General features: G+C 67.3%; 56 protein-coding genes, 1 pseudogene and 2 riboswitches (2 of these 59 cut by a window edge). Of the genes and pseudogenes, 22 read left to right on the top strand and 35 right to left on the bottom strand.

Going from position 1 to position 55,339, the window contains the following annotated elements; genetic code table 11:
• The 9 genes and pseudogenes from thrC to coxB all read right to left on the bottom strand — a co-directional run.
• Positions 1–686, bottom strand: partial view of a threonine synthase gene (thrC, locus tag DWF00_RS19345; protein ID WP_114830259.1) — the 5' portion only. The gene continues 730 nt to the left of window position 1, outside the view; only the first 686 of its 1,416 coding nucleotides appear in the window; the start codon lies at positions 684–686; the stop codon falls past the left edge of the window.
• A gap of 61 nt (positions 687–747) precedes the next feature.
• Complete coding sequence (locus tag DWF00_RS19340) at positions 748–1,515, bottom strand: SURF1 family protein (protein WP_114830258.1); 768 nt, start codon at positions 1,513–1,515, stop codon at positions 748–750.
• A complete protein-coding gene (locus DWF00_RS19335; protein ID WP_114830257.1) occupies positions 1,512–1,886 on the bottom strand; it encodes a DUF983 domain-containing protein in 375 nt (124 codons plus the stop codon). The genes DWF00_RS19340 and DWF00_RS19335 overlap by 4 nt, the downstream gene beginning before the upstream one ends.
• A gap of 171 nt (positions 1,887–2,057) precedes the next feature.
• On the bottom strand, positions 2,058–2,924 hold the full coding sequence (locus DWF00_RS19330; protein ID WP_114830256.1) for a cytochrome c oxidase subunit 3: 867 nt from the start codon (positions 2,922–2,924) through the stop codon (positions 2,058–2,060).
• A gap of 56 nt (positions 2,925–2,980) precedes the next feature.
• Positions 2,981–3,574 carry a cytochrome c oxidase assembly protein gene (locus DWF00_RS19325; RefSeq protein WP_114830255.1) on the bottom strand — a complete coding sequence of 198 codons (594 nt, stop codon included), beginning with the start codon at positions 3,572–3,574 and terminating at the stop codon, positions 2,981–2,983.
• Positions 3,574–3,744 carry a hypothetical protein gene (locus DWF00_RS29525; protein ID WP_181832726.1) on the bottom strand — a complete coding sequence of 57 codons (171 nt, stop codon included), beginning with the start codon at positions 3,742–3,744 and terminating at the stop codon, positions 3,574–3,576. Before DWF00_RS29525 ends, DWF00_RS19325 begins: the two co-directional genes overlap by 1 nt.
• A gap of 95 nt (positions 3,745–3,839) precedes the next feature.
• Positions 3,840–4,766: pseudogene (locus DWF00_RS19320) on the bottom strand (heme o synthase); the annotation flags it as partial.
• Positions 4,767–4,912: 146 nt separating this feature from the next.
• A complete protein-coding gene (gene ctaD / locus DWF00_RS19315) occupies positions 4,913–6,556 on the bottom strand; it encodes a cytochrome c oxidase subunit I (protein WP_114830426.1) in 1,644 nt (547 codons plus the stop codon).
• Between the two features lie 56 nt (positions 6,557–6,612).
• Positions 6,613–7,500, bottom strand: a complete 888-nt coding sequence (gene coxB, locus DWF00_RS19310; protein WP_114830253.1) for a cytochrome c oxidase subunit II — start codon at positions 7,498–7,500, stop codon at positions 6,613–6,615.
• A 313-nt stretch (positions 7,501–7,813) separates the two neighbouring features.
• On the opposite strand from coxB, the gene DWF00_RS19305 reads away from it, so the two are divergent.
• From DWF00_RS19305 to gcvPB, 7 genes are all read left to right on the top strand, one after another.
• Positions 7,814–8,320 (top strand): invasion associated locus B family protein, encoded by a 507-nt coding sequence (locus DWF00_RS19305; RefSeq protein ID WP_114830252.1) that lies wholly within the window; start codon positions 7,814–7,816, stop codon positions 8,318–8,320.
• Between the two features lie 8 nt (positions 8,321–8,328).
• Positions 8,329–8,937, top strand: a complete 609-nt coding sequence (locus tag DWF00_RS19300) for a hypothetical protein (protein WP_114853062.1) — start codon at positions 8,329–8,331, stop codon at positions 8,935–8,937.
• Between the two features lie 99 nt (positions 8,938–9,036).
• Positions 9,037–9,136: riboswitch (glycine riboswitch) on the top strand.
• A gap of 4 nt (positions 9,137–9,140) precedes the next feature.
• Positions 9,141–9,238, top strand: a riboswitch (glycine riboswitch).
• 57 nt (positions 9,239–9,295) lie between these two features.
• Positions 9,296–10,444: a glycine cleavage system aminomethyltransferase GcvT gene (gcvT, locus tag DWF00_RS19295; RefSeq protein WP_114830250.1), complete on the top strand. Its 1,149-nt coding sequence runs from the start codon at positions 9,296–9,298 to the stop codon at positions 10,442–10,444.
• A gap of 31 nt (positions 10,445–10,475) precedes the next feature.
• The gene (gene gcvH / locus DWF00_RS19290) at positions 10,476–10,850 is read left to right on the top strand and encodes a glycine cleavage system protein GcvH (RefSeq protein ID WP_114830249.1); all 375 of its coding nucleotides are present in this window, start codon (positions 10,476–10,478) and stop codon (positions 10,848–10,850) included.
• A gap of 149 nt (positions 10,851–10,999) precedes the next feature.
• Positions 11,000–12,343, top strand: a complete 1,344-nt coding sequence (gcvPA, locus tag DWF00_RS19285; RefSeq protein WP_114830248.1) for an aminomethyl-transferring glycine dehydrogenase subunit GcvPA — start codon at positions 11,000–11,002, stop codon at positions 12,341–12,343.
• Between the two features lie 295 nt (positions 12,344–12,638).
• The gene (locus DWF00_RS19280; protein WP_114830247.1) at positions 12,639–13,040 is read left to right on the top strand and encodes an endonuclease domain-containing protein; all 402 of its coding nucleotides are present in this window, start codon (positions 12,639–12,641) and stop codon (positions 13,038–13,040) included.
• Entirely contained in the window at positions 13,034–14,608 is a 1,575-nt protein-coding gene (gcvPB, locus tag DWF00_RS19275) for an aminomethyl-transferring glycine dehydrogenase subunit GcvPB (RefSeq protein ID WP_114830246.1), read from the top strand. The genes DWF00_RS19280 and gcvPB overlap by 7 nt, the downstream gene beginning before the upstream one ends.
• A 6-nt stretch (positions 14,609–14,614) precedes the next feature.
• On the opposite strand, the gene DWF00_RS19270 is transcribed toward gcvPB, so the two are convergent.
• Together DWF00_RS19270 and DWF00_RS19265 are read right to left on the bottom strand one after the other, a co-directional pair.
• Positions 14,615–15,040: a type II toxin-antitoxin system VapC family toxin gene (locus tag DWF00_RS19270; RefSeq protein ID WP_114830245.1), complete on the bottom strand. Its 426-nt coding sequence runs from the start codon at positions 15,038–15,040 to the stop codon at positions 14,615–14,617.
• A complete protein-coding gene (locus DWF00_RS19265; RefSeq protein WP_114830244.1) occupies positions 15,037–15,300 on the bottom strand; it encodes a type II toxin-antitoxin system Phd/YefM family antitoxin in 264 nt (87 codons plus the stop codon). The genes DWF00_RS19270 and DWF00_RS19265 overlap by 4 nt, the downstream gene beginning before the upstream one ends.
• 168 nt (positions 15,301–15,468) lie before the next feature.
• Between DWF00_RS19265 and DWF00_RS19260 the strand changes: the two genes are divergently transcribed.
• Positions 15,469–16,737: a L,D-transpeptidase family protein gene (locus DWF00_RS19260; RefSeq protein ID WP_114830243.1), complete on the top strand. Its 1,269-nt coding sequence runs from the start codon at positions 15,469–15,471 to the stop codon at positions 16,735–16,737.
• Positions 16,738–17,034: 297 nt separating this feature from the next.
• On the opposite strand, the gene DWF00_RS19255 is transcribed toward DWF00_RS19260, so the two are convergent.
• From DWF00_RS19255 to DWF00_RS19210, 10 genes are all read right to left on the bottom strand, one after another.
• On the bottom strand, positions 17,035–17,517 hold the full coding sequence (locus DWF00_RS19255) for a F0F1 ATP synthase subunit B family protein (RefSeq protein WP_181832738.1): 483 nt from the start codon (positions 17,515–17,517) through the stop codon (positions 17,035–17,037).
• Between the two features lie 11 nt (positions 17,518–17,528).
• Positions 17,529–18,083: a F0F1 ATP synthase subunit B gene (locus tag DWF00_RS19250; RefSeq protein ID WP_114830241.1), complete on the bottom strand. Its 555-nt coding sequence runs from the start codon at positions 18,081–18,083 to the stop codon at positions 17,529–17,531.
• A 132-nt stretch (positions 18,084–18,215) separates the two neighbouring features.
• A complete protein-coding gene (locus DWF00_RS19245) occupies positions 18,216–18,443 on the bottom strand; it encodes a F0F1 ATP synthase subunit C (protein ID WP_114830240.1) in 228 nt (75 codons plus the stop codon).
• Between the two features lie 65 nt (positions 18,444–18,508).
• Entirely contained in the window at positions 18,509–19,255 is a 747-nt protein-coding gene (locus tag DWF00_RS19240) for a F0F1 ATP synthase subunit A (RefSeq protein WP_114830239.1), read from the bottom strand.
• Between the two features lie 51 nt (positions 19,256–19,306).
• Positions 19,307–19,684, bottom strand: coding sequence for an AtpZ/AtpI family protein (locus DWF00_RS19235; RefSeq protein WP_114830238.1), 378 nt, complete (start codon positions 19,682–19,684; stop codon positions 19,307–19,309).
• A 203-nt stretch (positions 19,685–19,887) separates the two neighbouring features.
• Complete coding sequence (locus tag DWF00_RS19230; protein WP_114830237.1) at positions 19,888–23,343, bottom strand: chromosome segregation SMC family protein; 3,456 nt, start codon at positions 23,341–23,343, stop codon at positions 19,888–19,890.
• Between the two features lie 45 nt (positions 23,344–23,388).
• Positions 23,389–24,012, bottom strand: coding sequence for a DsbA family protein (locus tag DWF00_RS19225; RefSeq protein WP_114830236.1), 624 nt, complete (start codon positions 24,010–24,012; stop codon positions 23,389–23,391).
• A gap of 119 nt (positions 24,013–24,131) precedes the next feature.
• Complete coding sequence (locus tag DWF00_RS19220) at positions 24,132–24,617, bottom strand: DUF721 domain-containing protein (RefSeq protein WP_114830235.1); 486 nt, start codon at positions 24,615–24,617, stop codon at positions 24,132–24,134.
• 40 nt (positions 24,618–24,657) lie between these two features.
• Entirely contained in the window at positions 24,658–25,224 is a 567-nt protein-coding gene (locus tag DWF00_RS19215; RefSeq protein WP_114830234.1) for a GNAT family N-acetyltransferase, read from the bottom strand.
• A gap of 12 nt (positions 25,225–25,236) precedes the next feature.
• Positions 25,237–25,833, bottom strand: coding sequence for a demethoxyubiquinone hydroxylase family protein (locus DWF00_RS19210; protein WP_114830233.1), 597 nt, complete (start codon positions 25,831–25,833; stop codon positions 25,237–25,239).
• 65 nt (positions 25,834–25,898) lie between these two features.
• Here DWF00_RS19210 and mutY point away from each other — a divergent pair, with 65 nt between their 5' ends.
• A complete protein-coding gene (gene mutY, locus DWF00_RS19205; RefSeq protein WP_114830232.1) occupies positions 25,899–26,987 on the top strand; it encodes an A/G-specific adenine glycosylase in 1,089 nt (362 codons plus the stop codon).
• Here the strand turns inward: mutY and DWF00_RS19200 are convergent.
• From DWF00_RS19200 to DWF00_RS19185, 4 genes are all read right to left on the bottom strand, one after another.
• Positions 26,962–28,146 carry a site-specific DNA-methyltransferase gene (locus DWF00_RS19200; protein WP_114830231.1) on the bottom strand — a complete coding sequence of 395 codons (1,185 nt, stop codon included), beginning with the start codon at positions 28,144–28,146 and terminating at the stop codon, positions 26,962–26,964. The genes mutY and DWF00_RS19200 overlap by 26 nt on opposite strands.
• A 231-nt stretch (positions 28,147–28,377) precedes the next feature.
• Positions 28,378–29,169: a PhzF family phenazine biosynthesis protein gene (locus DWF00_RS19195; RefSeq protein ID WP_245974089.1), complete on the bottom strand. Its 792-nt coding sequence runs from the start codon at positions 29,167–29,169 to the stop codon at positions 28,378–28,380.
• Between the two features lie 45 nt (positions 29,170–29,214).
• Complete coding sequence (rnhB, locus tag DWF00_RS19190) at positions 29,215–29,826, bottom strand: ribonuclease HII (RefSeq protein WP_114830230.1); 612 nt, start codon at positions 29,824–29,826, stop codon at positions 29,215–29,217.
• A 204-nt stretch (positions 29,827–30,030) separates the two neighbouring features.
• On the bottom strand, positions 30,031–31,221 hold the full coding sequence (locus DWF00_RS19185) for a PA0069 family radical SAM protein (protein ID WP_114830229.1): 1,191 nt from the start codon (positions 31,219–31,221) through the stop codon (positions 30,031–30,033).
• A 124-nt stretch (positions 31,222–31,345) separates the two neighbouring features.
• Here DWF00_RS19185 and DWF00_RS19180 point away from each other — a divergent pair, with 124 nt between their 5' ends.
• Positions 31,346–31,834 carry a glycosyltransferase family A protein gene (locus tag DWF00_RS19180; protein WP_114830228.1) on the top strand — a complete coding sequence of 163 codons (489 nt, stop codon included), beginning with the start codon at positions 31,346–31,348 and terminating at the stop codon, positions 31,832–31,834.
• On the opposite strand, the gene ypfJ is transcribed toward DWF00_RS19180, so the two are convergent.
• From ypfJ to DWF00_RS19160, 4 genes are all read right to left on the bottom strand, one after another.
• A complete protein-coding gene (ypfJ, locus tag DWF00_RS19175; RefSeq protein WP_114830227.1) occupies positions 31,831–32,715 on the bottom strand; it encodes a KPN_02809 family neutral zinc metallopeptidase in 885 nt (294 codons plus the stop codon). The two genes, DWF00_RS19180 and ypfJ, sit on opposite strands and share 4 nt — an antisense overlap.
• Before the next feature lie 96 nt (positions 32,716–32,811).
• On the bottom strand, positions 32,812–33,816 hold the full coding sequence (gene cydB / locus DWF00_RS19170) for a cytochrome d ubiquinol oxidase subunit II (protein WP_114830226.1): 1,005 nt from the start codon (positions 33,814–33,816) through the stop codon (positions 32,812–32,814).
• 13 nt (positions 33,817–33,829) lie between these two features.
• A complete protein-coding gene (locus DWF00_RS19165; protein WP_114830225.1) occupies positions 33,830–35,260 on the bottom strand; it encodes a cytochrome ubiquinol oxidase subunit I in 1,431 nt (476 codons plus the stop codon).
• A 108-nt stretch (positions 35,261–35,368) separates the two neighbouring features.
• Positions 35,369–36,178, bottom strand: coding sequence for a uracil-DNA glycosylase (locus tag DWF00_RS19160; RefSeq protein WP_114830424.1), 810 nt, complete (start codon positions 36,176–36,178; stop codon positions 35,369–35,371).
• 224 nt (positions 36,179–36,402) lie between these two features.
• On the opposite strand from DWF00_RS19160, the gene DWF00_RS19155 reads away from it, so the two are divergent.
• The 3 genes from DWF00_RS19155 (at position 36,403) to DWF00_RS19145 (ending at position 41,318) form a co-directional block, all read left to right on the top strand.
• Positions 36,403–38,082, top strand: coding sequence for an electron transfer flavoprotein-ubiquinone oxidoreductase (locus DWF00_RS19155; RefSeq protein WP_245974087.1), 1,680 nt, complete (start codon positions 36,403–36,405; stop codon positions 38,080–38,082).
• A gap of 573 nt (positions 38,083–38,655) precedes the next feature.
• Positions 38,656–40,419, top strand: a complete 1,764-nt coding sequence (locus DWF00_RS19150) for a tetratricopeptide repeat protein (RefSeq protein ID WP_245974084.1) — start codon at positions 38,656–38,658, stop codon at positions 40,417–40,419.
• A complete protein-coding gene (locus DWF00_RS19145; RefSeq protein WP_245974083.1) occupies positions 40,416–41,318 on the top strand; it encodes a 4-(cytidine 5'-diphospho)-2-C-methyl-D-erythritol kinase in 903 nt (300 codons plus the stop codon). The genes DWF00_RS19150 and DWF00_RS19145 overlap by 4 nt, the downstream gene beginning before the upstream one ends.
• A 14-nt stretch (positions 41,319–41,332) precedes the next feature.
• Here the strand turns inward: DWF00_RS19145 and tcuC are convergent, their stop codons facing one another.
• Both tcuC and DWF00_RS19135 read right to left on the bottom strand, forming a co-directional pair.
• Positions 41,333–42,658, bottom strand: a complete 1,326-nt coding sequence (tcuC, locus tag DWF00_RS19140) for an MFS transporter (RefSeq protein ID WP_114830222.1) — start codon at positions 42,656–42,658, stop codon at positions 41,333–41,335.
• A gap of 316 nt (positions 42,659–42,974) precedes the next feature.
• A complete protein-coding gene (locus DWF00_RS19135; protein WP_114830221.1) occupies positions 42,975–43,991 on the bottom strand; it encodes a polyprenyl synthetase family protein in 1,017 nt (338 codons plus the stop codon).
• Between the two features lie 140 nt (positions 43,992–44,131).
• Between DWF00_RS19135 and DWF00_RS19130 the strand changes: the two genes are divergently transcribed.
• The gene (locus tag DWF00_RS19130) at positions 44,132–44,377 is read left to right on the top strand and encodes a putative signal transducing protein (protein ID WP_425453143.1); all 246 of its coding nucleotides are present in this window, start codon (positions 44,132–44,134) and stop codon (positions 44,375–44,377) included.
• On the top strand, positions 44,370–45,128 hold the full coding sequence (locus tag DWF00_RS19125; protein WP_114830220.1) for a tRNA1(Val) (adenine(37)-N6)-methyltransferase: 759 nt from the start codon (positions 44,370–44,372) through the stop codon (positions 45,126–45,128). Before DWF00_RS19130 ends, DWF00_RS19125 begins: the two co-directional genes overlap by 8 nt.
• Here DWF00_RS19125 and DWF00_RS19120 read toward each other — a convergent pair whose 3' ends face one another.
• Both DWF00_RS19120 and DWF00_RS19115 read right to left on the bottom strand, forming a co-directional pair.
• Positions 45,129–45,437, bottom strand: coding sequence for a hypothetical protein (locus DWF00_RS19120; RefSeq protein WP_114830219.1), 309 nt, complete (start codon positions 45,435–45,437; stop codon positions 45,129–45,131).
• Between the two features lie 149 nt (positions 45,438–45,586).
• On the bottom strand, positions 45,587–45,886 hold the full coding sequence (locus DWF00_RS19115; protein WP_181832725.1) for a hypothetical protein: 300 nt from the start codon (positions 45,884–45,886) through the stop codon (positions 45,587–45,589).
• A gap of 355 nt (positions 45,887–46,241) precedes the next feature.
• On the opposite strand from DWF00_RS19115, the gene DWF00_RS19110 reads away from it, so the two are divergent.
• The 7 genes from DWF00_RS19110 to upp all read left to right on the top strand — a co-directional run bounded on the left by DWF00_RS19110 (position 46,242) and on the right by upp (position 54,656).
• Positions 46,242–47,159, top strand: coding sequence for a glycine--tRNA ligase subunit alpha (locus DWF00_RS19110; protein ID WP_114830421.1), 918 nt, complete (start codon positions 46,242–46,244; stop codon positions 47,157–47,159).
• A 77-nt stretch (positions 47,160–47,236) separates the two neighbouring features.
• Positions 47,237–48,409: a Fic family protein gene (locus DWF00_RS19105; RefSeq protein WP_181832724.1), complete on the top strand. Its 1,173-nt coding sequence runs from the start codon at positions 47,237–47,239 to the stop codon at positions 48,407–48,409.
• Positions 48,402–50,732 (top strand): glycine--tRNA ligase subunit beta, encoded by a 2,331-nt coding sequence (gene glyS, locus DWF00_RS19100; protein WP_114830420.1) that lies wholly within the window; start codon positions 48,402–48,404, stop codon positions 50,730–50,732. Before DWF00_RS19105 ends, glyS begins: the two co-directional genes overlap by 8 nt.
• A gap of 373 nt (positions 50,733–51,105) precedes the next feature.
• Positions 51,106–51,267 carry a Thivi_2564 family membrane protein gene (locus DWF00_RS29520; protein ID WP_181832723.1) on the top strand — a complete coding sequence of 54 codons (162 nt, stop codon included), beginning with the start codon at positions 51,106–51,108 and terminating at the stop codon, positions 51,265–51,267.
• Positions 51,268–51,375: 108 nt separating this feature from the next.
• Positions 51,376–52,638, top strand: coding sequence for a GTP cyclohydrolase II (locus DWF00_RS19095; protein ID WP_114830217.1), 1,263 nt, complete (start codon positions 51,376–51,378; stop codon positions 52,636–52,638).
• Positions 52,638–53,855 (top strand): URC4/urg3 family protein, encoded by a 1,218-nt coding sequence (locus DWF00_RS19090; RefSeq protein ID WP_114830216.1) that lies wholly within the window; start codon positions 52,638–52,640, stop codon positions 53,853–53,855. The genes DWF00_RS19095 and DWF00_RS19090 overlap by 1 nt, the downstream gene beginning before the upstream one ends.
• A gap of 165 nt (positions 53,856–54,020) precedes the next feature.
• Entirely contained in the window at positions 54,021–54,656 is a 636-nt protein-coding gene (upp, locus tag DWF00_RS19085; RefSeq protein WP_114830419.1) for a uracil phosphoribosyltransferase, read from the top strand.
• Positions 54,657–54,759: 103 nt separating this feature from the next.
• On the opposite strand, the gene DWF00_RS19080 is transcribed toward upp, so the two are convergent.
• Positions 54,760–55,182, bottom strand: coding sequence for a DUF1236 domain-containing protein (locus DWF00_RS19080; protein WP_114830418.1), 423 nt, complete (start codon positions 55,180–55,182; stop codon positions 54,760–54,762).
• A 121-nt stretch (positions 55,183–55,303) separates the two neighbouring features.
• On the bottom strand, positions 55,304–55,339 hold the 3' end of the coding sequence (locus DWF00_RS19075) for an ureidoglycolate lyase (protein ID WP_147283727.1). The gene runs 495 nt beyond the window's last position; only the last 36 of its 531 coding nucleotides appear in the window; its start codon lies beyond the right edge, outside the window — the gene reads right to left on this strand; the stop codon is at positions 55,304–55,306.

Below are 55,339 nucleotides of genomic sequence, written 5' to 3'. Positions count from 1 at the left end.
GCCGCGATGCGGGCCCAGTTGATCGAGTTCACGCCGGAGAGGCCGAGCTCGTCGCGGAAGGCGTGATGGTTGAACATCGCCTTCACCAGGTTCTGGCAATCGTCGAACGTGCCCTCGACCGCGATCGCATGGACGTTGGGCGCATCGACCGTGGTCATCTGCCGGCGCTGCACGTCGGAGACGCGGCCCTGCGGGTAGAGGATGAACATGTCGACGCGCTCGAGCCCTTTGAACGCGTCGATCGCCGCGCCGCCGGTATCGCCCGAGGTTGCGCCGACGATGGTGGCGCGCTCGCCGCGCAGGGTGAGCACATGGTTCATCAGCCGCCCGAGCAGCTGCATCGCCACGTCCTTGAAGGCGAGCGTCGGGCCGTGGAAGAGCTCGAGCACGAAGAGGTTGTCGCCGATCTGCGTCAGCGGGCAGACGGCCGGATGGCGGAAGCCGGCATAGGCCTCGCGGATCATCTCGCCCAGCGCCTTGCCCTCGATGTCGCCATCGGCCAGCGCGCCGATGATGCGCTCGGCCACCTCGGCATAGCTCTGCCCGGCGAAGCCCGCGATCTCGTCCGCTGTCAGGCCCGGCCAGGCTTTCGGCACATAGAGCCCGCCGTCGCGGGCGAGCCCGGCCAGAAGCGCATCGGAAAAGGCGAGTGGGGACGCTTCTCCCCGGGTGGACACATGCAGCACGGCGTCGCTCTCGGTGATGGTGTCTGTTGCTATAGGCCCGGCGGCGGCTTTCGGCAAAATTTTACGGTGCGCCGGTTGCCGGCTTGCGCCGCCCCTGCCAGGCGAAGGCCGTGAACACGCCGATCAGCGTCAGCGCCAGCCCGAACCAGGTCAACGCATATTGCAGGTGGTTGTCCGGAATGCGCTCGATCAGCTCCTTGACGTCGACGCCGGCCGGCGGCGTCAGGCCGTCGCCCTGGCGCTCCGCCTCCAGGTAGAACGGCGCCGGCGGCAGGGCGAGCGAGGCCGCGATTCCACCGGGGTCGCGCGTATAGAACTCGCGGTTGGCCGGGAGGTCGGCCGGCGTGAAGCTGTTTCGCGCCTCGGGCGCGCGCAGGAAGCCGTTGATCTTGGCCGGCCCTGTCGCCGGCTTGATCTCGCTGAAGCGGCTCTCCGGCACGAAGCCGCGATTGACCAGGATCGTGCCGCCATCCTCCAGCTTGAAGCCCTGGAAGATCCAGCGGCCGAAGCCCGAGAGCTGGCGCGTGCCGGGAGGGCCGGCGGCGATCGTGGTGCGCACCCCGGCGACTGGGCCGTCGACGAAGCTGCCATTGGCCGTCACATGGGTGAGGTCGAGCTTGGCGGGGTCGAGCGCGGCCCAGCTCGACGAGGCCGGCACTGGCACAGGCTGGCCCATGGCCTGGGTGGTGAGGCGCTCGATGAAGGCGTGCTTCTCGCCCATGCGCTCGAGCTGCCAGATGCCGAGCACACACAGGACCAGCGTCCCGGCGATGGTCAGGATGGCGGGCAGCAGCAGGCGCGGCCGCGCGGGCGTGTCGATGGCGCTCACCTGTCCAGCCTGCCTTGCCCGGCCTTGTTGGCGTATTGCAGGGAGACCGCGAGCCCCTTCATCGGCCGGAGCAGGGCGAGGCAGACGATCACGGCCAGCGGCAGCCACATTGCCAGGTGCAGCCAGATCGGCGGCTCGTAGGCGATCTCGACATAGAGCGCCAGGCCCAGCACCAGGAAGCCGGCGATCAGCATGATGAACACGGCCGGGCCATCGGCCGAATCGGCGAAGGCGAAGTCGAGCCCGCAGGCGGCGCAGCGCGGGCGCACCTTCAGGTAGCCGTCGAAAAGCTTGCCCTCGCCGCAGCGCGGGCAGCGGCCGGCCAGCCCGGTCGAATAGGGCGAGGGCGAGGTCCCGTGCCAGTCGGCCATGTACGTCTCCTTAAGCACGAAAGGCGGCCTTGCGGCCGCCTTTCGAATGAGTCCTGCGGCCAGGCGCGCGCTTTCCGTTCGGCCGGAACGGCCGAACGACAGGAATTCGCGCCACTCAACTATGGAGCATGTTCTGATCGCAAAAGTGCATTCCACTTTTGCGGAACATGCTCAGTGAGCGCCGGCTGCGACGCCACCACCGGCGCCCCAGACGTAGATGGCGGCGAACAGGAACAGCCAGACCACATCGACGAAGTGCCAGTACCAGGCGGCGAACTCGAAGCCGAGATGCTGGTCCGGCTTGAAGTGGCCGAGATAGACCCGGTACAGGCAGATCGCCAGGAAGATCGTGCCGATGATCACATGCGCGCCGTGGAAGCCGGTCGCCATGAAGAAGGTCGCGCCGTAGATATGGCCGCTGAAGGCGAAGGTGGCGTGCGAGTACTCGTAGGCTTGGGTCAGTGTGAACAGGATGCCGAGGATCACCGTGAGCCAGAGCGCCTGCTTCAGGCCGGTCCGGTCGCCCTGGATCAGCGCGTAGTGCGCCCAGGTCACGGTCGTGCCGGAGGTCAGCAGGATCAGCGTGTTGAGCAGTGGCAGGTGCCAGGGATCGAAGGTCTCGATGCCCTTCGGCGGCCAGGTGCCGCCGGTGAAGTCGTGGCGCAGGAAGTTGATCGGCTCGTAGCTGAACAGGCTGGCGTCGAAAAAGGCCCAGAACCAGGCGACGAAGAACATCACCTCGGAGGCGATGAACATCAGCATGCCATAGCGGTGGTGCAGCTGGACGACGCGGGTGTGGTGACCCTCGTGCTCGGCTTCGCGGACGACGTCCATCCACCAGGACAGCATGGTGTAGAGCACGCCGAGCAGGCCGGCGAAGAACACCATCGGGCCGAGCTTCATGCCGCCGATCAGCAGCGCCTTCATCCACATCACCGCGCCGATCGCCATGATCGTCGCGCTGGTGGCGCCGACGATCGGCCACGGGCTCGGATCGACGAGGTGGTAGTCGTGGTGCTTCGTATGGGCCCCGGCCATCGTACTGTGTCTCCGCGTCCGACTCTGCTGCTCAGCGCTTGGTGCTGGCGCAGCTCTTATAAGTTCGACTTGCCCGCGTCACCCTTGCTCTCCGCGACCGGCTGGCCGTTCTTGGACGGAAAGTAGGTATAGGACAATGTCAGTGAATTGACGCCGTTGAGATCGCGGTTCTGCGCGATCTCCGGATCGACGTAGAACACGACCGGCGCTTCCATCGTTTCACCCGGCTGCAGCGTGTGCTCGGTGAAGCAGAAGCACTGGATCTTGACGAAATAGGCGGCCGCCTGCGTCGGCGTGACGTTGAAGGTCGCGATGCCGGTCGAGGCGCGGTTCATCGTGTTGGTGATCTTGTAGAACACCGTCTGCGTCAGGCCGACGCGGAAGTTGATCTCCGGGCTCTCCGCCTCGAAGCGCCAGCCGAGGCCGGGCGAGACATTCGCGTCGAAGCGCACCGTCATCTTGCGATCGAGGACCGTGCCCGTCGCAGCCGTGCCGACCATCGGCGTGCCGCCGAAGCCGGTCGCCTTGCAGAACAGGTCGTAGAGCGGCACCGAGGCGAAGGCGAGCCCGGTCATGCCCATGGCGACGCCGGCGCAGATCAGCGCGGTGCGCCTGACTTTCGCTGCCTGGGAGGAGGGGATCGCGCTCATCACAGCGGCCTGTTCATGATGGCGGGGCCGGTCTTCACCAGCGTGACCACGAAGAAGAACACCACGAGCGCGCCGAGCACCAGCGCCAGCGCGATCGAGCGGCGCCGGCGCCGCGCCATGTCCTCCGGCGAGAAGGCCGGCGGCGTCGGGCGTTGCGGGTTTCCACTCATCCCAGCACCTTGGGCAGGGCCCGGAAGAGTTCGAGCGCACCCTCGGCCAGCGGCATGCTGCCACCGAGCGTGTAGTAGACCGGCAGCGGCCATTTCAGGCCAAGCCCGTTCTCGACCAGCAGCACGGCGAAGAGCAGGAAGAGGTAGAGGATCGAGAAGCCGAACAGGGCATAGGCCGCCTTCTTCGCCGGCTCGCCCTCGGTCCGGACCAGCACGCGCAGCGCCAGCCCGATCATCATCAGCCCGGTCACGACGGAGACGACGAGGTAGAGCCAGCCGCCAAAGCCCATCAGCGCCGGCAGCACGGCGACCGGCGCCATCACCAGCGAATAGGCGACGATCTGCCGGCGGGTCGCGGCCGGGCCGGCGACGTTGGGCAGCATCGGGATGCCGGCGCGGGCGTAGTCGGCCGACTTCACCAGCGCGAGCGCCCAGAAATGCGGCGGCGTCCACAGGAAGATGATGGCGAAGAGCACGAGCGAGTGCATGCCGAAATCGCCGGTGACCACGGCCTCGCCGATCATGGGCGGGAAGGCGCCGGCCGCGCCGCCGATGACGATGTTCTGCGGCGTCCAGCGCTTCAGCCACATCGAGTAGACGACGGCGTAGAAGAAGATGGTGAAGGCCAGCATGCCCGCCGCCAGCAGGTTGGCGACGAGGCCGAGCACCAGGACCGAGCCGATCGACAGGGTCAGGCCGAAGGCGAGCGCCTCCGAGGGCAGGATGCGGCCGGACGGGATCGGGCGCTTGGCCGTGCGGCTCATCAGCGCGTCGATATCGGCATCGTACCACATGTTGAGGCAGCCCGACGCGCCGGCGCCGACCGCGATCGCCAGGAGCGAGGCGAGGGCGATCACCGGATGCACCGAGCCCGGCGCGGTCGCCATGCCGGCCAGCGCCGTCACGATCACCAGCGACATCACGCGCGGCTTGAGCAGCTCGAAGAAGTCGCGCGCCTCGCCGCTGGAGGTCAGCGCGACGCCGTCGGAGCGGGGGTCAAGCCTGTCGAACGCAGCGGACATCGGTTCTGTCGTTTCACTTCCGTCGGCGGCCGTATGGGCCGGGTAAACTCAGGAGCAGCTGGGCCGCCCGTCTCCGGAAAGCCTCGGATGAGGCGCTCGGGAGAGAGGCGGCGGCGGGCAACGAAGCCCGCCGCCGAATTCTCGTCTTAGTGGTCCGAGCCGGTGATGCGCGGCAGGACCTCGAACTGGTGGAACGGCGGCGGCGAGGACAGGGTCCATTCCAGCGTCGTCGCGCCTTCGCCCCACGGATTGTCGCCGGCTAGCTCCTTGCGCGAGAAGGCGGTGAACACGCCGTAGAAGAAGATCAGCAGGCCGGCGGCGAAGATGTAGGAGCCGATCGACGAGATGAGATGCCAGTGCGCGAAGGCGTCCGGATAGTCCGCATAGTGCCGCGGCATGCCGGCCAGGCCCAGGAAGTGCTGCGGGAAGAACAGCACGTTGGCGCCGATGAAGGCGACCCAGAAATGCAGGCGGCCGATCCAGTCCGGGATCACGTAGCCCGACATCTTCGGGAACCAGTAGTAGAAGCCGGCGAAGATGCCGAACACGGCGCCGAGCGACAGAACGTAGTGGAAATGGGCCACGACGTAGTAGGTCGCGTGCAGCGAGCGGTCGACGCCGGCATTGGCCAGCACGACGCCGGTGACGCCGCCGACCGTGAACAGGAAGATGAAGCCGACGGCCCAGAGCATCGGCGCGGTGAAGCGGATCGAGCCGCCCCACATCGTCGCGATCCAGGAGAATATCTTGATGCCTGTGGGCACCGCGATGACCATCGTCGCGAAGACGAAGTAGCGCTGCGTGTTGAGCGACAGGCCGGCGGTGTACATGTGGTGCGCCCACACGATGAAGCCGACGACGCCGATCGCGACCATGGCGTAGGCCATGCCGAGATAGCCGAAGATCGGCTTCTTCGAGAAGGTCGAGATGATGTGGCTGACGATGCCGAAGGCCGGCAGGATCATGATGTACACTTCGGGGTGGCCGAAGAACCAGAACAGGTGCTGGTACAGGATCGGGTCGCCGCCGCCGGCCGGGTCATAGAAGGTCGTGCCGAAATTGCGGTCGGTCAGCAGCATGGTGATCGCGCCGGCGAGAACCGGCAGGGCCAGCAGCAGCAGGAAGGCGGTGACCAGCACGCCCCAGGCGAACAGCGGCATCTTGTGCATGGTCATGCCGGGAGCGCGCATGTTCAGGATCGTGGTGATGAAGTTGATCGCGCCCAGGATCGAGGCCGCACCCGCCAGATGCAGCGCGAGAATGCCGAAATCGACCGAAGGTCCAGGATGGCCGGCCGACGAGAACGGCGGATAGATCGTCCAGCCGGTGCCGACGCCATTGGCGCCCGGCGCGCCCGGCACGAACATCGAGATGATCAGGAGCACGAAGCCGGCCACCGTCAGCCAGAACGAGATGTTGTTCATGCGCGGGAAGGCCATGTCCGGCGCGCCGATCATCAGCGGCACGAACCAGTTGCCGAAACCGCCGATGAGCGCGGGCATGACCATGAAGAAGATCATGATCAGGCCGTGGCCGGTGACGAAGACGTTGTAGGTCTGCGGGTTCGAGAAGATCTGCAAACCGGGCTGCTGCAGCTCGATGCGCATCATGATCGAGAGGAAGCCGCCGACCAGCCCGGCCATGATCGAGAACACCAGATAGAGCGTGCCGATGTCCTTGTGGTTGGTCGACAGCAGCCAGCGCCGCCACCCGGTCGGGTGAGCGTGGGCCTCGTCATGTCCGTGAGCGTCGTGCCCGTGGTCGTCAGCGTGCGGAGCCGCGGTTGCCATCGCTTTGGTCTCCTCGTGCGAAATCATTCGCGAGAGTTCAGTCAATCAGGTTCGGTTCACTGCGCCGCGGCGGCGACCTTGCCGGTCGCGTCGCCCGCATTGGCGAATTTCTGCTTCGATTCGGCGAGCCAGGCCGCATAGCGCTCGGCGCTGACGACGCGGAACGCGATCGGCATGTAGGAGTGGTTCTGCCCGCAGATGAACGAGCACTGGCCGTAATAGATGCCTTCGCGGTCGGCGCGGAACCAGGTCTCGTTCAGGCGGCCCGGGATCGCGTCGATCTTGATGCCGAAGGACGGCACGGTGAACTTGTGGATCACGTCGGCGCCGGTGACCTGGACGCGCACGACCTTGCCGACCGGGACCACGGCCTCGTTGTCGACGGCGAGCAGGCGGGGCGCCTCGGCGGCGGCGATCTTGTTGCTGGAGATCGCCTCGGCGCGCTGCTTCTCGTCGAGCATCAGCGAATCGAAGCCGAAGGCGGCGGCGCCCTCCTGCGGGTACTCGTAGGACCAGTACCACTGCTTGCCGGTCACCTTCACGGTGAGGTCGGCCTGCGGGATCTCAAGCTGGAGCTTGAGCAGGCGGAAGGACGGGATGGCGATCACGACCAGGATCAGGACCGGGATGACCGTCCAGGCCACTTCGAGCAGCGCGTGGTGCGTCGTCTTCGAGGGGACCGGGTTGGCCTTCTCGTTGAAGCGCCAGGCCACGTAGATCAGCAGGCCGAGCACGAAGATCGAGATGATGAAGATGATGACGTTGAGCCAGTCGTGGAACCAGTGGATGTATTCCGCGACCTCGGTCGCGGGACCCTGAAGGTTCATCTGCCAGTCGCTCGGCATGCCGGTTCCGGCAAGGGCGCTTTCAGGAAGGAGCGACGCCACGCCGACGGCAAGGGCCGCGGCGGCCACGGTTGCAAGGGTCCTGCTCAGAAATCGCATCGGTCCGACATAGCTCCTGTGACGCTCGTCATGGCCGCCGTCCTTGTCTCCTGACGGCCACGCGCGACGAGGCGTGGCCCTTCGGCCTGCCTCGTTGTTCGGCATTGCGATAAATCAAAGATCACGCTTGCGCCAGAGGGGCAATGCGAGCCGTCCCTGCATCTCGTGCGGCATAATCGCGCGAGGCCTTGCACTTGTTCAGTTGGGCCTCACGGGTGCTATCGCCTTGACAGGACAAGGCCTGCATGGTCCCAACGCAATTCGCTTGGGGGCGGTGTCCGGCTTTGGTTGCCGGTTTGGAGGATTCGCGGGGATGGGCAATATCATCCGACCAGTCGTCGCGGCTGCGCTGGCGGTCGCGGGGGCCTGTCTGGCCACCGGGGCATTTGCGCAGGGCGCCGTGAAGGCGACCCATGGCGACTGGCAGATGCGCTGCGAGGTGCCGCCCGGCGCGAAGACCGAGCAATGCGCGCTCGTGCAGAACGTCGCGGCCGAGGACCGGCCGAACCTGACGCTCCTCGTCATCGTACTGAAGACGGCCGATCAGAAGAGCCGGCTTTTGCGCGTGGTCGCGCCGCTCGGCGTGCTGCTGCCCTCGGGCCTCGGCCTCAAGATCGACGACAAGGACATCGGCCGCGCCGGCTTCGTGCGCTGCCTGACGACCGGCTGCGTCGCCGAGGTGGTGATTGACGATACCTTGCTGAACCAGCTCAAGGGCGGCAAAAGCGCCACATTCATCGTATTTCAGACCCCGGAAGAGGGCGTGGGCATTCCTGTCTCGCTGTCCGGCTTCGGTCCCGGCGTGGAGAGCTTGCCGTGAATGACGTGATGTCCCGCCGGCCCCATCTGCTGGCCGCTTCCCTGCTCTGCCTTGGCCTCGCCGGTTGCGGCTCTTCGAGCTCGTCCACGGGCGAGCCGAGCGCGATGCAGCGGACGATGAACGTCCTGATGTTCCAGTCGACATCAGCGCCGCCGGCCGAGCAGTTGCCGAAGGATGACGAGCAGGACACCGGTTTCGTCTGCCCGCAGGTGATCATCGCCGATGGCGGGGCCGCGATCCGCGCCCAGGCGGGCCAGGACAGCGCCGGCCTGCGCCACCAGATCTCGATCCTCAACGTCGCCCGCGAATGCACGCCGACCGGGCCCGGCGGCGGCTTCCGCCTCAAGGTCGGCGTCGAGGGCCGCGTCCTGCTCGGCCCGGCCGGCGGCGCCGGCGCCTATTCGGCGACGCTCAACACCCAGGTCATGCGCGGCACCACCGTCGTCGCCCGCCGTTCGGGCCGCGTCGGCGGCTCGATCGCGGCCGGCCAGGGCGGCACCGACTTCACCTATGTCGAGGACGGCATCGTCGTGCCGCCCGGCCGCGGCGATGTCGAGATCATCGTCGGCCTCAGCCAGGGCGGGGCCGCGACCCCGGCGCGCGCGCGCCGTCGCTGATCCGTCATCGCTGGCGCGAAAAGCGCTGGTGTTTGCCGTGAACAGAGGCAGCGGTCCGGTTGACTGGGCCTCAGTCTCTTGTATCTGTGCAGAAGCCGCATCATCCCCGCGGGAGAGACCGGGCTCGGAGCGATCCGAGGCCGGCGCCGAAGGCGCAACCGCCCCGGAAACGCTCAGGCAAACGGACCGCGTGGGAATTGGCGCTCTGGAAAGCGGCGGGCTCGCAAGGCTCGCCCACCGACGGGTGTAACCTGCCTGGCTTTAAGCCGGTTGGGGAAATCTCTCAGGTCCCAAGACAGAGGGGGCGCGCTCCGGGCATTCCGTCCGGGGCTCGCGCTCGACTCTGGAAGGGGACACCATGGCAGCCGAAGCTGATGCCGCAAGCGCGGAAGCGCTGCTGAAGACCCCGCTGCATTCCCGTCATGTGATGCTCGGCGCCCGCATGGTGCCCTTCGCCGGCTACGACATGCCGGTGCAGTACCCGAGCGGCATCCTCACTGAGCATAACTGGACGCGTGAGAAGGCCGGGCTCTTCGACGTCTCGCATATGGGCCAGGCCTTCCTGATCGGCCCCGACCACGAGACCACGGCGCGCGCGCTCGAGGCGCTGATCCCGGCCGACATTCTCAACCTCGCGCCGGGCAAGCAGCGCTATTCGCAGCTTTTGGACGACGAAGGCGGCATCCTCGACGACCTGATGGTGACGCGCTCGCTCGATCCCGAGGAGGATGGCGCGCTGCTGCTGGTGGTCAACGCCGCCTGCAAGATTGCCGACTACGCCCATATCGAGCCGCGCCTGCCCGCCAATGTGAAGCTGCTCAAGGCCGAGCATCGCGGCCTCATCGCCCTGCAAGGGCCGGCGGCAGCCGAGGCTCTGGCCGCGCTGGCGCCGGAAGCCGCCGAGATGGGCTTCATGGCCGCCCGCACCATGAAGGTCGCCGGCATCAAGGCCAATCTCAGCCGCTCCGGCTATACCGGCGAGGACGGCTACGAGATCTCCGCCGCCGCCAACAAGATCGGCGAGATCTGGGACGCACTGCTGCTCGACGCCCGCGTCAAGCCGATCGGCCTCGGCGCGCGCGATTCGCTGCGGCTCGAAGCGGGCTTGTGCCTCTACGGCCACGACATCGACACCACGACCTCGCCCGTCGAGGCGGCGCTGACCTGGTCGATCCAGAAGCGCCGGCGCGAGGAGGGCGGTTTTCCGGGAGCGGCCCGCATCCAGCGCGAGTTCGCTGACGGCGTCTCCCGCGTCCGCGTCGGCCTGCTGCCCGAGGGGCGGGCGCCGGCCCGCGAGGGCGCCGAGATCGCCACGCCCGAAGGCGAGATCGTCGGAAAAGTCACCTCGGGCGGCTTCGGCCCCACTTTGAATGCCCCGTGCGCCATGGGCTATGTCGCCAAGGCTCATTCCGCGCCGGGCACCCGCCTCGACCTGATCGTGCGCGGCAAGCCTCTGGCAGCGACCGTCGCGCCGATGCCCTTCGTGCCCAACCGCTACAAGCGCTGATTCCCCTTCCATTCCGCTCCGGAGAGAGACCATGGCCGAGACCCGCTACACCAAGGACCACGAGTACATCCGCATCGAGGGCGACACCGGCACTGTCGGCATTTCCGACTACGCCCAGGGCCAGCTCGGCGACGTCGTCTTCGTCGAGCTTCCCACTATCGGCAAGGCGCTGGCCAAGGGCGGCGAGGCCGCCGTGGTCGAGAGCGTCAAGGCTGCGTCCGAGGTCTACGCCCCGGTCTCCGGTGAGGTCGTCGCGGTCAACAGCGAGCTGGAAGCTGCGCCGGGTACCGTCAACGAGGACCCGGCTGGCAAGGGCTGGTTCGTCAAGATCAAGCTCACGGACGCCGCCGAGCTCGACGGCCTGATGAGCGAGGCCGAATACCAGGACTACCTGAAGAGCCTTTGAGCGCGGGTCATCCCGGACAAGCGGCGAAGCCGCGACGCTCCGGGATCCATCGCAAAGTGCGACGCCCTTCGATGGATCCCGGCGCTTCGGCCGGGATGACGGCGTGAACCAGGCGGCGTCGCCGCAGATCAACAGTCACGGAACTCCCCATGCGCTATTTGCCCCTCACCGACACCGACCGCGAGGACATGCTCGCGCGCATCGGCGTTCCCAGCGTCGACGCGCTGTTCAGCGATGTTCCGGCCGGCAAGCTCCTGACCGAGCCCCTCGATCTGCCGCGGGCCAAGGGCGAGCTCGAGGTCGAGCGCATCATGGGGCGCATGGCCGCGAAGAACGTCGCTGCCACCTCCGTGCCCTTCTTCGTCGGCGCCGGCGCCTACAAGCACCATGTCCCGGCGACGGTCGACCACCTGATCCAGCGCTCGGAATTCCTGACCAGCTATACGCCCTACCAGCCCGAGATCGCGCAGGGCACGCTGCAATATCTCTTCGAGTTCCAGACGCAGGTCGCGGCGCTGACCGGCATGGAGGTCGCCAACGCCTCGATGTATGACGGCTCGACCGGCACGGCCGAGGCCGTGCTGATGGCGCATCGCGTCACCAAGCGCCGCAAGGCCGTGCTCTCCGGTGGCCTGCACCCGCACTACACCCAGGTCGTCGAGACCTTGTCCGAAATGGCCAGCGACGAGGTCGTGGCGCTGCCGGCCGATGTCTCCGCCAGCGAGGACATCCTCTCCCAGATCGACGACAGCGTCTCCTGCGTCGTCGTCCAATCGCCCGACGTCTTCGGCAACCTGCGCGACCTCGCGCCGATCGCCGAGAAGGCCCATGCCCATGGCGCGCTGCTGATCGCCGTCTTCACCGAGGTCGTCTCGCTCGGCGCGGTGACACCGCCGGGCGCGCAGGGAGCCGACATCGTCGTCGGCGAGGGCCAGTCGATCGGCAACGCGCTGAATTTCGGCGGGCCCTATGTCGGGCTCTTCGCCGCCAAGTCGAAATATGTCCGCCAGATGCCGGGTCGGCTCTGCGGCGAGACCGTCGATGCCGATGGCCAGCGCGGCTTCGTACTGACCCTCTCGACCCGCGAGCAGCATATCCGCCGCGACAAGGCGACCTCGAACATCTGCACCAATTCCGGCCTCTGCGTGCTGGCCTTCACCATCCACATGACGCTGCTCGGTCAGGCCGGCCTGTCGCGCCTCGCCGAGGTCAACCACGCCAATGCGGTCAAGCTCGCCGATGCGCTGGCGGGCGTGAAGGGCGTCAAGGTCTTGAACGAGACGTTCTTCAACGAGTTCACCATCAGGCTGCCGAAGCCGGCTGCCGCGGTGGTCGAGGCTCTCGCGGAGAAGGGCGTGCTCGGCGGCGTGCCGGCCTCGCGTCTCATGCCCGGCGCCGGGCTCGACGATCTCCTGATCGTCGCCAATACCGAGATCAACACGGATGATGACCGGGCGGCCTTCGTGGCGGCGCTTGGCGAGGTTTTGGCGTGAACGCGAAGACGAGCCGCGCCCTGTCCCCTTCCCCCCGCTTGCGGTGGGGAAGGGTTAGGGATGGGGGGGCGTGCAGGAAAAGGCTCGGTCTTGGACCCTGGCGACTCTCCCCCCCACCCCAACCCTCCCCACCGCAAGCGGAGGGAGGGAGTAGGTTGCGCCCGGTCTACCGCTCGAGCCTCTTCCTGCACGCCCCCCCATCCCTAACCCTTCCCCACCGCAAGCGGGGGGAAGGGGACCTGTCGTGTCCAGCACCGGTCGCTCGCTTTGAAACCAGAAGCGCCGGGGAGGGACAATGATGTCCTCATCCACTCGGCGGGATCCGCGCATTCCCAATGCCAGGCGCCTGCGCCGCGAGGCGACGCCGGCGGAACGGCGTCTCTGGGCTCAGCTTCGCCAGCTCGAACTCCCGGAAGGCCATTTCCGCCGGCAGGCTCCAATGGGGCCTTACGTCGCTGATTTCGCCCATTTCGGCCTGAAGCTCGTCATTGAACTCGACGGCGATCAGCACGGTCTTCCGGTGGGACAGACCCGCGACGCCATCCGAACGACCTATCTCGAAGCCCAGGGCTACCGGGTACTTCGCTTCTGGAACCACGAGGTTTTCGAGAACCTCGACGGCGTGATCGAGACCATCTTCCACGCCACGCAATCGAACAACGTCGCTATGCCGTCGACAGGAGCCATCTCATGCTGAACCGTCAGGGACGTCCCACCCAGGCCGGCGCTGCCGCCGCCGAGACCCACGAGACCTTCACCGGCAACCGCGCGCTCCAGCAGATCGAGCCGCTGATCTTCGAGATCGGCCATCACGAGACCACCGGCGTCGATATCGACAAGCCGACGCCGTTCAAGAGCCGCCTCGGCAAGCACGCGCGCCAGGACGGCATCGGCCTGCCCGGCCTCTCCGAGCCGGAGGCGATGCGCCATTACGTGCGCCTGAGCCAGAAGAACTACGGCATCGACACCGGGCTCTTCCCGCTCGGCTCCTGCACGATGAAGCATAATGCCCGCCTCAACGAGAAGATGGCGCGGCTGCCCGGCTTCTCCGACGTCCACCCGCTCCAGCCGGTCTCGACCGTGCCGGGCGCGCTCGACGTGATGCTTGAGCTCGCCCGCTACCTGATGACCCTGACCGGCATGCCGGCCGTGGCGCTCAGCCCCAAGGCCGGCGCCCATGGCGAGGCGTGCGGCATGATGGCGATCAAGGCCGCCATCGCCGCCAAGGGCGAGGGCGCGACCCGCAAAATCGTGCTCGTGCCAGAATCGGCCCATGGCACCAATCCCGCCACTGCCGCCCTGATCGGCTTCACCGTGAAGTCCGTGCCGGCGCGCGCGGACGGCACGGTCGCGGTCGAGGACGTCAAGGCGCTGCTCGGTCCGGACGTTGCCGCGATCATGCTGACCAACCCCAACACCTGCGGCATCTTCGAGCCTGAGATCGTCGAGATCGCCGCGGCGATGCATGAGGCTGGCGCCTATTTCTACTGCGACGGCGCCAACTTCAACGCGATCGTCGGCAAGGCGCGTCCGGGCGACCTCGGCGTCGACGCCATGCACATCAACCTGCACAAGACCTTCTCGACCCCCCATGGCGGCGGCGGCCCCGGCGCCGGCCCGGTCGTGCTCTCGGAGCGGCTGGCGCCTTTCGCGCCGGTGCCCTTCATCCATGCCGAGGACGGCAAGTCGCGCCTCGTCGAGCACAAGGCCGATGCGCCGGAGGGCAACGATCCGTTCGGCCGCATGACCGCCTTCCACGGCCAGATGGGCATGTATGTCCGCGCGCTCGCCTATATGCTCAGCCACGGCTCGGACGGCATGAAGCAGGCTTCGGAAGACGCCGTGCTCAACGCCAACTACATCCGGGCCGGCCTGTCCGACCTGATGTCGCTGCCCTTCCCGGATCACCCCTCGATGCACGAGGCGCTGTTCGACGATGACTGGCTCAAGGGCACCGGCGTCTCGACGCTCGACTTCGCCAAGGCGATGATCGACGAGGGCTACCATCCGATGACGGTCTATTTCCCGCTCGTCGTCCACGGTGCCATGCTGATCGAGCCGACCGAGTCGGAATCGAAGGCCTCGCTCGACCTGTTCATCGCAACGCTGCGCGACCTCGCCATGGCGGCCAAGGGCAACGACAAGACGCGCTTCACGGCCGCCCCGCACCACGCCCCGATCCGCCGCCTCGACGAGACCCGCGCGGCGCGCCAGCCGGTGCTCAAATGGGAGAAGCCGCAGCCGGTGAAGGAAGCGGCGGAGTAGGGCGGCCTATTCGGCCGTCCACGGATCGAGAAGCTTCAAGCCGAGCTTGGCAAAGTCGCGTTGGTTGCGGGTGACGAGCACCATGTCATGGGCGCTCGCGGTTGCAGCCAGCAGGCCGTCCATGGCTTGGAGATTGGTGCCGGCTCGGCGCGACTTTGCCATCAGCTCGCCCCAGGCGGCTGCGACCGGCGGCGTCACGTCCAGAATGCGGCCGGCGAAGCGCTCGGGCAGTGCCTCGGAGAGCCAAGCCGCCAGCGACCGCTGGCGCTGCCCGTCGTCCAGCAAGGCGATGCCGCGATGGAGTTCCGCCAGCGTGATCACGCTGAGATGGAGCCGGTCCTCGTCACTCGTCTCGAGAAATTGCAGGACGCCCGCGGACGGGCAAGGCTTGGCCAGTTCCGAGATGATGTTGGTGTCGAGCAGAAAGCTCATAGATCGAGATCGCGCGGCGGATGGTCTTCGCGTGTCAGATCGATGCCGCTGCCGCGCAGCGGCGAATTTTGGAAGAACTCCGTCAGCGTCCCCTTCCGCGCCGTCTTCCGCTCCCATTCTTCCACGGAGACGAGCACGGCCGCAGGTCGGCCGTTGCGCGTCACCATCTGCGGCCCCTCGGCCTTCGCTTTGTCTATGAGCTCGGAGAAATGCGCCTTCGCGTTCGCGACGGTCCAGCTTTTGGGTTCGGGGCGGTTCACGGGGCGCCTCTATGATCATGATGACCAACTTGACTATAATGGGCGGTGAAATCCCATGCAAGCGCGGCAGGCCAGCGCGTTCACACTTTCCCGTGTCCTCTTAAGGCTTCTTTGACTCTGTGCGCGGAATGTTCCCATGGCGCCATCTCGCGCCATGGAATCAGTTGCATGTCGCGTTCTCGTTTTCCGCGCTTTGCCGTTGCCGCCATCGCCCTCGTCCTGGCGGCGGCCGGCGCGCACGCGCAGGAGCCGAGCTATGGCCCCAACACCTATGACCGCACGCTCGAGGCGCTGATCGCGCATGAGGACATCGCCTCGCGCGGCGGCTGGCCGAAGGTGCCGGGCAGCGTCACCGCGCTGAAGCCCGATTCGCAGGGGCCGGACGTCGCCGTGCTGAAGCAGCGGCTGATGCAGAGCGGCGACTTGCCGCCGGCCTCGCTGCCGGGCGATGTCTATGACGAGGCGCTGGTCGCCGCCGTGAAGCGCTTCCAGGCCCGCCACGGCCTCTCCGAGATGGGCACCGTCGGCCGCCTGACCCTGAAGGCGATGAACGTGCCGGTCGAGGTCAGGCTCAACCAGCTCACCGCGACGCTGGAGCGGCTCAAGGGCAACGGCTTCAACTTCTCCGAGCGCTATGTCGTGGTGAACATCCCCGGCGCCAGCGTCGAGGCGGTCGACCATGGCGTCGTCCAGCGCAAGCATCTCGCCATCGTCGGCCGGCCGGACCGGCCCTCGCCGGTGCTCCAGGCCAACATCACCTCGGTCAACCTGAACCCGTACTGGACGGTGCCGATGTCGATCGTGAAGGCCGACATCATCCCGCACATGCGCAAGGAGCCGGATTTCGTCGCCAAGTCGAACATGAAGCTACTCGGCGCCGAGAACAAGGAAATCGACCCGGCGAGCGTGAACTGGGCCAGCCTGAAATCGCCCTATTTCATCGTCCGCCAGGATTTCGGCCCGACCAACTCGCTCGGCCAGCTCAAGATCGACATGCCCAATACCGAGGCGGTCTACATGCACGACACGCCGAAGAAGACGCTGTTCCGCAACGATGTCCGCTTCAACTCCTCCGGCTGCGCCCGCATCGAGGGCGTGCGCGACCTCGCCGCCTGGCTGCTCGAGGGCACTGAATGGACCTTGCCGGCGATCGAGGCCGAGATCGCCAAGAACGAGCGCAAGGACATCCGCCTGAAGAAGACGGTGCCGGTCGCCTGGGTCTACCTCACCGGCTGGCAGGGCGCCGATGGGATGGTGCAGTTCCGCGACGACATCTATGGGCTCGACACGCCGCAGGGCATCGTCACCTCGACCATCCAGCCGCGCAAGCCGAAGGCGAAGGCGGTGGTCACGGCGCCTGCGCCCGCTCCTGCCGCGAAGGTCGAGGCAAGGCCGGCGTCGCGCCCGGCGGTGACGACCGCGACGGCGACGAATTGAGGTTCTAAAGGCGGGCGCTGGTCCGGGGCGAGCGGCTCATCTGCCTTCTCCCTCTTGCGGGAGAAGGTGCCCCGGTAGGGGCGGATGAGGGGTCTCGCTGCCCTTTCCGAATGAACTGGTTTTTCTTCGCCTCTCGCTAACGCTGTAATCGCCGCGCGACCCCTCATCCGTCTCGGCTTCGCCGAGCCACCTTCTCCCGCAAGGGGAGAAGGGAGGAGCATCTCGCCAAAAGAAAAGCGCCGCGTCCCTCTCGGGATCGCGGCGCTTCAAATCCCTCGGGCGAGGCCCGATGGAAACTCAGTTCAGCTTGGTCTTGATCTCGTTGAGACCCTCAGTGAACAGCGTCTCGCCGGCCTTGCCTGCCATCTGGCTGCGCAGGATCGTCTCGGCGGCGCGGGTCGCGGCCTCGGCAGCCGCGGCGCGAACCTCGGCCTCGGCCTGAACCTCGGCCTGCGCGATCTTGTCCTCGGCCGACTTGGTGCGGCGGGTGACGAAATCGGCGAGCTTGGCCTCGGCCTCGCGCGCGGTGCGCTCGGCTTCCTCGCGGGCGGCGTTGACGATCGTCTCGGCCTCGGCCTCGGCAGCCTTCCGCTTGGCCTCGTAGGCGGCCAGGATGGCGGCAGCCTCCTCGCGCAGGCGGCGCGCCTCGGCGAGCTCCGCCGCGATCATCTCGCCGCGCTTGTCGAGCGCGGCGGTGACGGCCTTGGCGGCGCCCATGTAGATCGCGATGCCGACGAAGATCGCCGTGCAGATCATCACCCAGAATTCGGGGTTGGTCACGTTGAACATGCTCAGCCCTCGATGCTCGACTTGACCGCATCATCGACCGCGGCCTGCGATGGCGCGGTGCCGGTGAGCTTGGTCACGATCGTCGCAGCCGCCTCGGCGGCGATGCCGGAGACGTTGCCCATGGCCGACGTCTTCATCGCCACGATCTTGCCTTCGGCCTCGACGAGCTTGGCCGAAAGATCGGCCTCGACCGCCTTGCGGCGCGCATCGCTCTTGGCGTTGACGGCGTCGCGCGCCTCCTGGGCGATGGCCTGGGACTTGGCCCGGGCCTCGGCAAGGGACTTCTCATAGGCCGCGACGGCCTCTTCGGCCTTCGCCTTCATGGCGGCGGCTTCGTTCAGATCACCGCCGATGCGCGAGGCGCGGTCGGCCAGGATCGCGCCGAGGCGCGGCACGATGACCTTGTCGGCGATGTAGTAGAGCACGCCGAAGGTGATCGCCAGCCAAAGCAGCTGGGACGCGAAGGTCTCGCTCTGGAACGGCGGGAAAGCGCCGCCATGAGCGGCTTCTCCGCCATGGGCGACGGTGCCGGTCGTGGTCGTGGCTGGCGTAGCCATCGCTGAACCTCATCCGGCGCTGCGGACTCGAACTATGAGCCGCAGCGCAGTTTCGGGAAGGGGCAAGACAGCATGTCCTGTAGGAAAGCCTGAACCGGCCTTCCGATCAGGACATGCTTTGACGCAGTCTGATCAGACGGCGAACAGCAGCAGCAGCGCGATCAGCAGCGAGAAGATGCCGAGCGCTTCCGTCAGGGCGAAGCCGAGCAGCAGCGTGCCGCGCTGGCCTTCGGCCGCCGACGGGTTGCGCAGGGCGCCCGAGAGGAACTGGCCGAACAGGTTGCCGAGGCCAATGCCCGCACCCGCCATGCCAAGGCAGGCGAGACCAGCGCCGATGTACTTGGCAGCGATCGGATCCATGGGAAAACTCCTTGAGAGGTTTGGTTTGGATGGAAAGGTGAGGGGATACTACCGGCCGCCGGATATCAGTGGCCGGGATGCAGGGCGTCGTGGAGATAGATGCAGGTCAACACGGCGAAGACGTAGGCCTGCAGCACGGCGACGAGGAATTCGAGCGCGGTCAGCGCGACCGTCAGGGCCAGCGGTAGCGGCGAGAGCACGGCCCAGCCACCGGCGAAGAGCAGGGTGGCGATGAAGCCGGCGAAAATCTTCAGCGCGATGTGGCCGGCGAGCATGTTGGCGAAGAGGCGGACCGACAGGCTGATCGGGCGCGACACGAACGAGATCACCTCGATCGGCACCAGGATGATCAGCATCGCCGGATGCACGCCCTTGGGCACGAACAGGCCGAAGAAATGGGCGCCGTGCTTGTAGATGCCGTAGATGATGACGGTGAAGATCACGAGCGCGGCGAGCGCTGCGGTCACGATCAGGTGGCTCGTCACCGTGAAGGCGCCGGGCACCAGGCCGACCAGGTTGCAGAACAGCACGAACATGAACAGCGAGAAGACCAGCGGCAGGAACTTCATGCCGTCATGGCCGGCCGAGTCCTTCACCGTATTCGCGACAAATTCGTAGCCCATCTCTGCGAGCGCCTGGATTCGCCCGGGGATGAGGGAGCGGCTGCGCGTGCCGTAGACGAAGAGGAGGACGATCAGGGCGACCGCGATCACCATGAACAGAGCGGAATTGGTGAAGGCGATCTCGCTCTTGCCGATCGAGCCCAGCTTGATGAGCGGCTTGATCTCGAATTGTTCGATCGGACTGGCCATCTTCCGCCTTCAGCTCCGCTGTTTCCCCCGGCCTCGACGAGGCGCGGGCCGCTACTTGGCGCCCGACTTATCGCCAGTGCGAGATTTCATCAACCCCGCTGCGCGCGCCACATTGAAAAAACCCGCACATGTGCCCAAAAGCAGCAGCACGATCATGCCCCAGGGACGCGTTCCGGCCCAGCGATCGAGCGCCCAGCCGGCTCCGCCGCCCACGATGATGCCGGCTATGAATTCCGTGGACAGCCGAAAAGCCTGCCCGATCCCGGACATTTGCGGCGACTGATCCTCGGTCTTCCTGACGCTGCCCTTGCGGGCCTCGACATCGCGCAGCTTGCTGTCGAGCGAGCCCAGCCGGCGCGACAACTCCGCATCGCCCGCCTCGCTCGGCTTGCGCTCGTCAGGGCCGTTGCTGCTGCCGTTCTGCGCCATCTGTTTGGAACGCGGTCTCTCGGATTGCTTGAGGATTTGGCCGGGGCGATGCGGCAAGGTGCTGCGAGAGGCGCCCCGAAAACGGGCGAACCATAGGAACGGCGCCAGGCCCTGTCAAGCAAGTCGGGCAAGCTTAATATCCTGATCGGATTAGCTTTTTCCGGTTCCAATCAAGCGCCTTGCGTCGCCGCGGCGCGCCTGGCTCAGACCGCCTCGCGGATGCGTTCGGCCGTGGCGAGATCGACCGAGACCATCTGGCTGACGCCGCGCTCAGCCATCGTCACGCCGAAGAGCCGGTCCATCCGCGCCATGGTGATCGGGTTATGCGTGATCAGGATGAAGCGCGTCTCGGTATTGCGCGCCATCTCGTTGAGCAGGTCGCAATAGCGCTCGACATTGGCGTCATCGAGCGGCGCGTCGACCTCGTCGAGCACGCAGATCGGCGAGGGGTTGGTCAGGAACACGGCGAAGATCAGCGCGGTCGCGGTCAGCGCCTGCTCGCCGCCGGAGAGCAGCGACATCACCTGCGGCTTTTTGCCCGGGGGGCGGGCGAAGATTTCCAGGCCCGCTTCGAGCGGATCGTCCGAATCGACCAGCTTCAATTCGGCGATGCCGCCGCCGAACAGGATGCCGAACAGGCGCTGGAAATGCCCGTCGACCACCTCGAAGGCCGCCAGCAGCCGTTCACGGCCCTCGCGGTTGAGCGCGCCGATCGCCTGTCTGAGCCGGCGGATGGCCTCGGTCAGGTCGTCGCGCTCGCCGCTCAGGCCCTCGCGCTTGGATTTCACGTCGTTGAGCTCGTCCTCGGCGCGCAGGTTGACCGCGCCCAGCCGCTCGCGCTCGGCCTTGAGCCCGCCGAGGCGGCGCTCGATCTCGCCCGGCTCGGGCAGGGCGGCGCCGGGCGTCAGGCCGGTGATCTCCTGCAAGCCTTCAAGGCTGGTCTCCAGCCCGTCCTCGATCTGCCTGGCGACGTCGGCGACGCGCTGGCGCGCCGCCTCCAGCCGGGCCTCGGCCGAAGCGCGGATTTCGCGCGCGCCCGACAGGGCCTCCAGTGCCGTGCGAGCCAGCCGATCGGCCTCGGCCAGCGCCGTCTCGCCGGTGGCGAGCCTGTCGGCTGCCTCCTTGCGCGCGGTCTCGGCCGTCTCGATCTCGGCCACGAGCCGGCGGCGCTCGACCAGGAAGGTGTCGGGCGCCTCCAGCAGCGCCTTCTGCTCGGTCTCGGCGGTCTCGATGCGGCGCTTGGTCTCTTCGGCGGTTTGCCGGCTCGCCTCAGCGCGCTCGCGCCAGGCCTTGATGTCGGCGGCGATGGCCTGGCGGCGGCGCGTCCGCAGCTCGGCCTCGCGCGCCAGCGTCTGGACGCGGGCGCGGGCATCGGAGGCTGTGGCACGCTGCTCGCCGAGCGCGGCGCGGGCTTGCAGCAAGGCACTTTCCAGCTCGGTCGCCGGGGCGAGCGCACCGAGCCCTTCCTCCGTGCCGGTCATTTGCGCAGCGACTTCGGTGATGGCCTGTCCGAGCCGGGTGATCGCCTCGCTCAGGGTCGCGCGCCGCGCCGCGACCTCGCCGGCCTTGCGCTCGGCTGCGGCCAGCCGCTCGCGCGTCTGGTCGAGCTCGCGCCGGGCCTGCCGGACGGCCTCAATCGCCGCCGTCTCGGCCTGGGCCGCAAGCTTGGCGGCTTGGGTTGCGGCGTCGAGCCCGTCGCGTGCGGCCTCGGCCTCCTCACGCGCCGCCTGCGCCTCGCGTTCGAGATCGCCGAGCCGGTTCTTCTCGGCGAGGCGGCGCGCGGCCGGGGAGGGCGCTTCCGCCGCGCTGGTGAAGCCGTCCCAACGCCAGATGTCGCCCTCGCGCGAGACCAGCCGCTGGCCGGGCTTCAGCAAGTCGCGCAGCCGTGGCCCATCCGCGCGCGCGATGACGCCGATCTGCGCCAGCCGCCGCTTCAGCGCCGCCGGCGCGCGGGCATGCCGGGCCAGAGCCTCGACGCCCTCGGGCAGGGCTGGGTCGGCGCCGCCTTCTCCGGTGTCCAGCCAATGCGTCGGTGCGGTGATGTCGGAAGCGGCATCGAGATCGTCGCCAAGCGCCGCGCCAAGCGCGGTCTCGAAGCCCTTGGCGACCGCGATCGCTTCGAGCACGGCCGGCCAGCGGTCGCCGGCTGCCGGCGCGAGCAGCTTCTGCAAGGTGCGGATTTCGGTTTCGAGCCGTTGCGCCTTGCGGTCCGCCTCGGCGAGTGGGGCGCGCAGTCGCGTCTCGGCCTCGCGCGCCGCAGCCAGGCCCGTGCGCGCCGCGCTCGCAGCCGTATCGGCATCGCGCATCGCGGCCTCGGTCTTGGCGAGCCCGGCCCGCAGCGCCTCAACCGGAGCCACGGAATTATCGGCATCGAGCGCCGCCTGATCGCGCAGCACCCGCTCGCGCTCGGCGACATGCCTTGCCTCGCGCTCCTTCGCCTCGCGCAACGCTCGCTCCAGGGCGCCGCGCCGAGCGCTCAGCTCCGAAAGCTGCGCCTGCACGGTGGCATGCGCCGCCTCGGCTGCGGCGAGCGCCTCCTCGGCCTGTTTCAGCGCCGTGGCCGCATCGCCATCCGAGTTCGCCGCCGCCTCGGCCTCGCGCGCCAGCCCCTCGTCTTCCTGCGCCAGCCGGGTCAGGCTCTCCGTCGCATCGCCGGCGACGCTGTTCTGCCTGGCGAGGTCGCTCTGCAATTCGGCAAGGCGGCGGCCGAGCTCCTCGGTGCGTTGCCTGGCGCGGCGATTCTCGGCCTCCAGTTCGTCGAGCCCGCGCTTCAGCCGGACCAGCGCCGCGGCGGCAGAAGCCTCGCCCTCGCGCAGAGGCGGCAGCTCATGGGCGGCGATGGCCTGTTTCCGCGCGGCCTCGGCCTGGATGCCGGTCTGGTCGGCGACGCCGCGCACGGCCGCTTCCAGCGCGCGCTCGGCCAGGGCTTCCTGCTCGCGCGCCTCCTGATGCGCGATCAGCGCCAAGGTCGCCTCGGCGCGGCGGATATCGGCGGCGAGGCTGCGATAGCGCCCGGCCTGCCGCGCCTGACGCTGCAAAGCCTCGATCTGCCCGTCGATCTCGCCAAGCACGTCCTCGAGGCGCGTGAGGTTGTCCTCCGCGCCTTTCAGGCGCAGCTCGGCCTCGTGGCGGCGGCTGTGCAGGCCGGCAATGCCGGCGGCGTCTTCGAGGATGCGCCGGCGCGATTGCGGCTTGGCGGCGATGAGCTCGCTGATTTGCCCCTGCCGCACCAGAGCCGGCGAGCGCGCCCCGGTCGCGGCATCGGCGAAGAGCAGTTGCACGTCGCGGGCGCGGACCTCCTTGCCGTTGACGCGGTAGGTCGAGCCTTCCTCGCGCTCGATCCGCCGGGTCACTTCGAGGACGTCGGTGTCGTTGAAGGCGGCCGGCGCCTTGCGGTCGGCATTGTCGAGCGTGAGGGCGACCTCCGCCATGTTCCGCCCCGGCCGATCGGCCGAGCCGGAGAAGATGACGTCGTCCATGCCGGATGCGCGCATGTTCTTGAACGAGCTTTCGCCCATCACCCAGCGCAGCGCTTCGACGAGGTTGGACTTGCCGCAGCCATTGGGCCCGACGACGCCGGTCAGTCCCGGCTCGATCAGGAATTCCGACGGCTCGACGAAGGTCTTGAAGCCGGTGAGCTTGAGGCGCGTCAGGTGCATGCACGCGCCTCGCGGCTCAGTTCGGCATGGTCAGGCCGCGCGTCTTCAGCCCGCCAGCAGCGGCTCGATGATCTTGTCGAATTCCGCGATCGAAAGCGCACCTGAACGCTTCTGCCCGTTGATGAAGAAAGTCGGCGTCGAGTCGACGCCAGCCTTGGCCCCACGATCCTTCACGACTGTGACGGCGTCATAGATATCCTGCCGTTTCAAGCAGGCTTCAAATGATTCCTGTGTGAAACCGGCCTGCTTCACCATGGCGGAGAGCGCGTCGACCGGCTTCTCGGTGAAGGCCCAGTTGCGCTGCTGCGAGAACAGCAGGTCGGTCATGGCGTAGTATTTGTCGTTGCCGTTGCAGCGCGCCAGCATGAAGCCGGCCGTCGCCAGCGGATCGAGCGGGAATTCGCGCAGGGTGAAGCGGATCTTGCCGGTGTCGATGTATTTCGACTTCAGCTCCGGCCAGGTGTCCTTGTGGAAGGCGGCGCAATGGCTGCAGGTCATCGAGGCGTATTCGATCACGGTGACCTTGGCGTCGTCCTTGCCGAGCCAGACATCGCCGAGCGGGCCGGCCACCGCGAGGTCGGAGGATTGCGCCTGGGCGGCCTGCGAGCCCAGCATCGCGGCGGCTGCGATCCCGGCCGCGCCGGTGAGAAGCTGTCGCCTGTTCGTCATCGTGCAAGATCCTCAAAGGGTCGAAATGATGGCCGGACCATAGAGGCCATCAGGATTGTGGCAAGATCGCATCGCGGCAAAAGCATGGCTTCTCACGAAGCCGTGTCATCTTGGCCGTGTCATCCCGCCGCCGGTCTTCGCGAGACGGCTTGGCCGAGCCGGGCCAGGGCCGCCCTGAGTTCGGGGTCCTCGATATGGGCGACCTGATGCGCTACGCGGCTGATCGTGGCCGGATCGAGCGGCGCCGGCGCCGGCGCGGGCTTCGGCGCAGGCGCCTCGACCGGCCCCTGCTTCAGCACCAGCTTGCCGACGGCGCGCCAGCCGAGATGCGTGTTGACCCGCTCCAGCACGAGTGGCGCGAGCTGCTGCATTTCCAGTGCGAAGGCGCCCTCGACCCTGACGACCATCACGGCCGGCTCCGACATCTCGCCCGGCGCGGGCCGACGGCGCGGCCAGTCGATCTTGAGCGGTCGCGAGCGCGTGGCAAGCCGCTCGCCGACGATCTCCGGCCAGAACGCGGCGATGGCGCGGCCCGCAAAGCCCTGCGCGGCGAGCGCGGGCGCGAGGCAGTCATCGATCAGATCGGCGAGGGGTTTTGCAGCCATGGGTTATTTTGCGCCGGGGGAGGCGCGGCAGCAAGGCGGATCATGCCGGCTGCTTGCGGGCGCGCCATTCCGCCGCCGTGATTTCCCAGACCTCCGCCAGATGCGGGCCGGAGACGAAGTCATGCATCTTCGTGCCGATCATCCGCATGCCGCTGCTCTCGGAGATGCGGCGCGAGGCAAGGTTGCCCACGGCCTTCGGCGCCTGCAGCACATCGCGTCCCAATTCCCCGAACCAGAAATCGGTGACGGCGGCAGCGGCCTCGCTGACGAGGCCCTTGCCCTGCCATTCCGGAGCGATCCAGAAGCCGCGATTATTGCCGCCGCGCGCCATTAGGCTGATGGCGCCGATCAAAGTTTCAGGCGCGGCCTTCAAGCGCAGGCTCCAGTGCCATTCCGTGCCGTTCGCCATGCCGGGAAGCGCGATGTTGCGCAGGAAGCTTTCCGCCCCATCGGGCGGGTAGGGCCAAGGTATATGGCTGGCGAGGAAGCGCACGATCTCCCATCGTGGGAACGTTGCCTGGATCGCCTGTGCGTCGTCGAGTGTCAGCGGTCGCAGCAGGAGCCGCGGGGTTTCGAGCGTGGGGATGGTGTCTGATCGGGTCGACATAGCCGTTTGCTGCTATAGGCGCGCTTGCCGCAGTGCGCGTGTCATGCGGGTGGAATCTCCCCATGTTGATAGCCAAATCAAAGCCTCGGTTACTAGGGCAATGGTGGCTTGCATCGCGCTTTGCAGTGAACCGCGTGGTTCGGTGCCCAGTTGGGCTTCGGCATGGTGAAGATGCGCCAGCTCCTCCTCGCGGATGCTGTTGATGACGGCGTGGAGACCAGCATCTCGATTCTGCAGAAAATGCAGCTGCTCATCGAGATGGCGATGCACGGTCTTTTCCACTGCCGCCGTGCAAACCCAGATCGCCTGTCGGCCCATCAACGCCGTGAGCAAGCCCAGTAGCGAACCGCCGAGACTCCACAACTGCATGATCCGGCAGGGGCGTGAGCCGCGCTCGGGCATTGCAGCGTAAAACTTGGTGCAGTGGTCGATCTCGTCAGCCAGCATCTGCCGTAGAGCCGGCACCATGTCGGGCCAGAGTCGGCGCGCCACTGCAATCTGCGCCGAGTATATACGGATCGCACCGTATTCCCCGGCATGGTTCACGCGCACGATCCGCTTGATCGTCAGCGCGTCGCGACGCGCGAGGCTCGCCGCCGAGATGGTCATAGGATCACGGAGACTCATTGAAGTTAGCATCTTGCGGCTGGGAAACCGCACGCTAAACCGGGCGCATGAGCCTCGCAACGCGACCGCAAGCGGCCAAGGCGGCCGACCTTCTCGTCTGGTACGACCGCCATCGCCGCGTGCTGCCCTGGCGCGCCCTGCCGGGCGAGCGGCCGGACCCATATCGCGTTTGGGTCTCGGAGATCATGCTGCAGCAGACCACGATCGCGGCGGTGAAGCCCTATTTCGAACGCTTCATGGCACGCTTCCCGACGGTGGAGGCGCTGGCGGCCGCACCCTCGGAGGACGTCATGCAGGCCTGGGCCGGGCTCGGCTACTACTCTCGCGCCCGCAACCTCCACGCCTGCGCCAAGGCGGTCGCCGAACGGCATGGCGGCGTCTTCCCCGATAGCGAGGACGGCCTACGCGAACTGCCCGGTATCGGCGCCTATACGGCGGGTGCCGTCGCCGCGATCGCCTTCGACCGGCCGGCGGCGGCCGTGGACGGCAATGTCGAGCGGGTGATGACGCGGCTCTTCGCCATCGATGAGCCATTGCCCGGCTCCAAGCCACTGATTCGCGAGCAGGTGCTGGCGCTGCTGCCGCATCAGCGTCCCGGCGACTTCGCCCAGGCGCTGATGGATCTCGGTGCGACCATTTGCACGCCGCGCTCGCCCGCTTGCGGGCTCTGCCCCTGGCGCGAGCCCTGCGAGGCGCGGCAAGCTGGCACGCAGGAGACCTATCCGCGCAAACAGCCGAAGAAGACCGGCAAGACCCGCTTCGGCGCGGCCTTTGTCGCCATGCGCGAGGATGGCGCGGTGCTGGTGCGGACGCGTCCGGCCAAGGGCCTGCTCGGTGGCATGGTCGAGGTGCCGACCAGCGAGTGGAGTGCCGACTACGTACTCGACAATGCGCAGGCCGACGCGCCGCTGAAGGCCGCGTGGCGCCGCACGCTCGTGCCGGTGCGCCACGTCTTCACGCATTTCCCGCTGGAGCTGGCGGTCTACGTCGCGAAGGTGCCGATGGCGACGCTGGTGCCCGAAGGCATGCGCTTCACGCCCTTCGCCCGCCTGCGCGAGGAGGCGTTTCCGAACGTGTTCCTGAAGGCGCTGGAAGCTGGGCTGGAGGCGCTCAGGCCGCCGCCATCTGCGCCCTGATCTCGCCGCGCAGCGTGTCGAGCAGCATCAGCCCGTCCTTGCGCTCGACATGCCAGAAGGTCCAGCCATTGCAGGCCGGCAGGCCCTGCGCCAGCGCGCCGACCTTGTGGATCGAGCCTACGGCCGGGCCGAGCGCGAGCGTGCCGTCGGCGCGGATCGTTGCCTTGTGGCGGCGCTTGTCGTCGACGACGCTCTCGCCCGCCTTGACCAGCCCGGCCTCGACCAGGCTCAGGAAGGGCACGCGCGGCTCGCTGCGCTTGGAGGGGGCGGTCGAGAACGCTTCCGGCGGCAATGGTACGATGGCTGCGATGCGCTTGCGCGCCGCTTCGGCATAGATCGTCTCGCGCTCGATGCCGATGAAGTGCCGGCCGAGCGCCTTGGCGACGGCGCCGGTCGTGCCGGTGCCGAAGAACGGGTCGAGGATCACGTCGCCGGGATTGCTGGCCGAGAGCATGACGCGGGCGAGCAGGGCTTCGGGCTTCTGGGTCGGGTGGACCTTGGCGCCGTTGGCGTCCTTCAGCCGTTCCTCTCCGGTGCAAAGCGGAAAATACCAGTCCGAGCGCATCTGCAGGTCGTCATTGCCGCCCTTCAGAGCCTCGTAGTGGAAGGTGTATTTCGAGCTTTCGCCGCGCGCCGCCCAGATCAGCGTCTCATGCGCGTTGGTGAAGCGCCGGCCGCGGAAGTTCGGCATCGGGTTGGCCTTGCGCCAGACGACGTCGTTCAGCATCCAGTAGCCGAGATCCTGCAGGATCGCGCCGACGCGGAAGATGTTGTGATAGGAGCCGATCACCCAGAGCGCGCCATCGGGCTTCAGCACCCGGCGGCAGGCGAGCAGCCAGGCGCGGGTGAAGGCGTCGTAATCGGCGAAGGAGGCGAACTTGTCCCAGTCGTCGTCGACGGCGTCGACGAGGCTGTCGTCGGGCCGGCGCAGGTCGCCGCCGAGCTGGAGGTTATAAGGCGGGTCGGCGAAGACGAGGTCGACGCTCCCAGCCGGGAGCCGCTCGATGGCGGCGATGCAATCGCCGACGAGGACCTGGTCGAGTGGAAGATCGGAGGGAAGGCTGAGAGCCTTCATCCGGGATTCCAGCGCTGGCCGTCCGGTACGCGGAACTTGGATCCGGACGGCGGCGCTGGCGGTCCCGGTACGCAAGATACCCATGACGCCAAGACCGTTACGCAACTTCAACAGTCGCGATCTTGGCTGGGTCAGGGTAAAAGCCGGGTTTCTCGATTGAAAAAAATGCGTCCCGTTTTGGGGCTGCAGTTTTTGCCTAGCACTTTGAGAAAGCTAATAAATTCGTAACGGAAGTTAATGGAATCCATAGGCGCGCGGCGGGACGCGGTTGCTGCGCATGCCGCCTCGCTGCGAGTGCGGGTGGTCGCTCCGGGATCAGTCCGGCAGGTAGATATCCGCCTTCATGAAGGTCACGGCCTTGCCGGAGATCAGGACGCGGTCGCCTGTGAGCTCGCAGAGCAGGTGTCCGCCACGCGCCGAGGCCTGAAATGCCGACAGGCGGTTCCTGCCGAGCTTCCCGGCCCAGTAGGGGACGAGCGTGGCGTGAATCGAGCCGGTCACCGGGTCTTCGGGAATGCCCGCGCCCGGTACGAAGTAGCGCGACACAAAATCATATGTGGCGCTTCGGGCCGTGATGCTCAGCCCGAGCGGAGACAGCTTCGCGATCTTGAGGAGGTCCGGCACGAACTTGCGGACGGCATCCTCGCTCGCCAGTTCGACGAAGATGTTCTCGAAATTGCGAAAAACGCTCAATGGCGGATTCGGGAAGATATCGGCTATCGCCGCGGGCAATTCGTCCATCGGCTCCGGGGCGAAGCCCGGCAGGTCGAGGCGATAGCCGCCGTCGCTCCGGGAGACGCGCAACTCGCCGACGCGAGTCAGGAAGATCATCTCGCTGGTGATTCCATGGGCGGTGGCAAGCGTATGCGCCGTCGCCAGGGTCGCGTGGCCGCAGAAATCGACCTCATGGACCGGCGTGAACCAGCGCAGGTCCCAGCCCGCCCCGTTCGGGCGTGCGAAGGCGGTCTCGGCCAGATTGTTCTCGCCGGCGATGGCTTGCATCGTCGCGTCGGGCAGCCAGTCGTCGAGGATGAGCACCGCTGCGGGGTTCCCGCCGAACACCGTGTCCGCGAACGCATCCACCTGATGCATGGTCAGCGTCGCCATTCCCGTCCTCCAAGCAAGATGTCCGATCGCCGATCCGGAGCCATGCTATCGCGACCAGCGCCCTTTGACGGGAGCGAAGGAGTAGCGGTGCTCGGGGCAAGGGCCGTGCGCGTGCAGCGCCTTCCGGTGCCGGTCGGTGCCGTAGCCGACATGGGCCTCGAAGCCGTAGGCGGGATAGCGCGCCGCCAGCCGCGCCATCATCCGGTCGCGCGTCACCTTGGCGATGATCGAGGCGGCGGCGATCGAGGCGATGCTGCCATCGCCCTGGATGATGGCGTCGCAGGCGCAATGCAGCGCCGGCGGGTCATTGCCGTCGACCAGCACATGCGCCGGCGTCACCGGCAGCGCCGCGACCGCCCGCCTCATCGCGAGCAAGGTCGCCTGCCGGATGTTGATCGCATCGATCTCCTGCGCCGTCGCGCTGGCGATGCCGATCGCGAGCGCGCTCGCCGTTATCAGCTCGAACAGCGCCTCGCGCTGGGCGAGGCTGAGCAACTTCGAATCGGCCAGTCCAGCCGGCACCGAGTCGGGATCGAGGATGACGGCGGCAGCCACGACCGGCCCGGCCAGCGGCCCGCGGCCGACCTCGTCGACCCCGGCCAGCGGCCAGAGCCCATTGGCGATCGCATGCGTCTCGCGGCTGAAATCGGCGAACATGCCAAGCCATATGCCAGATCGGCGGCACGCGGTCTCGCAGGAAGCGGCGCGCTGTCCACAGGCTCGGCTCTCACCCACGCCCACAACCGTCATTGCGAGGAGCGCAGCGACGAAGCAATCCAGGGGCCGTCGAGCGAGACCCCTGGATTGCTTCGCTGCGCTCGCAATGACGGGGGAGGCTCGTGCGACTTATCAAACAGCGTTTCAGAACAGGCTGAGCTGCGCCTTCTCCTTCTCCGGCTTCACGAACAGGTCGCTGCGCAGTCGCAGGCGCGTCGCGTTGAAGCCGAGCCGCTCGGCCGCCATCTCGAAACGCCGCCCGATCATCCAGGCATAGGGGCCGGAGCCGACCTGGCGCTGACCCCAGGCCGAATCATAATCCTTGCCGCCGCGCGTCGAGCGGATCAGCGAGACGACATGGCGCAGCTTGTCGGGATGGTGGGTGAGCAGCCAGTCCTGCACCAGGTCCTTCACCTCGAGCGGCAGCCGCAGCAGCACGTAGCCGGCCCCGCGCGCGCCGGCATCCTTGGCGGCGTCGAGGATGCGCTCGATCTCCTGCTCGTTGATCGCCGGGATGATCGGTGCGACCAGCACGGTCACCGGGATGCCGGCCTCCGAGAGCCTGCGGATCGTCTCCAGCCGCTTGGCCGGCGAGGCGGCGCGCGGCTCCATGCCGCGCGCCAGCTTCGGATCGAGCGTCGTCAGCGAGATCGCGACCTTGGCCAGCCCCTGCGCCGCCATCGGCGCGAGGATGTCGATGTCGCGCTGGACCAGCGCCGATTTGGTGACGATCCCGACCGGGTGGTTGAACCTGGCCAGCACCTCCAGGATCGAGCGCATGATCCTGAGCTTGCGCTCGATCGGCTGATAGGGGTCGGTATTGGTGCCGATCGCGATGGTGCGTGGCGTATAGGAGGCGGCGGACAGCTCCTTTTCGAGCAGCAGCGCCGCGTCGGGCTTGGCCGTCAGCTTGCTCTCGAAGTCGAGCCCGGGCGAGAGGCCGAGATAGGCATGGCTTGGCCGTGCGAAGCAGTAGACGCAGCCATGCTCGCAGCCGCGATAGGGGTTGATCGAGCGGTCGAACGAGATATCCGGGGAATCATTCCTCGTGATGATGGTGCGCGGCTTCTCGATCGCGATCTCGGTCTTGAACGGCGGCAATTCGCCGAGCGAGCCCCAGCCGTCATCCTCCTCGATGCGCTGCTCCGCCTCGTAGCGCCCGCCGGGGTTGATCGTGGCGCCGCGCCCGCGCCGCCGCTCCGGATCGATCTGGCTGCCGATATGGCTGTAGGGCTCCACCGGCGCGACGCGCGCGGAGACCGAGAGCGGCTCGCTCTCGCGCCGCTTCAGTGGCTGGGCGGCGACGGGCCGCGAAGAGGGTCTGGCCTGGCGCATGGCGCTGAACCGGTCCTGGCAAAGGTGGAATCGAAGATTTCCTATCCCTGAATGTGAACATAAAGGGAACAAAAAGCAAGTGACAGGATTGCGACATGTTGCGCTGCGCCATAAGCATTTGCGCATGCTCACTGCCGTGATCAGGGCCGACGGCCCAGCCAGCGCGCTCGCCGCGACCTTTGCGGTACTCATTCCAGCCGTCGCCGACGGATTCCTGGGCCACGCGGTCGTGGTCGATCCAGGTGGGAAGGGCGAGATCGAGCGCCTCGCCGACGTCACCGGCGCGAGCTACCTGCGCGCCGGAGCGGCCGAGGGCTGGCATCTCGGCGCGGCGCAGGCGCGCGGCGACTGGTTGCTGCTGCTGTCCGCCGGCGACATCCCGCAGCTCAACTGGATCCAGGCGGTCGAGCGCCACCTGATGCTGACCGCGGATGTGGCGGCCTTGATGCCGTTGCGGGGCGTCGCTGCATCCCTGCGCGAGCGCGCCGCGCTGTCTTTCGGCCCGCGCCGGCTGCGCGCGGGGCTGATCGCGCCCAAGAGCCTGATCCTGGCTGGACGGCTCAACGCCGCGCCGCGGCGGCTTCCCGTGCGCCGGGAGCGCGCCGAGCTTTAAAGCTGATTCGTCTGGAAGGTATTGCAGCTCTGCAGCGAGCCGGTGCGGAAGCCGGTCGTGAACCAGCGCGTGCGTTGCGCCGAAGAGCCGTGCGTGAAGGAATCCGGCACCGCGACGCCCTGCGAGGCCTGCTGGAGCCGGTCGTCGCCGATCGCTGCGGCAGTCTTCATCGCCTCGTCGATGTCGCCCTGATCGATGCGGCCCATCGACTGGATGTTATTGGCCCAGACGCCGGCGAAGCAGTCGGCCTGCAACTCGACGCGCACCGAGAGCGCGTTCGCGTCGCGCTCCGAGCTGCGCTCGCGCAGCTGGTTCACCTTGGGCAGGATGCCGAGCAGGTTCTGGATGTGGTGGCCGACCTCGTGGCCGATGACATAGGCATAGGCGAAGTCGCCGCCGCCGCCGAGCTTGCGCTGCATCTCCTGGAAGAAGGAGAGGTCGAGATAGACCTTCTTGTCCTCCGGGCAATAGAACGGCCCCATCGCCGCCTGGGCGGTGCCGCAGCCGGAGCGGTCGACGCGGGTGAAGAGCACGAGCCGTGGCGGCTCGTAGCGCTTGTTGGCCTGCTGGGGCAGGACCTTGGTCCAGACGTCCTCGTTCTGCGCCAGCACGGCCGAGACGAAGCGGCCCATCTGATCCTGCGGCGGGCCCGAGGCGGGGCGGCTCTCCTGCGTCGGCGCGCTGCTGCGGCCGACGCCGAGCATCTCGGCGCCGCCGATCAGGATGCGCGGGTCGATGCCGAGCGCCCAGCCGACGAGGCCGAGCACCACCATCGTGCCGATGCCGACACCGCCGCGGCCGCCGGGCACGCCCGCGAAGCCGCCGCCACCGTTGCGCCGGTCCTCGAGGTTCTCGGACTGACGATAATCTTCCCACTGCATGGCAAAGCCCCCGGCCTAGTCCCGGCAATCTCATAGAGTGAGGCCCGAAACTCAAGCCATTCGTCAACCCGGCAAGGAGCGCGCCGTTCCCGCGGCCTAGTGATACCCGCTATCGGCCCGCACCTTGCCCCGGAAGGTCCAGTACACGAAGGCGGTGTAGAACAGGATCATCGGCAGCAGGAAGCTGACCCCGATCAGCACGAAGATATGCGAGGAGGGCGCCGCCGCGACGTCCCAGATCGTCAGCTTCGGCGGCACCAGATAAGGGTAGTTCGAGATCGCCAGCCCGAGGAAGCAGAGCAGGAAGATGCCGATCGTGAAGGCGAAGGGCGTGAACTCGTGCGGGCCGTTGAGCCGTTTCCAGACCATGTAGCCGCAAAACGCCGTCAGCAGCGGGAAGGGCCAGAGCAGGATCAGGTTGGACGGCGTGAACCAGCGCTCGGCGATGCGCGGATGCGCGAACGGCGTCCAGATCGAGACGATCACGGCGAAGACCATCAGGCCGATCAGCAGCTTCTTGGCCTGGCGCCTGGCCCGCTCGGCCACTGGCCCCTCGGTCTTGAACACCAGCCAGGTCGCGCCGAGCAGCGCGTAGCCGCAGACGACGCCGACGCCGCACATCAGGGTGAAGGGCGTCAGCCAGTCGAACGGGCCGCCGGCGAACTGGCCGCCCTCCGCCTTGATGCCCTCGATCATCCCGCCCAGCACCAGCCCCTGCGCGAAGGCGGCGATGGTCGATCCCAACCAGAAGGCGAGGTCCCATTTCGCGTGGTGCGGCTTGGCCACCCAGCGGAACTCGAAGGCGACGCCGCGGAAGATCAGCGCCAGCAGCATCAGGATGATCGGGATGTAGAAGGCCGGCATGATGATGGCGTAGGCGTCGGGGAAGGCGACCCAGAGCCCGCCGCCGCCGAGCACCAGCCAGGTCTCGTTGCCGTCCCAGAACGGCGCGACCGAGTTCATCATCTGGTCGCGCTCGCCCTCGTCCTTCGTCGTCGGGAACAGGATGGCGATGCCGAGGTCGAAGCCGTCGAGTACCACGTACAGCATCACGGCGGTGCCGATCAGCACGGCCCAGATCACCGGGAGATACCATTCCATTTGCTCTCTCCCCTCAGATCGCCGGCTGGATCTTGTCGTCGCCGGGACTGCCGTCGCCGAACAGCGCCGAGGCCTCGCCCTGCACCGCCTTGAGCGACCGCTTCGACGGCTGCTCCGGCGGGTCCTTGGTCATGGTCTGGTCCGGCCCCTTGTCGATCAGGCGGTTGATCAGCAGGATCCCGGCCGTGAACACCACCGAGTAGACGCAGAAGAACAGGGCGAGCGAGATCGCCACTTGTAGCGTCGTCACCGGCGAGACGGCGTCGACCGAGCGGATCACGCCGGTCGCGAGCCAGGGCTGCCGGCCGACCTCGGTGACGAACCAGCCCGACAGGATCGCGGTGAAGCCGAGCGGCCAGGTATATTGCGCCAGCCAGAGCCAGCGCCGCTCTTCGAAGACCTTGCCGCGATACCACAGCCAGGCGCCGACCCAGCCGAAGGCGATCATCAGCAGGCCGATGCCGACCATCAGCCGGAAGGCGAAGAACGGGATCTTCACCGGCGGCCGGTCCCGCGGCGCGAAATCGTTCAGGCCCTTGAACAGCGCGTCCATGCTGCCATGGGTGACGAGGCTGGCGAGGCCCGGGATCGAGATCTCGAAGCGGTTGATCCCGGCCTCCTCATCCGGCCAGGCGAAGAGCACGAGCGCGCCCGGCTTGGACGAATCCCAATGCGCCTCGATCGCGGCGAGCTTGGCCGGCTGGTACTTGGCCGTGTCCCGGCCGTGGAAGTCGCCGATGACGGCCTGGGTCGGGGCGGTGATCGCGATCATCAGGATCGCCATCCGCACCATCGTCTTGGCCGATTCGACGTTCTTGCCGGCGACGAGGTGGCGCGCCCCGGTCGCGAGCACGACGAAGGCCGTGGTCAGGTAGGCCGCCGTCATCATGTGCATGAAGCGCAGTGGGAAGGTCGGGTTGAAGACGATCTGCACCCAGTCGACCGGGTAGGCGATGCCGTTGCGCATTTCGTGCCCGGCCGGGAACTGCATCCAGCTATTGGCCGAAAGGATCCAGAAGCCCGACAGGGCCGTGCCGCCGGCGACGATGAAGGCCGAGAGGCAATGCAGCCAGGGCGGCACCCGCTTCCAGCCGAACAGCATGACGCCGAGGAACGAGGCTTCGAGGAAGAAGGCGGTCAGCACCTCGTAGCCGATCAGCGGGCCGATGACGTTGCCGACCGCGCTCGAGAAGCGGCTCCAGTTCGTGCCGAACTGGTAGGACAGCACGATGCCGGAGACCACGCCCATCGCGAAGGAGACGGCGAAGATCTTGGTCCAGAACCGGGCCAGCAGATGGAACTTGTCGTCGCCCGTCTTGATCCAGAGCCCGAGCAGCGTCGCGATATAGGCCGACAGCCCGATGGTGAAGGCCGGGAAGACGATGTGGAAGGAGATGGTGAAGGCGAACTGGATACGTGAGAGCAGAAACGCGTCTATCGTCATGCCAACCCCCGTTGCCACGGTCGAAATCCGATGTGCCTCGACCCTAGAATGACCTCGTCACGTCTATGTGAAACGCCCCGGCGCCGCTGCGGTCACGGCGTCGCGGCGTCATGGTGTCACGTCCAGCGCCGCCTTCAGCGCGCGCAGGTCGCGCCAGGCCAGGCGCTTCTGCAGCGGCTGGCGCAGCAGGTAGGCCGGGTGCAGCGTCGCGATGGCGCGGATGCGGCGCGTGCCGGTGTCGTAGTCCAGCCACTTGCCGCGCGAGGCGAGGATGCCGGAGAGGCCGAGCAGGCCCTGCGCCGATGGCCCGCCGATGGAGACCAGGATGTCGGGGTCGGCCAGCTCGATCTGGCGCTGGATGAAGGGCAGGCAGATCGCGACCTCCTGCGGCGTCGGCGTGCGGTTGCCGGGTGGCCGCCAGGGCAGGAGGTTGGCGATGTAGACATGCTCTTTCCGGTTGAGGCCGATCGCGGCCAGCATGCGGTCGAGCAATTGCCCGGAGCGGCCGACGAAGGGCAGGCCGACGCGGTCCTCGTCCGCGCCCGGCGCCTCGCCGACCATCATGATGCGGCCTTCGGGATTGCCGTCGGAGAAGACCAGGTTCTTGGCCGTCGCCTTGAGCGCGCAGCCCTCGAAGCGGGAGAGCGCCTCCCTCAACTCGTCCAGCGTCTTCGCCTCCCGCGCCAGCGCGCGGGCGCTCAGCGTCGCCTCGTCTGGCGGCGTGCCCGCGGCGGCATTGGGGCGAATGGCGGGAGCCGGGACCGCGCGAAGCAGGGCGGGCTTGTGGACCGGGCGGGCCTGGACCGGCTGCGGCTCCGCGAAATGGTTGTGCGGCATCTCGTCCAGCGCCTCGGTCACGCCCATTTCGGCGTACCAGGCAATCAGCTCGGCAGGATCGGGCGCGAGGTCGAGGTTCATCATGCGTAAGCTTACATGGCCGCGGCCGCTTTCGCGAGTGGGGAGATCGGCCGTCCGGTCCGAACCTGCGGCGCCCCAGCGCCGATCCCCGGTTGCAAATCGGAACGGCGCCTTCGATAGAAGGTTTCCAGTCTGAAAGCCTCGGGCGCTTGATGCGGCGCGCGAGATAGTTCATATATAAACTATTATAGTCGAGCCCGGTGGGGCGGTGCGTGGAGGGCAGCATGGATCTCGAGGAAGCGCAGAGCACCCCGCGCGAGAGCATGGACTATGACGTCGTCATCGTCGGTGCCGGCCCGGCCGGCCTCGCCGCTGCCATCCGCCTGAAGCAGCTCGACGAGAACATCTCCGTCGTCGTCGTCGAGAAGGGCGCCGAGATCGGCGCTCACATCCTCTCGGGCGCGGTGATCGACCCGATCGGCCTCGACAAGCTCCTGCCCGACTGGCGCGAGGACGAGGCCCGCCCGCTGCACACGCAGGTCACCGAGGATGTCTTCTACTTCCTGACCGAGCCCAACGGCGTGCGCCTGCCCAATTTCGGCATGCCCGGCCTGATGAATAATCATGGCAATTTCGTCGGCTCGCTCGGCCTCGTCGCGAAATACCTTGCCGCCCACGCCGAGGCGCTCGGCGTCGAGATCTATCCCGGCTTCGCCGCCGCCGAACTGCTCTTCAACGAGGATGGCTCGGTCGCCGGCATCGCCACCGGCGACATGGGCATCGCCAAGGACGGCACGGTCTCCGACCGCTTCACCCGCGGCATGGAGCTGCGTGGCCGCTACACCCTGCTCGGCGAGGGCGCGCGCGGCTCGCTCTCCAAGATCGCGATCAAGCGCTTCGAACTCGACAAGGACCGCGAGCCGCAGAAATACGGCATCGGCCTCAAGGAGATCTGGCAGGTCAAGCCGGAGAAGTTCCAGAAGGGGCGGGTGCAGCACTCCTTCGGCTGGCCGCTCGACGCCTCCACCGGCGGCGGCTCCTTCCTCTACCATTTCGACGACAACCTGGTCACGGTCGGCTTCGTCGTCCATCTCAACTACGAGAACCCGACGCTCTCGCCCTTCGACGAGTTCCAGCGCTTCAAGACCCATCCGCTGATTCGCGACGTGTTCGAGGGCGCCAAGCGCCTCTCCTATGGCTCGCGCGCCATCACCGAGGGCGGCTGGCAATCGGTGCCGAAGCTGACCTTCCCGGGCGGGGCGCTGATCGGCTGCGCCGCCGGCTTCGTCAACGTTCCCCGCATCAAGGGCAGCCACAACGCCATCCTGTCGGGCATGCAGGCGGCCGAGCATCTCGTCCCGGCATTGGCCGCCGGCCGCTCGCATGACGAGGTTGTCGAGATCGAGAACGGCTGGCGCTCCTCCGAGATCGGCCGCGACCTCAAGCCTGTCCGCAACGTCAAGCCGCTCTGGTCGAAATACGGCACCTTCGGCGGCATCCTGCTCGGCGGCATCGACATGTGGCTGAACCAGCTCTTCGGCTGGTCGCCCTTCGGCACGCTGAAGCACGGCAAGCCCGACTACGCCACGCTGAAGCCGCTCGCCGAGGTCAGGCCGATCGTCTACCCGAAGCCGGACGGCAAGCTCTCCTTCGACAAGCTCTCATCGGTCTTCCTGTCCTCGACCAACCACGAGGAAGACCAGCCGGCGCATCTGAAGCTGACCGACCCCTCGATCCCGATCGCGAAGAACCTGCCGCTCTACGGCGAGCCTGCCAGGCTCTACTGCCCGGCCGGCGTCTACGAAGTCGTCTACAAGGATGCGGAGGCGAAGACCGAGCCGCGCTTCGTGATCAACGCGCAGAACTGCGTGCACTGCAAGACTTGCGACATCAAGGACCCGGCCCAGAACATCACCTGGACGGTGCCCGAGGGTGGTGGCGGCCCCGGCTACTCGAACATGTGATCGGACATCCAAACGAAAAAGGCCGCGCCAAATCCTGGCGCGGCCTTTTGTTCGTTGCCGAAAGCGGTTCAGCCCTTGCGGACGACCTTCGGAGCCGGCTTCTCTTCGGTGGTGGCGCAACCGGCGACGAGGCCGGAAAGCAACATGACGGCGGCAAGCGAGAGGGCGAGCTTCTTCATTTGAATAATCCTGAACGAATCGTCGCGACAAATGCGAGCGAAAAGACATTAGCGGCGAATGCTTGCGAATTAGTAGTGTTCGGGGCGGCGAATTCGTAGCTGAGGCGGCGCTTTTGCCCGATTGTTGCAGTGCTGCTACGCATCGGCGCGACCCGGCCTGGCCCGCTTGCCCGTGCGCCTGGAAAGGGCCATCTTGGGCGCATATGCGAAATGGTCGCAGTTTCGCCAAACGAATGGCTAGTCCTGGGGCGTGAATCGCTTCGTTCCAGGTCGTCTCGGGCGGTAGTGAATCTGGCTTCAATCAGCATGTTCGACCACGATCGGGCGGAACGCCGCATTCCCCCTTTGCCGATAATGGTCTAGCGAGGCGACGGACCCGAGGAGATTGCCAGTCGTGACGTTTCGGATGAACGGCCGTGGCCGCAGTGGGACATTGGCCCTGGCGCTGCTGATCGCGCTCAATGTCGGCGCCGCGGCGCAGGCCACGACGACTCGCACCACCGAGCCGCTGGAGCCCGCCGACAGCCTGGAAGGCAACTACCTCGCGGCGATCGTCGCCGGCGCCGGGCGCGACCTTGGCGCGGCCTCGACCTATTTGCGCGAGGCGATCAAGGGCGATCCGCAGAATAACGACCTGCTCGAGCGCGGCTTCGTCGCCTTCCTCGCCGACGGCTCGATGAACGACGCCTTCCGCTCCGCCGAGAAGCTGATCCAGCGCGATCCTTCGAACGGCCTCGCCCAGCTCGCGATCGGCATCCGCGCCATCAAGCAGAAGAGCTATGCGACCGCGCGCACCCATTTGCAGCGCGGTGGCCGCGGCCGCTCGGCCGACATCACCGCGACCTTGCTCTCCGCCTGGTCCTATGCCGGCTCCGGCCAGACCAACCGCGCGCTTGAGGCGCTCGACCGGCTCAAGGGCGAAGCCTCCTACAACCTCTTCCGCGACTACCATGCCGGGCTGATCCTCGACATGGCCGGCCGCAAGCCCGATGCCGAGAAGCGGCTCAAGTCGGCCTACGACGCCGAGAAGACGACGCTTCGCCTCGTCGACCTCTGGGCCCGCTTCCAGGCGCGCAACGGCGATTTCGACGGCGCCGCCGCGACCTATGGCGGCTTCGACCGGCTGCTGCCGAACCATCCGATCGTCCGCGACGGGCTCGCCCGCGTCGCCGCCAAGGAGCCGCTCGCCCGCACGGTCGCGACGCCGCAGCAGGGCGCGGCCGAGGTGCTCTACGGCCTCGCCAGCGCCGGCAACCGCCAGGGCGACGAGGCGGCGGCGCTGCTCTACCTGCGCTTCGCCCTCTACCTCGACCCCAACCATGACCTCGCCGTGCTGACGCTCGGCGACATCCTGGAGCGCGGCAAGCAGCTCGAGGATGCGGTCGCGGTCTATAAGACCATGCCGGCGAACTCGCCGCTGCGCCCCAATGCCGAGATTCAGGCCGGCCTCGCGCTTGAGGCGCTCGGCAAGTCGGACGAGGCGGTGAAGCATCTCGAAGGGCTGATCGCCGCCAAGCCCGACGATGTCGACGCGCTCTCGGCGCTCGGCAATGTCTACCGCTCGCGCAAGCGCTTCACCGAGGCGGCCGAGGCCTATGACAAGGCCATCGCCAAGATCGGCGCGCCCGGCCGCGCCAACTGGGACCTGTTCTATTTCCGCGGCATCGCCCGCGAGCGCATCAAGCGCTGGGCCGAGGGCGAGGACGATCTGCGCAAGGCGCTGGAGCTGATGCCGGAGGCGCTCGGCCGCGAGCGCGCGCTGGTGCTGAACTATCTCGGCTATTCGCTGGTCGATCAGCACCTCAAGCTCGACGAGGCCCTCGGCATGCTGCGCCGCGCCACCGAGCTGCGCCCGCGCGACGGCTACATCATCGATTCGCTCGGCTGGGCCTATTACCGGCTCGGCCGCTACGAGGAGGCGGTGCGCGAGCTCGAGCGCGCCATGGAGCTGCGCCCCTCCGACCCGGTGATCAACGACCATCTCGGCGACGTCTACTGGCGCGTCGGCCGCAAGCTGGAGGCGACCTTCCAGTGGAACTCGGCCCGCGACCTCAGCCCCGAGCCCGAGGACCTGGTCAAGATCAAGAAGAAGATCGAGAGCGGGCTGGAAGAGCCGCCCTCCGCCAACGCTGCCGATCCGAAGAAGGATGGCGGTTGAGCCGTCCCGGCTGGTGGGTGTCGCCCGGCACCCTCACGACCCACGCCCCGGCCAAGATCAACCTGACCCTGCGGGTCACGGGGCGGCGGGTTGACGGCTATCATGAGCTGGAAAGCCTCGTCGCCTTCGCCGGCGTCGGAGACAGGCTCGCCCTGCTGCCGGATGCGCCGCTCGGACTGACGCTCTCCGGCCCGCGCAGCGCTGGTCTTACGATCGGCTCCGACAACCTCGTCCTGCGCGCCGCCAACGCCCTGCAGGAGCGTGTGCCCGGCTTGCGGCTCGGCGCCTTCCATCTCGTCAAGAACCTGCCGGTCGCTTCCGGCATTGGCGGCGGCTCGACTGACGCGGCGGCGGCGTTGCGCCTGCTCGCGCGGTTGAACGGATTGCGGCTGGACGACCTAGCCCTGCGCGACGCCGCGCGCGTGACGGGAGCCGACGTGCCGGTCTGCGTCGAGGCGCGCGCCCGCGTGATGAGCGGCGTTGGCGAGGTGCTGGGGTCGGCGCTGTCGCTGCCGCGCCTGTTCGCGGTTCTGGTCAATCCCGGCGTGCCGGTCGAGACGGCGGCGGTGTTCCGCCAGCTGGGGCTCGGCAAGGGCGAGGCGCATCCAGCCGCGACGCAGCCATTCGCATCCTCCAGTAGCACCTCCGCGGCTGACCTGATCGCCAACCTCGCACGCGCCGCCAATGACCTTGAGCCACCTGCGCTTGGCGTGGCCCCGGTCCTCGAAAGCCTTCTAGCCCGGCTCCACCACCTGCCGGATTGCCGGCTGGCGCGGATGTCGGGCTCCGGCGCGACCTGCTTCGCCCTGTTCGACGATTGTCGAAAGAGCGCCCGCGCCGCCCGCATCCTCTCGCGCGAGCAGCCCGGCTGGTGGGTCAAGCCGACCGTGCTGCGCTAGGCGCGGCGGCGGTCTCAGCCGCCGAGGGCCATGTCAGGTCGGGCCGTGATCGGGGGGAGGACAACCTCCGTGCGGCCCCGATAGGCGAGCAGCGTCGCCACCAGCCCGCAGGCGCCGGCGAACATCAGCCAGAGCCCGGCCACCGCGCGGTTGCCGGTCATCTCGATCAGGAAGGTACTGATCGCGGGCGTGAAGCCGCCGAACAGGGCGGTCGCAAGACTGTAGGCGACCGAGAACCCGGTGGTGCGCAGCTCCGCCGGCACGATCTCCGTCAGCGCCACCACCATCGCCCCGTTATAGCTGCCATAGAGGAACGAGAGCCAGAGCTCGACCTCGAGCAGCCGCGCGAAGGACGGGGCCGCGACCAGCCAGGACAGCGCCGGATAGGCGCTGACCACCATCAGGGCGGTGAAGGTCAGCATCAGCGGCTTGCGGCCGATCCGGTCCGACAGCGCGCCCATCACCGGCAGCCAGAACAGGTTGGACAGGCCGACGCACAGCGTCACCAGCAGGCTGTCGAGGCTGGAGAGCTTCAGCACCTCCTTGCCGAAGGTCGGCGTGTAGGCGGTGATGAAGTAGAACGAGACCGTCGTCATCGTCACCAGCAGCATGCCGATGATGACCACCTGCCAGTTCTGCGCCAGCGTGCGCAGGATCTGGCGCGGCGTCGGATGGCCCGCGCTCTTCTGGCGCGCTAGGAAATCCTCGGTCTCCTCCAGCGAGCGGCGCAGCAGGAAGATCAGCGGCACGATCAGACAGCCGATCAGGAAGGGGATGCGCCAGCCCCAGTCCAGCATCGCTTCGGGCGGCAGGATCGAGCTCAGCCAGACGCCGAGCAGCGCGACGACGATCACCGCCACCTGCTGGCTGCCGGACTGCCAGCTCACATAGAAGCCCTTGTTGCCGGGCGTGGCGATCTCGGAGAGGTAGACCGAGACGCCGCCGAGCTCGACGCCGGCGGAGAAGCCCTGGATCAGCCGGCCGATCACGACGATGATCGGTGCCATGAGGCCGATCGAGGCATAGGTCGGCACGAGCGCGACCGTCAACGTTCCCACGGCCATCAGGAAGAGCGTGAGCAGCAGGCCCTTGCGGCGGCCGTGATGGTCGATATAGGCGCCGAGCACGATCGCCCCGAGGGGCCGCATCAGGAAGCCGGCGCCAAACGTCATCAGCGCCGACATGAGCTGCGCGAACTCGCTGCCTGTCGGGAAGAACGCCTTGCCGATCGCGACGGCGTAATAGCCGAACACGAAGAAATCGTACATTTCGAGGAAATTGCCGCTCGACACGCGAAAAACGGATGAGATCTGCGAGCGGCGATCGTGTGCTTGCGTCATGGCGCGCCCTCCGGCGTCTTATCGGTATGGCCCCGCTTCATTGCGAAGCGGGGAGGGATGCCGCCGGCTTTGCCCGCATGGCGCGAGGAAAAAAGGCGCCAGCCATTCCGACGAGATGATTTGGGCCGATTTGACGGAGGCCGGGTAATGTCCCCGCGATAGAAGTCACGACCGCGCGATGTCGGCTTCATGGGTTTCGTTGCCAACGCCGGCGACGTCCTACGGCGTTTGCCGGTAAGGCGGGCCATCGAGGCGACGATGGGCGAATTGCCGCTGGCGCTGGGTTAGGATCTCCGCGGAGCGGAGATGAGCGGGCTTAGTGCGCCCGCGCCACGCAGAAATCGACGGCGTCGTTGAGCGCCTGCTTCATCGGCGAGGCCGGGTAGAGGCCGAGCGCGTCCTTGGCCATCTTGGCGTAGTGCTGGGCCCGCTCGATCGTGTCGTCGAGCGCGCGGTGGCGGCGCATGATCGCCCGCGCCTCCTCGAGGTCGCCCTCGCCGATCTCGCCCGCCTGCAAGGTCCGGCGCCAGAAGGCGCGCTCGTCCTCGGTGCCGCGGCGGAAGGAGAGCACCACCGGCAAGGTGATCTTGCCCTCGCGAAAATCGTCGCCGGTGTTCTTGCCGAGCTTGGCGGCGACGCCGCCGTAATCCAGCGCGTCGTCGATCAGCTGGAAGGCGATGCCGAGGTTGAGCCCGTAGCTGCGGCAGGCGGCGGCATTGGCCTTGCTCGCCTCGGCGATCACCGGGCCGACCTCGCAGGCGGCGGCGAAGAGCTCGGCCGTCTTGCCGCGGATCACGGCGAGGTACTCGTCCTCGGTCGTCTCGGTGTTCTTGGCGACGGAGAGCTGCAGCACCTCGCCCTCGGCGATCACGGCGGCTGCGGTCGAGAGGATATCCAGCGCGCGCAGCGAGCCGACCTCGACCATCATCTTGAAGGCCTGGCCGAGCAGGAAGTCGCCGACCAGCACGCTCGCCTCGTTGCCCCAGAGCATGCGGGCGGCGAGCTTGCCGCGGCGCATGTCGCTCTCGTCGACGACGTCGTCATGCAGCAGCGTCGCCGTGTGCATGAACTCGACCGAGGCCGCGAGCTTGACGTGGCCCTCGCCGCGATAGCCGTTCAGCGCCGCCGTCGCCAGCGTCAGCATCGGCCTGAGACGCTTGCCGCCCGACGAGATCAGGTGGTTGGCGACCTCGGGGATCATCGTCACGTCGGAGCCGGTGCGCGACAGGATCATCGCGTTGACGCGTTCCATGTCGGCGCGCGTCAGGCCGACGAGCCCGTCGATGCTGGCCTGTCCGGCTTCCTTGTCCTCGAACGGTACGACGACGCCCACGCTTCTGCTCCGGCCGGTGCTGCGCTGCGATGCGCGTTATGCCCTTGCCATAACCGTCGCATGGGTGGCCAGCCCCCGCAATTGCACTTTGACGCCGCACCTGCCTCCTTTCGCGCAATCAAGGGCTTGCGCCCCTGCCCATGCTTCGTCTCCATGACAAGATGCATGAGCTGCTTCGCACCAACGACCTCGTCCTGCTTGGCGCCATCGAGGCGCTGCTGACCTCGGCCGATCTCGATTGCCTGATCACCGATCAGCACATGAGCGCGCTCGAAGGCATGACCGGCGCCTTCCAGCGCCGCCTGCTGGTGCGCGAGGCGGATCGCATGCGGGCTCGCGCATTGTTGATCGAGGCCGGTTTCGGCGGCGAGCTGCGCGATGGCTGAGGCAGGCGGGCTCGGCGAGATCGCCGAGGACAGGCTGCTCGACGGCCGGCTCAAGCTGCACCAGCCGAAGAAGGGCCATCGCGCCGGCAGCGACGCGGTCCTGCTCGCGGCGGCGTTACCGGCGGCGTTCCCCGGAGCCCTGGTCGATTTCGGCGCGGGCGTCGGCACGGTCGGCCTTGCCGCCGCCCTCCTGCGCCCGGATCTGCTGGTGACCCTGGTCGAGCGCGATCCCGATCTGGCCGCGCTCGCTGCCGGGAATGTCGCGCTGAACGGCTTGAGCGGACGGGTCGAGGTCGTGGCGGCCGATGTCGCCGCGCTGGCTGAGGCGAGGCTCGCCCCGGCGAGCTTCGGCTGCGTCGCGATGAACCCGCCCTTCTTCTCGGCGGACGAGGCAAAGCCATCGCCGGTCGCGAATCGCCGGGCGGCCCATGTCGCCGATCAGCCGCTCGCGCTCTGGCTCAAGGCGGCGCGCCGGCTGCTGAAGCCTGGCGGGCATGTCGCGATCATCCATCGGGCCGAGGCGCTGGCAGACATCCTGGCCGGGCTCGCGACAGGCTTCGGCGGCGTCGCCATCCGCCCGGTTCATGCAGCCGCGGACAAGCCGGCCATCCGCGTCGTCGTCACGGCCGAACTCGGCAGCCGGAGGCCGTTGGCGCTCCTGCCCGGCTTCGTCTTGAACGGGCCGGATGGCCGCTTCACCGAACTCAGCGAAGCAGTCCATCGCGGCAGGGCGGCGCTGCCTGGTGGCTAGTCAGTAGCAGACGCGCCGCGGTCCCACGACCCAGCCCCAGCCATCCCAATAGCGGCCTGGGCGGACGACGCAGCGCGAACCCCAATAGGGCGCGCCATAGCCATAATAGGCTCGCCGATAGCCGCCATAGTAGGGCCTGCCGTAGTAGCCTCCGCCCCAGCGTGGGCCATAGCCGAAATAGGCCGGGCGGTAGCCGAAGCCGTAGGCCGGGCCGAAGCCGAAATACTGGGCCGAGGCAGGCGTGGCGGTCAGCGCGATGCCACCGAGCGTGGCAGCCGCCGCAGCGCCGAGAAGCAGTTTGCGAAACATGACGCATCTCCCCTCATGTGCATGGCGGCTGGAACGATGTCGCAGCATTCGGGCGCCGCCAAGGCGAGGAGATTGGGCCGGAAAAACTGAACGGCGCGAAACCGCGCCGTTCAGCAAATCTTCAGGCGATGCGTAGCTGCGTGCCGCGATCAGCGGCAGACGCGCACCGGGCGGATGACCCAGCGGTAGCCGTTCCAGACGCGGCGATCGGTGACGAAGCAGCGCGGACGGTAGACCGGGCGGCCATAGCCGTAATGGGGGCGATAGCCATAGTGGCGGCGCGGGCCGTAATACTGCGCCTGCTGGAGCAGGTCGCCGCCGGCCTGGGCCTGGGTCGCCTGGAGCGGGCCGGCGCTGACGGGAGCAGCCGATGCGGGGGCGACGGTGAAGGCGGCAAGGCCGAGGCTGAGCGCGCCGAACAGGGCGGCGACAGGGCGTGACGAGAGCATGGGCGAAACTCCTAACGATGCCGCCGGTCCGTCTCCAACGTTCGCCCCCGAACGCCGCGGACTGCACGGTTGAGGCAGACACTAGTGCGTCGATCCTGAATGAAACCTGTCCGCGCCGGGTGGGCTGACGTTCAGGGAGACGCGCCCGCGCTTGACCTCTGCTGCCGCAGACCCAGCGCGCTTTCCGTTCGGCTGTTCCAGCCGAACGAGCAGAATTCGCGCCGGACTAGAGCTTGGAGCATGTCCTTATCGCAAAAGTGGATTCCACTTTTGCGGGACATGCTCTAAGCACGCCGCAAACTTCAGGAAATTTGGAAGGCTCCAGCTCTTGGCCGCCGCTTCGCTCTCCGACTCGATGAATCCGACCCGCTCGTTCCAGGGCTTGCTGCTGACCTTGCAGCGCTTCTGGGCCGAACGTGGCTGCGTCATTCTCCAGCCCTACGACATGGAGGTCGGCGCCGGCACCTTCCACCCGGCGACGACCCTGCGCGCGCTTGGGCCGAAGCCCTGGAAGGCCGCCTATGTCCAGCCCTCGCGCCGGCCCAAGGACGGCCGCTACGGCGAGAACCCGAACCGGCTGCAGCACTACTACCAGTTCCAGGTCATCCTGAAGCCGTCGCCGCCGGACCTGCAGCAGCTCTACCTCGACTCGCTCAGGGCGATCGGCGTCGACCTCGCCCTGCACGACGTCCGCTTCGTCGAGGATGACTGGGAGAGCCCGACGCTCGGCGCCTGGGGCCTCGGCTGGGAATGCTGGTGCGACGGCATGGAGGTCAGCCAGTTCACCTATTTCCAGCAGGTCGCCGGCGTCGAATGCGCGCCTGTGGCGGGTGAGCTGACCTACGGACTCGAGCGCCTCGCCATGTACGTCCAGGGCGTCGAGAACGTCTACGACCTCAACTTCAACGGGCTCGAGGGCGAGGACCGCATCAGCTACGGCGACGTCTTCCTCCAGGCCGAGCAGGAATTCTCGCGCCATAATTTCGAGCACGCCAACACCGAGATCCTGTTCCGCCACTTCAGCGACGCCGAGGCCGAGTGCAAGGCGCTGCTGGCGGCCGGTGAGTCCGCCAATGGCAGCAACGACCTCAGCCACAAGCTGGCGCTGCCCGCCTATGACCAGTGCATCAAGGCGAGCCACGTCTTCAACCTGCTCGATGCGCGCGGCGTGATCTCGGTCACCGAGCGCCAGAGCTACATCCTGCGCGTCCGCGAACTCGCCAAGGCCTGCGGTGCCGCCTGGCTGAAGACGGCGGGCGGGGGAGCGGTGTGATACCTGACTTCAATCTGTGATGCCTAGATTATACAAATAGGCTGTTTTGTATAATCTCTTGCGTCGGGATGATACCAATGAACAAAGCGGATTTCGAGCATTCGCCCAGCGGCAGCCTCGTTCCCACGGAACGCGGGCAATGGGCGTTCGTGCCGAATCCGCTGCCCCCTTTGCTCGATGAGCGAGCGAAGGCCGCATTGACGCGACCTCTCGCCGACGCCTCCGCGGCTGTGGGAGAGCTGAACGGCATCGGGCGGCTACTCCCCGATCCCTATCTGCTGATCCGTCCTCTCCAGGCGCAGGAGGCGCTGACGTCGTCGAGCATGGAGGGGACCTATACCTCCCTGAGCGATCTCCTGCTCTTGGAGGCTGGCGCGACGGAAGAGAACCGGGCTCCCGACACGCGCGAGGTTCTGAACTATCGCGTCGCACTTACTGAAGCGATCGCCAGCCTCAACGAACTTCCGTTGTCGCTCCGTACGCTCCGCGACGCGCATCGCCGCTTGCTGGGTGGCGTCGCACGGCACCGCGGCGCGAGCGTCCAGGCCGGCGAATTCAAGCGAAATCAGAACTTCATCGGCGCCTACGAGATCGAGAAGGCGAGGTTCGTCCCTCCGCCCCCGACTGAAACGCTGTCCTGCCTGGATGCGATGGAGCGCTTCATCCACCGCGAGGACCGTGATGCGCATGCGCTGATCGATGCAGCACTGCTCCACTACCAATTCGAGACGATCCACCCTTTTGCCGATGGCAATGGCCGGGTGGGCCGCATGCTGATCGTGCTCCACCTCTTCCAGTCGGGCTTGATCCGACACCCGATCCTCTATCTCAGCCCGACCTTGGAGGGGAGAAAGGACGAGTATATCGACCGCATGTACGAGGTGTCGCGCAGCGGCGACTGGCTCGGATGGATATCCTTCTTCTTGAGCGCGGTTGCGGATGCAGCGCGGCAGGCGATCGATACCGCGGACCGCCTGCGCGACGTCGAACGGAACTATCGCGCCGCACTTCAGCAGGCTGGCCGTTCGGCGAACCTGCTGGGTATCGTCGACCTGTTGTTCCGAACCCCGGCCGTGAGTATCCCTCAGGTCGCGGAACATCTTGGCGTGACCTATCGCGCCGCGCAGATGAATGTGCAATCGCTCATCGGCGCCGGTGTACTCCAGGAATATCCCGGCACATCGAACCCACGATTGTATGTCGCGCAAGACATTCTCAAAGCCATTTCCGGTGATGCATCCGATGCCTGATCTCCTGCTCGAACTCTTCTCGGAAGAGATCCCCGCCCGCATGCAGCGCAAGGCGGCGGATGACCTGAAGAAGCTCGTCACCGATGCGCTGGTCGAGCGCGGCCTCGTCTATGAGGGCGCAAAGGCCTTCGCCACACCGCGCCGGCTGGCGCTGCACGTCGCCGAGCTGCCCGTGCGCGGCCGCGATGTCCGCGAGGAGCGCAAGGGCCCGCGCGTCGGCGCGCCCGACGCCGCCGTGCAGGGCTTCCTCAAGGCTGCCGGCCTGACCTCGCTCGACCAGGCGACCATCGTCAGCGACCCGAAGAAGGGCGATTCCTACGTCGCCATCATCGAGAAGCCGGGGCAGGAGACGGTGGCGGCGATCGCCGAGATCGTGCCGCAGGTGATCCGTTCCTTCCCCTGGCCGAAATCGATGCGCTGGGGCAAGGCCTCGGCCGCCGGCGCCAGCCTGCGCTGGGTCCGCCCGCTGCACTCGATCCTCTGCACCTTCGGGCCGGAGACCGAGGAGCCGGAGGTGATCAGCCTCAACATCGATGGCATCGCCTCAGGCAACACCACCTATGGCCACCGCTTCCACGCGCCCCAAGCCATCACGGTGAAGCGCTTCGACGACTACGTGACGAGCCTGGAGAAGGCCAAGGTCGTGCTCGATGCCGACCGGCGCAAGGAGATCATCCTCACCGACGCCCGCAACCTCGCCTTCGCGCAGGGGCTCGACCTCGTCGAGGACGAGGGGCTGCTGGAGGAGGTCGCGGGGCTGGTCGAGTGGCCGGTCGTGCTGATGGGCGAGTTCGAGCAGCGTTTTCTCGAAATCCCCGGCGAGGCGATCCGCGCCACCATCCGCGCCAACCAAAAGTGCTTCGTGCTGCGCGACCCGAAGACCGGTGCGCTCGCCAACAAGTTCATCCTGGTCTCGAACCTCAACGCCAGCGATGGCGGCAAGGCCATCGTCGCCGGCAATGGCCGCGTCGTGCGCGCCCGCCTCTCCGACGCCGCCTATTTCTGGGCGACCGATCGCGGTTCGCTGCCCGATCTCGATACCTTTGAGGAGAGCGCAGGGAAGCTCGGGCTTGACCTGTCCAAGCCGCTCGACCAGCGCATGGCCAAGCTCGACAAGCTCGGCGTCGTCTTCCACGCCAAGCTCGGCACGCAAGGTGAGCGCGTGCAGCGCATCGCGGCTTTGGCGCGCGAGCTGGCCCCGATCGTCGGCGCCGATCCCGATCTGGCGGAGCGCGCCGCCAAGCTCGCCAAGGCCGACCTGCCGACTGAGATGGTCGGAGAGTTCCCTGAGTTGCAGGGGCTGATGGGCCGGAAGTACGCGGAGTTGCAGGGCGAGAACGCCTCGGTCGCGGCTGCCATCGAGGAGCACTACAAGCCGCTTGGCCCCTCCGATCGCGTGCCGACCGATCCGGTCTCGGTGGCGGTGGCGCTCGCCGACAAGCTCGACACGCTGGTCGGCTTCTGGGCGATCGATGAGAAGCCGACCGGGAGCAAGGACCCTTATGCGCTGCGGAGAGCGGCGTTGGGTGTGATCAGGTTGGTCGTTGAGAATTCAATCTCTCTTCCACTTGGCGACTACCTTGCAAAGCCGTTTGCGCGAACTGCCCGCAGCGAGCTATTTGCGGAATTCCTGAAAGCGAAGGGCGCAGTGGATGCATTGACAGCCGCGGGCCTCAATCTGGGAGGCTTGGCGCCTTCGGTCGCTGAATTGGCGAAGGTCTTTCTGGCGCGTCAAATAAATGGTGCTCAGCAAGTTTCGGAGTTGATGCTCTCGCGAGCGATAGACCTCCTCTCCTTCTTCCACGACCGCCTGAAGGTCACACTCCGCGAAGCGGGCGCCCGTCACGACCTCGTCGACGCCGTGCTGGGCGAGGGCGCCTCTAACAACGACGACCTCCTCCTGATCACCCGCCGCGTCGAGGCGCTTGGCCGCTTCCTCGATACCGAGGACGGCAAAAACCTGCTCGCGGGCTATCGCCGCGCCGCCAACATCCTCAAGGCCGAGGAGAAGAAGGATGGCGAGGGCGCCTTTGCCGGCGCGCCCGACCTCCAGCTCATCGCCGGGGCCGGGCTGATCGAGGAGAAGGCGCTCGCCGTCGCGCTCAGCCAGGCGACGCCGAAGGCCGAGGCCGCCGTCGACACGGAGGATTACGAGGGCGCCATGGCGGCGCTGGCCGAGCTTCGTCCGGCGGTCGATGCCTTCTTCGACAAGGTCACGGTCAACGATCCCGATCCGGCCCTGCGCTCCAACCGCCTGAAGCTGCTCAACCAGCTGCGCGAGGCCACCCGCGCCGTGGCGGATTTTTCGCGCATCGCCGGATAGGGCGCGGGGAACCCTTTCCCGCCTCGAAGTCGGATAAACCCGACTTCGACACTCTGAGTTCTGATCTCGGGCAAGCCCGAGATCAGTGAGAGGGCAGGGTGGGGGCCGGACGTCAGACGCGGTAGCTGTGACCCGACCGCGGCACCGTTTCGTTCTACTGGTTTAATGTCCGGCCCTCATCCGCCCCTGCCGGGGCACCTTCTCCCACACGCGAGAAGGGAAGGGCGCGCCGCGTCTCCCGCGCCCAAATAGCCCCATCCGGAACCCAATCCCCACCTGCGACGTTCTGTCCTTCGGAGCAACGCGTCGCGAGCACGTCGCGCGCAGGGCCTCCGGGGGGACCGGCTACCGGTCGCGATAAGGGATTTGAGCAATGGCTATTTTGATCTCGCTTCTGATCACCGTCCTGGTCATCGGTCTGGTGCTTTATCTGGTGCGCATGCTGCCGCTCGATGCCCAGATCAAGAACATCGTCCAGATCATCGTCATCGTGATCGGCATCATTTCGCTGCTGCGTTATCTCGCTGTTTTCTAAGAGCCATCGGGTCGATTGACGCGCGCGTCGGGTTGATCCACTCTCTCATCGGTCACGAGGCCCCGGACTTGACGTCGCGGGGCCTTTTCCGATTCGAGAGCCCCGGCGATGAATTCGCAGAACCGCACCACCCATATCCGCCTGACCTCCCATCCCGAGCCCGGCAGCGCCGCGACGCGCTTTCCCGTGCGATGGGGCGCGGATAATCCGGCGGAGCGCGGCCCGATCATCGCCTCGACCACCGCGCCGGGGGATCGCAACGTCATCGGCGCCCATGGCGGCTCCTATTCGGTCTATCGCGCGCTGGCGATCTCGGCGCGCGCGCTCAATCCGTCGCAGCGCCCGGACCTGACCAACACCCAGCCGACCACCGACATTCCGCAGCAGCCGCAATGGTCTCAAGCCGGCAGGATCGTCTCGCTCGATCCGTTCGGCCACCGCGTCGCGCAGGATTTCGGCCAGATGATCGGCGAGGGCATCGATATCCGCCCGACCATCGCGATCACCAAGGCCAGGCTGAACCTGCCCGAGATCCTCGCCGCCATGGCCGGCCACAGGCTCGCGGCCGATGACGGCATCCTGCACAAATCGGGCGATATCAGCGTCACCAAGATCGCGATCGACCCGGTGTGGCACCTGCCGGGGATCGCCGAACGTTTTGGGACCAGCGAGCAGGAGCTGCGCCGCACGCTGTTCGAGCAGACCGGCGGCATGTATCCCGAGCTCGTCACGCGGCCGGACCAGCGCGTCTTCCTGCCGCCGATCGGCTCGATCACTTGCTACATCATTGGCGAGATCTCGGCGATCACGGACCCGAAGCGCAAGGTCGCCTGCCGCGTCCATGACGAGTGCAACGGCTCCGACGTGTTCGGCTCGGACATCTGCACCTGCCGGCCCTATCTCGTGCATGGCATCGAGGAGGCGGTGCGCGAGGCCCAGGGCGGCGGTGTCGGCATCATCGTCTACAACCGCAAGGAGGGCCGGGCGCTCGGCGAGGTCACGAAGTTCCTCGTCTACAATGCCCGCAAGCGCCAGGAGGGCGGCGACTCGGCCGCGACCTATTTCGAGCGCACCGAATGCGTCGCCGGCGTGCAGGATGCCCGCTTCCAGCAATTGATGCCGGACGTGCTGCACTGGCTCGGCGTCACCCGGATCGACCGGCTGATGTCGATGTCGAACATGAAATACGACGCGATGGTCGAGAGTGGCATCGAGATCGGCGAGCGCGTCGCGATCCCGCCCGAGCTGATCCCACCCGACGCCTCGGTCGAGATCGAGGCCAAGAAGGCGGCGGGCTATTACTCGCCCGACGGGGCGCCCGGCGACAACGTGCTGAAATCGACCGTCGGCCGCGATCTCGACAAGTTCTGATGCCGGATCGTGATCCTGAATCCGCACGCCTGCTCCTCAAGCCCGCCGCCATTCGCGAGCGGGCGCAGGAGATGCTCAAGCTCGGCCTCGACGGCAAGCTGCTGCATTTCTCGGTGCATCCCGAGAAGCTGGCCGCCTGTGCCGACTATGTGCTCGACCTGATCTGCGAGGCCTATCCGACGCTCGATATCCCGTTCCATGCGCGCTGGCGGCATTTCGTCGTCGATGGCAGCGATCGTTGGCGCGCGCTCGACCGGAAGGCGAATTTCCCGGATGCGGTCGCGCGCGGCCGCGCCGCCTACGACCTCGCCATCGTCAGCGTGCTGCTCGATGCCGGCGCCGGGCCGGATTGGCGCTATCGCGACGCGCCGACCGGCAAGCAGATCGGCCGCTCGGAGGGCCTGGCGCTCGCCTCGCTCGACATGTTCGCCGCCGGCCGCTTCTCCAGCGATCCGGCGCAACCTCTGCAGGCCGACTCCACCGCGCTGAAGCGGCTCGATGCCCAGGCGCTGGCCGAGGGCTTCCAGGCCGGGCCGGGCAACCCGCTGCTGGCGCTGGAAGGCCGCGCCGCCTTGCTGAACCGCCTCGGCGAGGAGCTGGAGCGGCAGGGCCTGACACGCCCGGGCGATCTCTTCGACCGGATCAGCCGGACGGCCGCCGGCGTCTCCGTGCGTGCGAGCTATATCCTGTCCGAGGTGCTGGCCGCCTTCGGCGCCATCTGGCCGGCGCGGCTGGCTCTGGCCGGCATCCCGCTCGGCGACACCTGGCGCCATCCGCTGATCGCGCCCGAAGCCAAGACGGCCGGCTTCGTGCCCTTCCACAAGCTCTCGCAATGGCTGTCCTATTCGCTGATCGAGCCGCTGCAATGGGCCGGGATCGCCGTGCTCGACATCGACGAGCTCACCGGCCTGCCGGAATACCGCAATGGCGGGCTCTTCCTCGATCTGGGCGTGATCTCGCTCAAGGACGAGGCTGATGCCGGCCGCGCCCATGAGGTCGGCTCGACGCTGGTGGTCGAATGGCGGGCGCTGACCGTCGCGCTGCTCGACGAGGTCGGCGCGCTGATCCGCGAGCGGCTTGGCCGCACCCGCGAGGAGCTGCCGCTCGCCAAGGTGCTGGAGGGCGGCACCTGGGCGGCCGGGCGGCGCATTGCTGGGGAAAAACGCCCCGGCGGGCCTCCGCCCTTGACCATCATCAGTGACGGCACGGTATTCTGAGTTTGAGGGCTAGCGATATCTCCAGCCCTCATCCTGAGGAGCGATCCGCAAGGGTCGCGTCTCGAAGGATGCTCCAGCGCCCTCTGGACCATCCTTCGAGACGCCGCTTGAGCGGCTCCTCAGGATGAGGGCTGAGGGACAGGACGAGGGGCAAAGCGCATGACCATGCATACCGACGGCGTCACCGTCGTCGACCATCCGCTGGTGCAGCACAAGCTGACGCTGATGCGCGAGAAGGAGCGCTCGACCAAGAGCTTCCGCCAGCTCCTCAACGAGATCGGCATGCTGCTCTGCTACGAGGTCACGCGCGACCTGCCGATCGAGTTGATCGAGATCGAGACGCCGCTGCAAAAGACGATGCAGCCGATCATCGCCGGCAAGAAGCTGGTCTTCGCGCCGATCCTGCGTGCCGGCGTCGGCTTCCTGGACGGCATGCTGGAGCTCGTGCCGGCCGCCCGCGTCGCCCATATCGGGCTCTATCGCGACCCCAACACGCTCCAGGCGGTCGAGTACTACTTCAAGGCGCCCTCCGACATCGCCGACCGCATGATCGTGGTGATGGACCCGATGCTGGCGACCGCCAATTCCGCCGTCGCCGCCATGGACCGCCTCAAGGAGCGCGGCGCCAAGGACCTGCGCTTCGTCTGCCTGCTGGCGGCGCCGGAGGGCATCGCCCGCCTGCGCGGCGCCCATCCCGATGTCCGCATCTGGACCGCCGCGATCGACGAGAGGCTGAACGAGCACGGCTATATCGTGCCGGGCCTGGGCGATGCGGGTGACCGCATGTTCGGCACGCGCTGAACACGCAAAGGCCCGCCCCGTTGCCAGGGCGGGCCCGATCTGATGCGGCTGGGTCTCGGAGATCAGCCGTCCCAGATCATGCGGTCGCGCTTATTCGATCGGTTTATTCGATCACCTGCACGATGCGGCGGGTCTGCGGGTCGACCAGCACGACGCGGTTGTTCACCACGGTGTATTGATATTCCGAGGCGGTGCCGTATTCGCGCGGAACCTCGCGATAGGTCACGCCATCGCGCGGCAGCACGGAGCCGACGGCGACGGGATCGTCATAGCTGTAGGACGGCACGCGCTGCTCGACGACATAGGTGCGGAAGCGCGGGGTCTGGTCGCCGATGATCGCGCCGACGACCGCGCCGCCGACGCCGCCGACGACCGCACCGACCGGGCCGCCGACGATGGCGCCGCCGACCGCGCCGCTGGTGGCGCCGGCAGCCGCGCCACCCGTGGCGCCCTGCGGATTCTGTTGAGCGAAGGCCGTGGCCGGAATGGCTATGACGGCAGCGATAAGAGCAAGCTTCTTGAACATCTTCATTCTCCTTCCAGTGGGGAGGCTTGGGGGGAGAACGGGCGATGAGCGATGAGGTTCCGTAGTCGCGGGATAACGAGATGTTACCGATCGCGACAGGGTCGGCGATGTCTTTGCGATATCAAGGGCCGGCGTCGATGATAATCTGCACGCCTCC

Origin of the sequence: Allobosea caraganae (genome assembly GCF_003351345.1) — a bacterium.
Lineage (GTDB): Bacteria > Pseudomonadota > Alphaproteobacteria > Rhizobiales > Beijerinckiaceae > Allobosea > Allobosea caraganae.
The sequence above is the reverse complement of the archived record's forward strand: the minus strand, read 5'-3'. Positions and strand labels throughout refer to the sequence as shown.

Bases quoted from the DNA above. Each gene is read 5' to 3' on its own strand.
- DWF00_RS19335 (WP_114830257.1), bottom strand. From the start codon at position 1,886: ATGGCCGACTGGCACGGGACCTCGCCCTCGCCCTATTCGACCGGGCTG.
- DWF00_RS19330 (WP_114830256.1), bottom strand. From the start codon at position 2,924: ATGGCCGGGGCCCATACGAAGCACCACGACTACCACCTCGTCGATCCG.
- DWF00_RS19325 (WP_114830255.1), bottom strand. From the start codon at position 3,574: ATGAGCGCGATCCCCTCCTCCCAGGCAGCGAAAGTCAGGCGCACCGCG.
- DWF00_RS29525 (WP_181832726.1), bottom strand. From the start codon at position 3,744: ATGAGTGGAAACCCGCAACGCCCGACGCCGCCGGCCTTCTCGCCGGAG.
- ctaD (WP_114830426.1), bottom strand. From the start codon at position 6,556: ATGGCAACCGCGGCTCCGCACGCTGACGACCACGGGCACGACGCTCAC.
- coxB (WP_114830253.1), bottom strand. From the start codon at position 7,500: ATGCGATTTCTGAGCAGGACCCTTGCAACCGTGGCCGCCGCGGCCCTT.
- DWF00_RS19305 (WP_114830252.1), top strand. From the start codon at position 7,814: ATGGGCAATATCATCCGACCAGTCGTCGCGGCTGCGCTGGCGGTCGCG.
- DWF00_RS19300 (WP_114853062.1), top strand. From the start codon at position 8,329: ATGTCCCGCCGGCCCCATCTGCTGGCCGCTTCCCTGCTCTGCCTTGGC.
- gcvT (WP_114830250.1), top strand. From the start codon at position 9,296: ATGGCAGCCGAAGCTGATGCCGCAAGCGCGGAAGCGCTGCTGAAGACC.
- gcvH (WP_114830249.1), top strand. From the start codon at position 10,476: ATGGCCGAGACCCGCTACACCAAGGACCACGAGTACATCCGCATCGAG.
- gcvPA (WP_114830248.1), top strand. From the start codon at position 11,000: ATGCGCTATTTGCCCCTCACCGACACCGACCGCGAGGACATGCTCGCG.
- DWF00_RS19280 (WP_114830247.1), top strand. From the start codon at position 12,639: ATGATGTCCTCATCCACTCGGCGGGATCCGCGCATTCCCAATGCCAGG.
- gcvPB (WP_114830246.1), top strand. From the start codon at position 13,034: ATGCTGAACCGTCAGGGACGTCCCACCCAGGCCGGCGCTGCCGCCGCC.
- DWF00_RS19270 (WP_114830245.1), bottom strand. From the start codon at position 15,040: ATGAGCTTTCTGCTCGACACCAACATCATCTCGGAACTGGCCAAGCCT.
- DWF00_RS19260 (WP_114830243.1), top strand. From the start codon at position 15,469: ATGTCGCGTTCTCGTTTTCCGCGCTTTGCCGTTGCCGCCATCGCCCTC.
- DWF00_RS19250 (WP_114830241.1), bottom strand. From the start codon at position 18,083: ATGGCTACGCCAGCCACGACCACGACCGGCACCGTCGCCCATGGCGGA.
- DWF00_RS19245 (WP_114830240.1), bottom strand. From the start codon at position 18,443: ATGGATCCGATCGCTGCCAAGTACATCGGCGCTGGTCTCGCCTGCCTT.
- DWF00_RS19240 (WP_114830239.1), bottom strand. From the start codon at position 19,255: ATGGCCAGTCCGATCGAACAATTCGAGATCAAGCCGCTCATCAAGCTG.
- DWF00_RS19235 (WP_114830238.1), bottom strand. From the start codon at position 19,684: ATGGCGCAGAACGGCAGCAGCAACGGCCCTGACGAGCGCAAGCCGAGC.
- DWF00_RS19230 (WP_114830237.1), bottom strand. From the start codon at position 23,343: ATGCACCTGACGCGCCTCAAGCTCACCGGCTTCAAGACCTTCGTCGAG.
- DWF00_RS19225 (WP_114830236.1), bottom strand. From the start codon at position 24,012: ATGACGAACAGGCGACAGCTTCTCACCGGCGCGGCCGGGATCGCAGCC.
- DWF00_RS19220 (WP_114830235.1), bottom strand. From the start codon at position 24,617: ATGGCTGCAAAACCCCTCGCCGATCTGATCGATGACTGCCTCGCGCCC.
- DWF00_RS19215 (WP_114830234.1), bottom strand. From the start codon at position 25,224: ATGTCGACCCGATCAGACACCATCCCCACGCTCGAAACCCCGCGGCTC.
- DWF00_RS19210 (WP_114830233.1), bottom strand. From the start codon at position 25,833: ATGACCATCTCGGCGGCGAGCCTCGCGCGTCGCGACGCGCTGACGATC.
- mutY (WP_114830232.1), top strand. From the start codon at position 25,899: ATGAGCCTCGCAACGCGACCGCAAGCGGCCAAGGCGGCCGACCTTCTC.
- DWF00_RS19200 (WP_114830231.1), bottom strand. From the start codon at position 28,146: ATGGGTATCTTGCGTACCGGGACCGCCAGCGCCGCCGTCCGGATCCAA.
- DWF00_RS19195 (WP_245974089.1), bottom strand. From the start codon at position 29,169: ATGGCGACGCTGACCATGCATCAGGTGGATGCGTTCGCGGACACGGTG.
- rnhB (WP_114830230.1), bottom strand. From the start codon at position 29,826: ATGTTCGCCGATTTCAGCCGCGAGACGCATGCGATCGCCAATGGGCTC.
- DWF00_RS19185 (WP_114830229.1), bottom strand. From the start codon at position 31,221: ATGCGCCAGGCCAGACCCTCTTCGCGGCCCGTCGCCGCCCAGCCACTG.
- DWF00_RS19180 (WP_114830228.1), top strand. From the start codon at position 31,346: ATGCTCACTGCCGTGATCAGGGCCGACGGCCCAGCCAGCGCGCTCGCC.
- ypfJ (WP_114830227.1), bottom strand. From the start codon at position 32,715: ATGCAGTGGGAAGATTATCGTCAGTCCGAGAACCTCGAGGACCGGCGC.
- cydB (WP_114830226.1), bottom strand. From the start codon at position 33,816: ATGGAATGGTATCTCCCGGTGATCTGGGCCGTGCTGATCGGCACCGCC.
- DWF00_RS19165 (WP_114830225.1), bottom strand. From the start codon at position 35,260: ATGACGATAGACGCGTTTCTGCTCTCACGTATCCAGTTCGCCTTCACC.
- DWF00_RS19160 (WP_114830424.1), bottom strand. From the start codon at position 36,178: ATGAACCTCGACCTCGCGCCCGATCCTGCCGAGCTGATTGCCTGGTAC.
- DWF00_RS19155 (WP_245974087.1), top strand. From the start codon at position 36,403: ATGGATCTCGAGGAAGCGCAGAGCACCCCGCGCGAGAGCATGGACTAT.
- tcuC (WP_114830222.1), bottom strand. From the start codon at position 42,658: ATGACGCAAGCACACGATCGCCGCTCGCAGATCTCATCCGTTTTTCGC.
- DWF00_RS19130 (WP_425453143.1), top strand. From the start codon at position 44,132: ATGCTTCGTCTCCATGACAAGATGCATGAGCTGCTTCGCACCAACGAC.
- DWF00_RS19125 (WP_114830220.1), top strand. From the start codon at position 44,370: ATGGCTGAGGCAGGCGGGCTCGGCGAGATCGCCGAGGACAGGCTGCTC.
- DWF00_RS19120 (WP_114830219.1), bottom strand. From the start codon at position 45,437: ATGTTTCGCAAACTGCTTCTCGGCGCTGCGGCGGCTGCCACGCTCGGT.
- DWF00_RS19115 (WP_181832725.1), bottom strand. From the start codon at position 45,886: ATGCTCTCGTCACGCCCTGTCGCCGCCCTGTTCGGCGCGCTCAGCCTC.
- DWF00_RS19110 (WP_114830421.1), top strand. From the start codon at position 46,242: ATGAATCCGACCCGCTCGTTCCAGGGCTTGCTGCTGACCTTGCAGCGC.
- DWF00_RS19105 (WP_181832724.1), top strand. From the start codon at position 47,237: ATGAACAAAGCGGATTTCGAGCATTCGCCCAGCGGCAGCCTCGTTCCC.
- glyS (WP_114830420.1), top strand. From the start codon at position 48,402: ATGCCTGATCTCCTGCTCGAACTCTTCTCGGAAGAGATCCCCGCCCGC.
- DWF00_RS29520 (WP_181832723.1), top strand. From the start codon at position 51,106: ATGGCTATTTTGATCTCGCTTCTGATCACCGTCCTGGTCATCGGTCTG.
- DWF00_RS19095 (WP_114830217.1), top strand. From the start codon at position 51,376: ATGAATTCGCAGAACCGCACCACCCATATCCGCCTGACCTCCCATCCC.
- DWF00_RS19090 (WP_114830216.1), top strand. From the start codon at position 52,638: ATGCCGGATCGTGATCCTGAATCCGCACGCCTGCTCCTCAAGCCCGCC.
- upp (WP_114830419.1), top strand. From the start codon at position 54,021: ATGCATACCGACGGCGTCACCGTCGTCGACCATCCGCTGGTGCAGCAC.
- DWF00_RS19080 (WP_114830418.1), bottom strand. From the start codon at position 55,182: ATGTTCAAGAAGCTTGCTCTTATCGCTGCCGTCATAGCCATTCCGGCC.